Origin of the sequence: Pantoea sp. EKM10T, from assembly GCF_011800685.1 — a bacterium.
GTDB lineage: Bacteria > Pseudomonadota > Gammaproteobacteria > Enterobacterales > Enterobacteriaceae > Pantoea > Pantoea agglomerans.
In genome coordinates, this window is the sequence record NZ_JAALEU010000007.1 from 114,991 (window position 1) to 172,661 (window position 57,671).

The 57,671-nt window shown below is 57.8% G+C and carries 47 protein-coding genes and 1 tRNA gene (1 of these 48 running past the window's edge); 16 read left to right on the top strand and 32 right to left on the bottom strand.

What is annotated here, in order from left to right:
* Window positions 1-468: 468 nt before the first annotated feature.
* A tRNA-Phe gene (locus HFD95_RS14650) sits at window positions 469-544 on the bottom strand.
* A 223-nt stretch (window positions 545-767) separates the two neighbouring features.
* On the opposite strand from HFD95_RS14650, the gene HFD95_RS14655 reads away from it, so the two are divergent.
* On the top strand, window positions 768-2,087 hold the full coding sequence (locus HFD95_RS14655; RefSeq protein ID WP_111534624.1) for a PAS domain-containing methyl-accepting chemotaxis protein: 1,320 nt from the start codon (window positions 768-770) through the stop codon (window positions 2,085-2,087).
* A gap of 26 nt (window positions 2,088-2,113) precedes the next feature.
* Here HFD95_RS14655 and mrdA read toward each other — a convergent pair whose 3' ends face one another.
* The 13 genes from mrdA to HFD95_RS14720 form a co-directional block, all read right to left on the bottom strand.
* Window positions 2,114-3,985 (bottom strand): penicillin-binding protein 2, encoded by a 1,872-nt coding sequence (gene mrdA / locus HFD95_RS14660; protein ID WP_060681056.1) that lies wholly within the window; start codon window positions 3,983-3,985, stop codon window positions 2,114-2,116.
* A gap of 219 nt (window positions 3,986-4,204) precedes the next feature.
* Window positions 4,205-4,918 (bottom strand): purine-nucleoside phosphorylase, encoded by a 714-nt coding sequence (gene deoD, locus HFD95_RS14665; protein WP_010248951.1) that lies wholly within the window; start codon window positions 4,916-4,918, stop codon window positions 4,205-4,207.
* Between the two features lie 26 nt (window positions 4,919-4,944).
* Entirely contained in the window at window positions 4,945-6,168 is a 1,224-nt protein-coding gene (deoB, locus tag HFD95_RS14670; protein ID WP_010671093.1) for a phosphopentomutase, read from the bottom strand.
* 95 nt (window positions 6,169-6,263) lie between these two features.
* Entirely contained in the window at window positions 6,264-7,592 is a 1,329-nt protein-coding gene (gene deoA, locus HFD95_RS14675) for a thymidine phosphorylase (RefSeq protein ID WP_060681058.1), read from the bottom strand.
* Window positions 7,593-7,654: 62 nt separating this feature from the next.
* The gene (gene deoC, locus HFD95_RS14680; RefSeq protein WP_010248957.1) at window positions 7,655-8,434 is read right to left on the bottom strand and encodes a deoxyribose-phosphate aldolase; all 780 of its coding nucleotides are present in this window, start codon (window positions 8,432-8,434) and stop codon (window positions 7,655-7,657) included.
* 248 nt (window positions 8,435-8,682) lie between these two features.
* A complete protein-coding gene (locus tag HFD95_RS14685) occupies window positions 8,683-9,480 on the bottom strand; it encodes a TatD family hydrolase (protein ID WP_167430407.1) in 798 nt (265 codons plus the stop codon).
* Complete coding sequence (locus HFD95_RS14690; protein WP_010248962.1) at window positions 9,477-10,529, bottom strand: patatin family protein; 1,053 nt, start codon at window positions 10,527-10,529, stop codon at window positions 9,477-9,479. Before HFD95_RS14690 ends, HFD95_RS14685 begins: the two co-directional genes overlap by 4 nt.
* Before the next feature lie 220 nt (window positions 10,530-10,749).
* A complete protein-coding gene (locus tag HFD95_RS14695; protein WP_003848537.1) occupies window positions 10,750-10,911 on the bottom strand; it encodes a DUF1328 domain-containing protein in 162 nt (53 codons plus the stop codon).
* A 112-nt stretch (window positions 10,912-11,023) separates the two neighbouring features.
* A complete protein-coding gene (osmY, locus tag HFD95_RS14700) occupies window positions 11,024-11,638 on the bottom strand; it encodes a molecular chaperone OsmY (RefSeq protein WP_010671097.1) in 615 nt (204 codons plus the stop codon).
* 258 nt (window positions 11,639-11,896) lie between these two features.
* Window positions 11,897-13,483 (bottom strand): peptide chain release factor 3, encoded by a 1,587-nt coding sequence (prfC, locus tag HFD95_RS14705; RefSeq protein ID WP_010671098.1) that lies wholly within the window; start codon window positions 13,481-13,483, stop codon window positions 11,897-11,899.
* Window positions 13,484-13,776: 293 nt separating this feature from the next.
* Window positions 13,777-14,880 (bottom strand): M20 peptidase aminoacylase family protein, encoded by a 1,104-nt coding sequence (locus HFD95_RS14710; protein ID WP_167430408.1) that lies wholly within the window; start codon window positions 14,878-14,880, stop codon window positions 13,777-13,779.
* Between the two features lie 4 nt (window positions 14,881-14,884).
* Window positions 14,885-15,358 carry a YjiG family protein gene (locus HFD95_RS14715; protein WP_010248980.1) on the bottom strand — a complete coding sequence of 158 codons (474 nt, stop codon included), beginning with the start codon at window positions 15,356-15,358 and terminating at the stop codon, window positions 14,885-14,887.
* Window positions 15,348-16,016 (bottom strand): nucleoside recognition domain-containing protein, encoded by a 669-nt coding sequence (locus HFD95_RS14720; RefSeq protein WP_010671100.1) that lies wholly within the window; start codon window positions 16,014-16,016, stop codon window positions 15,348-15,350. Before HFD95_RS14720 ends, HFD95_RS14715 begins: the two co-directional genes overlap by 11 nt.
* A 489-nt stretch (window positions 16,017-16,505) precedes the next feature.
* Here HFD95_RS14720 and ftnA point away from each other — a divergent pair, with 489 nt between their 5' ends.
* Window positions 16,506-17,012 (top strand): non-heme ferritin, encoded by a 507-nt coding sequence (gene ftnA / locus HFD95_RS14725; protein WP_010248984.1) that lies wholly within the window; start codon window positions 16,506-16,508, stop codon window positions 17,010-17,012.
* A 60-nt stretch (window positions 17,013-17,072) separates the two neighbouring features.
* Here ftnA and HFD95_RS14730 read toward each other — a convergent pair whose 3' ends face one another.
* Window positions 17,073-19,436 (bottom strand): TIM-barrel domain-containing protein, encoded by a 2,364-nt coding sequence (locus tag HFD95_RS14730; protein WP_045139626.1) that lies wholly within the window; start codon window positions 19,434-19,436, stop codon window positions 17,073-17,075.
* Window positions 19,437-19,446: 10 nt separating this feature from the next.
* Window positions 19,447-20,757 (bottom strand): MFS transporter, encoded by a 1,311-nt coding sequence (locus tag HFD95_RS14735; RefSeq protein ID WP_010248988.1) that lies wholly within the window; start codon window positions 20,755-20,757, stop codon window positions 19,447-19,449.
* Between HFD95_RS14735 and HFD95_RS14740 the strand changes: the two genes are divergently transcribed.
* Entirely contained in the window at window positions 20,729-20,983 is a 255-nt protein-coding gene (locus HFD95_RS14740; protein ID WP_167430409.1) for a hypothetical protein, read from the top strand. The two genes, HFD95_RS14735 and HFD95_RS14740, sit on opposite strands and share 29 nt — an antisense overlap.
* On the top strand, window positions 20,980-22,044 hold the full coding sequence (locus HFD95_RS14745; protein WP_010248992.1) for a LacI family DNA-binding transcriptional regulator: 1,065 nt from the start codon (window positions 20,980-20,982) through the stop codon (window positions 22,042-22,044). Before HFD95_RS14740 ends, HFD95_RS14745 begins: the two co-directional genes overlap by 4 nt.
* Window positions 22,045-22,085: 41 nt before the next feature.
* On the opposite strand, the gene HFD95_RS14750 is transcribed toward HFD95_RS14745, so the two are convergent.
* From HFD95_RS14750 to HFD95_RS14775, 6 genes are all read right to left on the bottom strand, one after another.
* Window positions 22,086-24,935, bottom strand: a complete 2,850-nt coding sequence (locus HFD95_RS14750) for a bifunctional diguanylate cyclase/phosphodiesterase (protein ID WP_167430410.1) — start codon at window positions 24,933-24,935, stop codon at window positions 22,086-22,088.
* A gap of 178 nt (window positions 24,936-25,113) precedes the next feature.
* Entirely contained in the window at window positions 25,114-26,202 is a 1,089-nt protein-coding gene (locus tag HFD95_RS14755) for an MBL fold metallo-hydrolase (protein WP_167430411.1), read from the bottom strand.
* Window positions 26,190-27,929 (bottom strand): iron ABC transporter permease, encoded by a 1,740-nt coding sequence (locus tag HFD95_RS14760; protein ID WP_167430412.1) that lies wholly within the window; start codon window positions 27,927-27,929, stop codon window positions 26,190-26,192. The genes HFD95_RS14755 and HFD95_RS14760 overlap by 13 nt, the downstream gene beginning before the upstream one ends.
* A gap of 2 nt (window positions 27,930-27,931) precedes the next feature.
* Window positions 27,932-28,933 (bottom strand): ABC transporter substrate-binding protein, encoded by a 1,002-nt coding sequence (locus tag HFD95_RS14765; protein ID WP_010248999.1) that lies wholly within the window; start codon window positions 28,931-28,933, stop codon window positions 27,932-27,934.
* A gap of 15 nt (window positions 28,934-28,948) precedes the next feature.
* On the bottom strand, window positions 28,949-30,016 hold the full coding sequence (locus HFD95_RS14770) for an ABC transporter ATP-binding protein (RefSeq protein ID WP_033769858.1): 1,068 nt from the start codon (window positions 30,014-30,016) through the stop codon (window positions 28,949-28,951).
* Window positions 30,017-30,149: 133 nt separating this feature from the next.
* The gene (locus HFD95_RS14775) at window positions 30,150-30,749 is read right to left on the bottom strand and encodes a cupin domain-containing protein (protein ID WP_010249001.1); all 600 of its coding nucleotides are present in this window, start codon (window positions 30,747-30,749) and stop codon (window positions 30,150-30,152) included.
* A 331-nt stretch (window positions 30,750-31,080) separates the two neighbouring features.
* Between HFD95_RS14775 and HFD95_RS14780 the strand changes: the two genes are divergently transcribed.
* Window positions 31,081-31,563 (top strand): YlaC family protein, encoded by a 483-nt coding sequence (locus HFD95_RS14780; RefSeq protein WP_010249002.1) that lies wholly within the window; start codon window positions 31,081-31,083, stop codon window positions 31,561-31,563.
* Here HFD95_RS14780 and HFD95_RS14785 read toward each other — a convergent pair.
* The 3 genes from HFD95_RS14785 to HFD95_RS14795 form a co-directional block, all read right to left on the bottom strand.
* Window positions 31,560-32,963, bottom strand: coding sequence for a PLP-dependent aminotransferase family protein (locus tag HFD95_RS14785; protein ID WP_010249003.1), 1,404 nt, complete (start codon window positions 32,961-32,963; stop codon window positions 31,560-31,562). The two genes, HFD95_RS14780 and HFD95_RS14785, sit on opposite strands and share 4 nt — an antisense overlap.
* Before the next feature lie 125 nt (window positions 32,964-33,088).
* On the bottom strand, window positions 33,089-35,251 hold the full coding sequence (locus tag HFD95_RS14790) for a bifunctional diguanylate cyclase/phosphodiesterase (RefSeq protein ID WP_167430413.1): 2,163 nt from the start codon (window positions 35,249-35,251) through the stop codon (window positions 33,089-33,091).
* A gap of 153 nt (window positions 35,252-35,404) precedes the next feature.
* Complete coding sequence (locus HFD95_RS14795) at window positions 35,405-37,486, bottom strand: bifunctional diguanylate cyclase/phosphodiesterase (RefSeq protein WP_167430414.1); 2,082 nt, start codon at window positions 37,484-37,486, stop codon at window positions 35,405-35,407.
* Between the two features lie 543 nt (window positions 37,487-38,029).
* Here HFD95_RS14795 and HFD95_RS14800 point away from each other — a divergent pair.
* From HFD95_RS14800 to HFD95_RS14820, 5 genes are read left to right on the top strand one after another with little or no spacing between them, the layout of a single operon-like run.
* Entirely contained in the window at window positions 38,030-38,599 is a 570-nt protein-coding gene (locus tag HFD95_RS14800; protein WP_010249006.1) for a spore coat protein U domain-containing protein, read from the top strand.
* Window positions 38,600-38,621: 22 nt separating this feature from the next.
* Window positions 38,622-39,137: a spore coat U domain-containing protein gene (locus tag HFD95_RS14805; protein WP_159226994.1), complete on the top strand. Its 516-nt coding sequence runs from the start codon at window positions 38,622-38,624 to the stop codon at window positions 39,135-39,137.
* A gap of 25 nt (window positions 39,138-39,162) precedes the next feature.
* Complete coding sequence (locus tag HFD95_RS14810) at window positions 39,163-39,861, top strand: molecular chaperone (RefSeq protein WP_010671112.1); 699 nt, start codon at window positions 39,163-39,165, stop codon at window positions 39,859-39,861.
* A 7-nt stretch (window positions 39,862-39,868) separates the two neighbouring features.
* The gene (locus HFD95_RS14815) at window positions 39,869-42,310 is read left to right on the top strand and encodes a fimbria/pilus outer membrane usher protein (protein ID WP_167430415.1); all 2,442 of its coding nucleotides are present in this window, start codon (window positions 39,869-39,871) and stop codon (window positions 42,308-42,310) included.
* Window positions 42,307-43,284: a spore coat U domain-containing protein gene (locus HFD95_RS14820; RefSeq protein ID WP_010671114.1), complete on the top strand. Its 978-nt coding sequence runs from the start codon at window positions 42,307-42,309 to the stop codon at window positions 43,282-43,284. Before HFD95_RS14815 ends, HFD95_RS14820 begins: the two co-directional genes overlap by 4 nt.
* Here the strand turns inward: HFD95_RS14820 and HFD95_RS14825 are convergent.
* The 3 genes from HFD95_RS14825 to exbB form a co-directional block, all read right to left on the bottom strand.
* Complete coding sequence (locus tag HFD95_RS14825) at window positions 43,281-44,603, bottom strand: MFS transporter (protein WP_033758824.1); 1,323 nt, start codon at window positions 44,601-44,603, stop codon at window positions 43,281-43,283. The two genes, HFD95_RS14820 and HFD95_RS14825, sit on opposite strands and share 4 nt — an antisense overlap.
* A gap of 235 nt (window positions 44,604-44,838) precedes the next feature.
* Window positions 44,839-45,261, bottom strand: a complete 423-nt coding sequence (gene exbD, locus HFD95_RS14830) for a TonB system transport protein ExbD (RefSeq protein ID WP_010249013.1) — start codon at window positions 45,259-45,261, stop codon at window positions 44,839-44,841.
* Window positions 45,262-45,267: 6 nt separating this feature from the next.
* Window positions 45,268-45,990, bottom strand: coding sequence for a tol-pal system-associated acyl-CoA thioesterase (exbB, locus tag HFD95_RS14835; RefSeq protein WP_022623877.1), 723 nt, complete (start codon window positions 45,988-45,990; stop codon window positions 45,268-45,270).
* Between the two features lie 352 nt (window positions 45,991-46,342).
* On the opposite strand from exbB, the gene HFD95_RS14840 reads away from it, so the two are divergent.
* The 5 genes from HFD95_RS14840 to HFD95_RS14860 all read left to right on the top strand — a co-directional run bounded on the left by HFD95_RS14840 (window position 46,343) and on the right by HFD95_RS14860 (window position 51,369).
* Complete coding sequence (locus tag HFD95_RS14840; RefSeq protein ID WP_167430416.1) at window positions 46,343-47,314, top strand: TRAP transporter substrate-binding protein; 972 nt, start codon at window positions 46,343-46,345, stop codon at window positions 47,312-47,314.
* 48 nt (window positions 47,315-47,362) lie between these two features.
* Window positions 47,363-47,869: a TRAP transporter small permease gene (locus tag HFD95_RS14845; RefSeq protein ID WP_010671117.1), complete on the top strand. Its 507-nt coding sequence runs from the start codon at window positions 47,363-47,365 to the stop codon at window positions 47,867-47,869.
* A gap of 14 nt (window positions 47,870-47,883) precedes the next feature.
* The gene (locus HFD95_RS14850) at window positions 47,884-49,170 is read left to right on the top strand and encodes a TRAP transporter large permease (RefSeq protein WP_010249018.1); all 1,287 of its coding nucleotides are present in this window, start codon (window positions 47,884-47,886) and stop codon (window positions 49,168-49,170) included.
* Between the two features lie 135 nt (window positions 49,171-49,305).
* Window positions 49,306-50,496: a cystathionine beta-lyase gene (gene metC, locus HFD95_RS14855; protein ID WP_167430417.1), complete on the top strand. Its 1,191-nt coding sequence runs from the start codon at window positions 49,306-49,308 to the stop codon at window positions 50,494-50,496.
* 210 nt (window positions 50,497-50,706) lie between these two features.
* Window positions 50,707-51,369: a DedA family protein gene (locus tag HFD95_RS14860; RefSeq protein WP_010249020.1), complete on the top strand. Its 663-nt coding sequence runs from the start codon at window positions 50,707-50,709 to the stop codon at window positions 51,367-51,369.
* Between the two features lie 32 nt (window positions 51,370-51,401).
* On the opposite strand, the gene HFD95_RS14865 is transcribed toward HFD95_RS14860, so the two are convergent.
* Window positions 51,402-52,310: an AraC family transcriptional regulator gene (locus HFD95_RS14865; RefSeq protein ID WP_010249021.1), complete on the bottom strand. Its 909-nt coding sequence runs from the start codon at window positions 52,308-52,310 to the stop codon at window positions 51,402-51,404.
* Between the two features lie 204 nt (window positions 52,311-52,514).
* On the opposite strand from HFD95_RS14865, the gene dkgA reads away from it, so the two are divergent.
* A complete protein-coding gene (gene dkgA / locus HFD95_RS14870; protein ID WP_010249022.1) occupies window positions 52,515-53,339 on the top strand; it encodes a 2,5-didehydrogluconate reductase DkgA in 825 nt (274 codons plus the stop codon).
* Window positions 53,340-53,437: 98 nt separating this feature from the next.
* Here the strand turns inward: dkgA and ftsP are convergent, their stop codons facing one another.
* From ftsP to parC, 3 genes are all read right to left on the bottom strand, one after another.
* Window positions 53,438-54,868, bottom strand: coding sequence for a cell division protein FtsP (ftsP, locus tag HFD95_RS14875; RefSeq protein ID WP_010249023.1), 1,431 nt, complete (start codon window positions 54,866-54,868; stop codon window positions 53,438-53,440).
* A gap of 141 nt (window positions 54,869-55,009) precedes the next feature.
* Window positions 55,010-55,747 (bottom strand): 1-acylglycerol-3-phosphate O-acyltransferase, encoded by a 738-nt coding sequence (locus tag HFD95_RS14880; protein ID WP_167430418.1) that lies wholly within the window; start codon window positions 55,745-55,747, stop codon window positions 55,010-55,012.
* Window positions 55,748-55,792: 45 nt separating this feature from the next.
* On the bottom strand, window positions 55,793-57,671 hold the 3' portion of the coding sequence (gene parC, locus HFD95_RS14885; protein ID WP_010671122.1) for a DNA topoisomerase IV subunit A. It continues 395 nt past the right edge of the window; 1,879 of the gene's 2,274 nt are visible here — the last part of the coding sequence; its start codon lies beyond the right edge, outside the window; its stop codon occupies window positions 55,793-55,795.

A 57,671-nucleotide genomic window follows, 5' to 3' on the forward strand; every position in this document is an offset into this window, starting at 1 on the left:
AGGAGGAAAAAGGGGTATTGTGCCTGTCAGGCTGATTCTGTAAAGGGTGGCTTATAAAACACGATTAGCCGCGGTCAATTGCAGGCTGGACAGGATATCAGGCGGTGCCAGTCTGGCAACGCAGCACAGAGGCAAACCTGGCAATTGGTTTCGCCATGAAATCTGTTTGTGTTGCTACAGGGTTGAGAAGTGGAATGGGCGCGGGAGAGGCGAAATTCGGAATGTTCGGGAATGGCGGGAGTCTGTCGAACCTTCGATAACGGGTTCGCTCCAGAATGCAAAAACCCGCCAGAGGCGGGTTCTTTAAAGATGGTGCCCGAACCCGGACAAAAATGCCGGGAGCATTTTTGCATCGCGTGCCAGCGCGACCCAGAGGGCGAGCCACAGGGATGTGGCGAGTGAATCGAACCTTCGATAACGGGTTCGCTCCAGAATGCAAAAACCCGCCATAGGCGGGTTCTTTAAAGATGGTGCCCGAACCCGGAATCGAACCAGGGACACGGGGATTTTCAATCCCCTGCTCTACCGACTGAGCTATTCGGGCAACGGGGCGCATTAAACCAAAGCGGCCCGGCAGCGTCAAACGCTTTTCACCAAAATCAAATCGACTGACCGCTTTTCCATCAACCCAAAGAGTGGGTCTGACCTGCCGCCATAAACCTCTCTGTTGGCCGGATATATTTTAGTCAGAAAGCAGGCAGAGTCTGCATTGTGACGCGAAATTGCCGATATAGCATGCGAGACCAACACTAATAATAAGGATCGCCATGTTTTCCACCATTACATCAGGTATCGCTTCCCGTCACAGCTGGCAGAAGCGTTCACACTCAGCGGCAACGCTGAGCTCTCTCAATGGCTCCATCGCCATGATTGAATTCTCCCCCGATGGCACCATTCTCAGCGCGAATGCGCTGTTTCTGGCGCGCATGGGCTACACGCTGGCGGAGATCGAAGACCAGCACCACAGCCTGTTTTGTACCGCAGAGCAGCTTGAGGCACGGGACTACCAGGATTTCTGGCTGCGACTGAACCGGGGCGAAAGCTTCAGCGATAAGTTTCTGCGCGTGGCGAAAAACGGCCGACCGGTATGGCTCGAAGCCAACTATGTGCCGGTGCAGAACCGCCATGGCCGGGTGATTAAAATCGTCAAACTGGCAACCGACATCACCGATCATATCAACGATGCGCAGGAGCAGCGCGCCATCACCACCGCCATAGAACGGTCGATGGCGGTGATCGCTTTTAACCTCAAAGGTGAAGTGCTGAAAGCCAATGACAACTTCCTGAAAACCATGGGCTACCGTCGTGAGGAGGTCGAAGGTGTCCACCACCGTCGCTTCTGCTCGCAGGCGCTGCGCGACAGCCGCGAATATAGCGAGTTCTGGCAGCAGCTGAACCGCGGCGAATTTGTCTCAGGCCAGTTTCCCCGGGTCAATAAACGGGGTGAGACTATCTGGCTGCGCGCCACCTATAATCCGGTGTTTGACGAACAGGGCAGACTCTACAAAATCGTGAAATTCGCCACTGATGTGACCGCGCAGGTGGAAAAGAATCAGCAGGAACATGATGCGGCACAGCGGGCTTATCACACCGCGCTGCAAACGGATGAAAGCACAAAGCTGGGTGCCGATGTTATCGCCAGCAGCGTGCAGACCATGAACGCCCTGGCGGGTGAACTGCAGGGGATCTCCGGTGATATTACCGGACTGAGTGAATCCTCAGAGCGTATCGGCGCGATTGTGGAAGGTATCCGCCGGATAGCCGATCAGACTAACCTGCTGGCGTTGAATGCCGCTATTGAAGCGGCACGGGCCGGAACCCATGGCCGCAGCTTTGCGGTAGTGGCTAATGAAGTCCGCACGCTGGCAGCAAACATCAATCGCGCCACCACCGACATCGAAAATCGGATACAGCAAAACCATCAGCTGGCGAGCCGGGCACTGAAAGGAATTGAATCCAACCTGAAGCGCGCCGATCAGGGCGTACAGCTGGCCCAGGAGGCGGGCGGCGTGATTGCGGAAATCCGTGAAGGCGCAACGGATGTAGTACGCGCCATCGGCCAGGTGACCAAAACGCTTAAAGTCTGACGCTCTGCGGGGGCAACCGCCCCCTTTTAAGGTGTTGCCTGAACCGGCGCTTCTGGCACCGGCGGGATAAAGATATGATCCAGAATCGCCCGCATTACGGGTGCCGCAGTAATCCCTTCGTTGCCACCATTCTCCAGAATTAACGCTACCGCCACTTTCGGGTCATTAAAGGGCGCAAAGGCGGTGTAGAAGATATGGTCACGCAGCCGTACCGGTATCATCTTCGCGTTATAAGTCTGGTTCTGGCGCAGGCTGAACACCTGCGACGTCCCGCTTTTCGCAGCGATGCCATAGGGTGCCGTGTGGAAATATTTATACCCGGTGCCGTTGGGTGCGTTAGCCATGCCAAACATCGCGTGGCGTACCAGCGACCAGTAAGGTGAATGAGGATCGCCAATCTGCGCTTCATGCTGCTGCGGATGATAGTTCTCCACCAGCGTGCCGCGCTGGGTTTTCTCCAGCAGATGGGGGGCAATGACCCGACCGTTATTAATCAGCGCCACCATCGCTTTCACCATCTGAATGGGTGTCGCAATCCAGTAACCCTGTCCGATACCGACTGAAACCGTATCGCCCTGATACCAGGCCTTTTTATGCACCTTCTGCTTCCACTCACGACTCGGCAGTAAACCGCTGTACTCCTCATTCAGATCGATACCGGTCGATTTGCCATAGCCAAACTGGCTGAGCATAGTGTGAATGCGATCGATGCCCATCATGAACGCCACCTGGTAGAAGAAGGTGTCGGCAGACTCTTCGATTGCCCGCGTCACATCCAGCATGCCGTGCCCGGTTTTTTTCCAGTCGCGATAGCGCCGGTCCGTGCCTGGCAGCGTCCAGGTGGGTGCGCCAAAGAATTGCGACTGCGGCGTAATCACATGAGTCAGCAGCGCCGACATCGCCATGTAAGGCTTCACCGTGGAGGCGGGCGGATAGAGTCCCTGCGTGACGCGGTTAATCAGCGGCAGGTCTTTATCCTGTAGCAGCTTTTTGTAGGCCTGATAGCTGATGCCTTTCACAAACGGATTGGGATCGTAGCTGGGGCTGGAGACCATCGCCAGCACGGAGCCGTCGTGCGGATTTTCAATCAGCAGCGCCGCACGCTGCCCCGCCAGCAGGCTTTCCACATACTGTTGCAGGTGCAGATCCAGCGTCAGCGTCAGGTTTTTACCCGCGACCGGCGGTACCTCTTTCAGCACCCGCACAATGCGGCCATGATTATCCACTTCCACTTCCTGATAACCCGGCTTGCCGTGCAGCAGCGCTTCGTAATAGCCCTCAATCCCCTGCTTACCAATGTTATGGTCAGCCGCATAGTTTTCGGCGATGCCTTCCGCATTCAGCCGTTTATAGTCGTTATCGTTGATTTTCGACACATAGCCGATCACATGCGCCAGATCCGCGCCATAAGGATATTCACGATCCTGGTAGGTCTCAATGCTGGCGCCGGTGAAGTGAAACTGATTGACCGCAAAGCGGGCGACCTGCTCTTCGGTCAGCTCCTCTTTCAGCACCACCGGCTTGTAACGGCTGGTCTGCTTCAGCGCATGGCGGAAGGTGTCGATTTCGTCCGGCGTCAGATTAACGATCGGCGTGAGTGCCCGCAGCGTGGCGTCCATGTCGCTGATTTTGTAAGGCGTCAGCGTAATGGCGTACCAGCTGACGTTTCGCACCAGCGGAATGCCATTACGGTCATAAATCAGCCCACGCGTCGGCGCAATGGGGATCATTTTGATGTCGTTCTGGTTAGAGCGCGTCTGGTAATAGCCATGGTCGCGCACCTGTAAGCGAAAAAGGTTTACGCCAAGAATGGTGAAACAGAGACAGACCAGAGCAAAGGCTATTGCAGCGCGGCGGGCAAACAGCTTCTCTTCAGCTTCGAAGTTACGAAAGTTCATCAGGGGGCATTATCAGGCGACTAATTATTATCTGTTATTGCGCACCATGATAAAGCGCGATCGCGGGCGTGCCAGCGCGAAGATGCACAAGCCTGACCAAAAGTGTGTCATTTGATGTGAATGTTACCGGGACGGCGAGGCGGGAAAATGCAGATCCCCCGGTTAAGGGGGATCTGCGCAAGGGAATCGGGCAGCAGGCGTCAATGCCTGCCACGCTGATTAATCACCCAGCAGAACAGACTCCAGCGCAATCTTGATCATGTCGTTGAAGGTGGTCTGACGCTCAGCAGCGGTGGTCTGCTCGTGCGTACGGATGTGGTCTGATACGGTGCAGATGGTCAGCGCTTTAGCACCGAACTCTGCGGCCACACCGTAGATACCTGCAGCTTCCATCTCAACGCCGAGGATGCCATATTTTTCCATCACGTCGAACATCTGCGGATCCGGGGTGTAGAAGAGATCGGCAGAGAAGATGTTACCCACGCGCGCTTCAACACCCAGGTTTTTCGCCGCATCAACCGCGTTACGCACCATGTCGAAGTCAGCAATCGCAGCAAAATCGTGATCTTTGAAACGCATACGGTTCACTTTGGAATCGGTGCAGGCACCCATACCAATCACGATGTCACGCAGTTTTACATCGGCACGCACGGCACCACAGGAGCCCACACGGATGATCTTTTTCACGCCAAAGTCGGTGATCAGCTCTTTGGTGTAGATGGAGCAGGAAGGAATACCCATTCCATGGCCCATTACAGAGACTTTGCGGCCTTTATAGGTGCCGGTGTAGCCCAGCATCCCGCGCACGTTGTTCACTTCTACCGGATTTTCCAGGAAGGTTTCAGCAATGTGCTTTGCACGCAGCGGATCGCCAGGCATCAGCACGACGTCTGCGAAATCGCCCATTTCAGCATTAATATGAGGGGTTGCCATTGTTTAATCCTTATTAAATTGCTGATTTACAGCATGTTCTTGCCATAGTCCATCTCGGACAGGCCAAAATAGTGTGCAATTGTCTGACCAATATCGGCGAAAGTTTCGCGGTAACCGAGTGAACCCGGCTCGACTTTCGGTCCGTAGATAAGAATCGGAATGTGCTCACGCGTGTGTTCAGTACCTTCCCACGTCGGGTCACAGCCGTGGTCAGCGGTCAGGATCAGAATGTCATCTTCTCCGACTAACTCCATCAGCTCAGGCAGACGACGGTCAAACAGCTCCAGCCCGCCCGCATAACCGGCAACATCACGACGATGTCCCCAGGTTGAGTCGAAATCAACGAAGTTAGTGAAAACAATCGCCTGATCCGGCGCGGTTTTCATCTCCTGAATCGTCGCGTCAAACAGCGCATCCAGACCGGTCGCTTTGACCTTTTTGGTAATGCCCTGCTCAGCATAGATATCGGCGATTTTACCCACGGAGATCACGTGACCGCCCTTCTCATCCACCAGCTTTTTCAGCATGGTGGCGGATGGTGGCTCGACTGCCAGGTCGTGACGATTGCCGGTGCGCTCAAACTGACCCGCTTTGTCGCCCACAAACGGACGGGCGATAACCCGGCCGATGTTGTAGCCACCCTCGGTCAGCTCTTCACGGGCGATTTCGCACAGCGCATAGAGTCGATCCAAACCAAAGGTCTCTTCGTGACAGGCGATCTGGAACACCGAGTCCGCAGAGGTATAGAAAATCGGCTTGCCGGTTTTCATGTGCTCTTCGCCCAGTTGGTCGAGGATCACCGTACCTGAAGAGTGGCAGTTCCCGAGATAGCCCGGCAGATCTGCGCGCTCGACCAGTTTGTCCAGCAACTCCTGTGGGAAGCTGTTCTCTTTGTCGCTGAAGTAGCCCCAGTCAAACAGCACCGGCACACCGGCGATCTCCCAGTGGCCTGACGGCGTATCTTTACCTGACGAAAGCTCGCTGGCGTAAGCATACGCGCCGGTGATTTTCGCCTCAGGATCAAGACCTGCCGGGAAGCGGCCGGTCGACAGCTCTGCGGCTTTGCCCAGACCCAGCGCGGTAAGATTAGGCAGATGCAATGGGCCTTTACGTCCCTTGTCTGCTTCACCCCTGAAACAGGCTTCGGCGATGTGACCTAACGTATCCGAACCTGCGTCGCCGAATTTATCGGCATCTTTACTGGAGCCAATTCCAAAGGAATCGAGAACCATAATAAAAGCACGTTTCATGCAAGTCTCCTGCGCATTGGCGCGTGACAAGTCAAAAAAAAGCGATCAGATCAGTATACCCGAATGCATCGCGGCTGGCACCGGTTACCGGTCAGTTAGCTGATATCGCTCACACGGCGATAGACAACCGGCGTCTCAGCCGGGGCGGAATCACCGAGCACCAGCGCGGCTTTGACCGCCGCGGCGGCCTGCTGCCATTTGTCTTCGCTGCTGGCGTGAATGATCGCCAGTGGACGCTGCGCATCGGCACGTTCGCCCAGGGTGATCATGTCGCTTAAGCCGACGCTGTAATCAATGCTGTCGCTGGCACGCTGACGTCCGCCGCCCATTGCCACCACCGCCAGACCCAGCGCACGGGTATCCATGCTGCTGACGATGCCTGGCTGGTCGGCATACACCGGCTTGCTCAGCATCGCCTGCGGCAGATAAGCGTCGTAGCGTTCAACAAAATCGGCAGGTCCCTGCTGGGCAGCGACCATACGACCAAATACCTCGGCTGCTTTGCCGTTATCCAGCACCGTCATCAGCTTCTGACGCGCTTCGGTGTCGCTGGCGGCCAGTTTGCCGGAGACCAGCATTTCGCTGCAGAGCGCCAGCGTCACTTCCAGCAGGCGCGGATTCCGCTCTTCGCCGGTCAGGAAGCGAACCGCTTCACGCACTTCCAGCGCGTTACCGGCTGAGGAGGCGAGAACCTGGTTCATATCCGTCAGCAGTGCGGTGGTCTGGCAACCTGCGCCATTGGCGACGCCAACAATTGACTGCGCCAGACTTTCTGACGCTTCATAGGTTGGCATAAACGCGCCGGAACCCACTTTGACATCCATCACCAGTGCATCCAGCCCTTCTGCCAGCTTCTTCGCCAGAATCGAGGCGGTAATCAGCGGGATCGAATCGACGGTGGCGGTGATGTCACGCGTGGCGTAGAAACGCTTATCCGCCGGTGCCAGCGAGCTGGTCTGGCCGATAATCGCCACACCCACCTGCTTGATGATCTCGCGGAAGCGGTCATCGCTCGGGAAGATATCGAAGCCCGGAATCGCTTCCAGTTTATCCAGCGTGCCGCCGGTATGGCCAAGGCCACGACCCGAGATCATCGGAACATATCCGCCGCAGGCCGCTACCATCGGCCCTAACATCAGCGACGTCACATCGCCGACGCCGCCGGTCGAGTGCTTATCCACCACCGGGCCATTGAGATTAAGTGATTTCCAGTTCAGTACCGTACCGGAATCACGCATCGCCATAGTCAGCGCGACCCGCTCAGGCAGCGTCATGTCGTGGAAATAGATGGTCATCGCCAGCGCGGCAATCTGACCTTCCGAGACGGTGTTATCACGCACGCCATTGATGAAGAAGCGAATCTCCTCTTCAGTCAGCGCATGGCCGTCACGTTTTTTGCGAATAATTTCTTGTGGCAGGAACAAGGTAACCCCCTGGTTCAGGGAAATCAGGATGGGGAACAGGCGGTCAGCGACCGCCTGAAGGATCAGTAACCCGCTTTGCTGGTGTCGCTGTCATGACCCAGGGTGTTGAGCAGGCTCGCCAGCAGGCTTGAAGCACCAAAGCGGAAATGACGCGCATCGGCCCAGTCGGCACCCAGCGTCTCTTCCGCCATTTTCAGATAGATAGCGGCATCTTCAGCGGTGCGCACGCCACCAGCGGGCTTAAAGCCAACCTGCTGGCTGACGCCTTTATCACGGATCACGTTCATCATGATCTGCGCCACTTCAGGCGTGGCGTTAACCGGCACTTTACCGGTAGAGGTTTTGATGAAATCGGCACCGGCATCAATGGCAATCTCAGAGGCCTGACGGATCAGCGCTTCCTGCTTCAGTTCACCGGTTTCGATGATCACTTTCAGCAGCACATCTGCTTCGGCACAGGCGGTTTTACAGGCTTTCACCAGATCGAAACCGACCTGACTGTTACCGGCGATCAGCGCACGATACGGGAACACCACATCCACTTCATCGGCACCGTAGGCGATAGCGGCGCGGGTTTCTGCCAGCGCAATATCAATGTCGTCATTGCCGTGCGGGAAGTTAGTCACCGTGGCGATGCGGATCTCCGGGGTGCCCTGCTCGCGCAGCGTTTTACGGGCAATCGGAATAAAACGCGGATAGATACAGATTGCGGCGGTGTTGCCTGCCGGGGATTTGGCCTGATGACACAGGGCGATCACTTTTGCGTCGGTGTCGTCGTCATTCAGGGTGGTTAAATCCATCAGTTTCAGGGCGCGCAGGGCAAGGTCTTTGATATCGGTCATGAGGCTCTCCAAAGGATCGGGGTGCAACCCACCGGCTCGCCGGCGGAATGTTATAATAATAACACTCTGGTGCGGCCTGATATGTGCCAGGAGTCACATAGGAATAAGAAATTAGTGCAACATTGCCACGTTTACTGTGACTAACATTACAGATAACAGGGCTTGGTGGTTATTATACGCCAGCGGGTGCAATGTTACTATTATCACATTTAAGCGCGAAGGCTGCAGGTCGGGTGAGACGCGGGCGATCAGTTGCGCAGCGCCGGGAAAGCGGGATCGAGCTGAAATAGCTGCTGACTGTTGTGCCACAGCGCATCGGCAATCTCCTCAGGTGACTCTTCACGCAGGCTGCAGAGCACCTCCCACACCTGACGCGCCCGCTCCGGACGATTAGGCTGGCCCTGAAAGCCCTGCAGCGGCATATCGGGTGCATCGGTTTCCAGCAGCAGCGAAGAGAGCGGCAGCTGCGCCACGGTCTGACGGGTTTTGCTGGCGCGTTCATAGGTAATGGTCCCGCCGATGCCAATCGCATAACCCAGCTTAATAAAGGCCTGCGCCTGCTGCAGACTGCCCGCAAAACCATGCACCACGCCACGGCGCGGCAGATCGTAACGACGCAGAATCTGCGCCAGTTTGTCATGAGTGCGGCGCGAATGCAGGATCACCGGCAGCTGATACGCTTTCGCCAGCTTAAGCTGCGCCTCAAGAAAGCGTTGCTGTTTATCAAACTGCGGATCGTCGCGATAGAGATCCAGCCCGATCTCGCCGATCGCCACCAGCTTAAGCGGCCGCTGTTGCAGTAAGGTTTCCAGCTGGTCGAGATGGGCCTCCTGATGATTTTCGATGACGATTGGATGCAGGCCCAGCGCGGCATAGAGCGCCGGTTGCGCCGCGGCTAACGCGCAGACCCGCTCAAAGCGGCTGGCATCGATCGCCGGAACGATAATCTTTTGCACGCCCGCTTCTGCAGCACGTGCCAGGCTGCCAGAGATATCCCCTTCAAACGGCGGGAAATCGAAGTGGCAGTGCGTATCGATAAACTTCATGCCAGCGATCCTTTGTCGTAATCAGCATCATTATCCGCCAGCGGCGGTGTGATGATGAGGCGGGTATCGGGTGCATTGGCTACCGGAGCAGGCGGCGTAACGATACGCGCCGTGGTCATCGGTTCCGCATCGCTCAGCCACTGGCCCAGCGTGGCGAGGAAATAGCGACCACAACGCCGTCCCAGATGATAATCCTGATTCAGTGAAGCGATGCGGCTCCCCAGCGCACTGCTGGCCAGCGCATGCGGCGGAAAGATTTCGATAATGCGCAAATCATCGGGAGGATTCTCAATGAACTGCTGAATTTCCCGATAGCTCTGTTCATGCTTATTCAGCACGTTGATCATCGGCTGCAGTGCGCCGGTGCTGAGCCAGCGTTCCATTCGCTTAAACCATTTCGGGGTATAGAACATCTGCGACGGCACGGTGCGGATCACCACAATGGTATCAGCGCCACGGCGGGCGGCTTCACGCACCGGAATCGCATCGCTGATGCCGCCATCGAGATAGCTGATCCCTTCCAGACTGACCCCCAGCCGGTAAAAACCGGGAATGGCACTGGAGGCTTTGATCAGATCCAGCCAGTTATCGGCGGTCGGGTTGAAGTAGCCAGGCGTGTAGTCGTCACTGCGGCAGGCGCACATATAAAACTCGCGGCCGCTGGAGAACAGCTGCTCCGCGCTGCTCATCGCCAGCGGAAATTCACTGCGGGTAATATCTATCAGCCAGTCGAGGTCGATCAGATTGCCACCACGCACAAAGCGCAGCGGATCAAAAAAGAGTTTACTGGTGGTATAGCGGGTAATCACACGTCGGGCATAGCCGGGCTGACCACAGACAAAGGCAGAAAGATTTTGTGCACCGGCAGAGGTGCCGAGCATCAGCTGAAAGGGGTTGAATCGGGCACGCTGAAATTCATCTAACACGCCTGCGGTGAAAATGCCGCGTTGACCGCCGCCTTCACAAACCAGCGCAATTTTCTGAGATTTAAACGGAGTCAGGGCCAGAGGTTCAATGGCGCCGAGCGTGACAGGAATGCGTATACCCACTGTGCGAACCTCAAAAAGCGGTTCCGGGTCTGCTGGAGGATCGATCCGTTAAAGACGGCAGCATTCCGGAGAACCAGTCATATGTTCCTTTAACCGGCAGGCCAGCTGGGCTGGCTTACCTTGCAGCGATGTGAAGATGTCCCTCTCTTCACGTCAGTCGCTACAGATGACTGGTCTCCGCTCTATGCTTTGCGTTGCATTACACTGCAGGACTCATCGGCTAAAGCTTTTTACGGCCGGTAAACAGGCTGATGAGGAACAGGATAATACCAACGACGAAGACAACTTTAGCTGCCCATGCTGCTGTGCCCGCTAAACCGCCAAAACCTAACGCTGCAGCGATCAGTGCGATCACCAGAAAAATAATGCCCCAACGAAACATAAGCCTCTCCTTACCCTATTTAAAAATCGAATATTTTAAAATCGATCTGCTTATTTCATCCCCGGATGGGTATCTTTTATTCGTACGGCCACAGAAGTGGCCGTACGCAAGCTTAAGATTTAACCGTCAGGTCATTCTTAACGCTTTTCACGCCTTCAATGGCTTTAGCAATGCTTTCTGCACGATCTGACTGTGCCTGATTAGCAACCTGCCCTGAAAGCTGAACAACGCCGTCTGTGGTCTCAACTTTTACGTTGCGCGACGGAACAATGTCATCCGCTAATAGCTTAGCTTTAATTTCGCTGGTCGTGGCGGTATCGCCCGCATAACCTTTCATTGATGATGCTTTGCTGTCTCTGACGTGTAGTTTGTCACTGACGGATTTAACACCTTCGATTTTCTGCACCACAGCCACAGCCTTCTCAGCCTGATCCTGTGAGGTGACGAAACCGCTTAAGGTCACGACGCCGCTATGCGTTTTTACCGAGATATCCGTGCTTTTAATTGCGTCATCATCTACCAGCGCCGCTTTGGCTTTGGCGGTGATGCCGCTGTCATCCATATAACCATCGACTTTTTTCATAGAACTATCGATTTTTGAACCCGCGCTGTCGGCTGTCTGTGACGCTTTCTGCGACATTGATTCGTCAGCCAGTGCGCTGCCGCTGATCAGTGCTGAGCCAATCATGGCGGCCATCAGGGTTTTAGCAATCTTAGTCTTGTTCATCGATATCTTCCTTCTATCAGTTAACTCACCCAAAAACTGTGGGCGCAACAGAGGCACAGGTGCCGCTGCGTTACAGGACGTAAGGACAAGAGAAGTCTCTTCCGCCGTCCGATAGAGTAATCATAGACGGCATTTTGCAATTTGCCTGGCTAACTGGTTGATCACACGTCAAAACAGAAGAAAAACGGGGTTTTTAGGAGGAGTCTGGAAGGAGGAAAACAGGGCCACTCCCAGCTGGAATGGCCCGGAAACAGGCGATTAGTGCTCGCGCGTTTTGCGGAAACGGACGTCAGGGTAACGTTCCTGCGTAATATTAAGATTAACCATGGTTGGCGCGATATAAGTCAAATTATTGCCGCCATCGAGCGCCAGGTTAACTTCGTTTTTACGCTGGAAGTCCTCAAACTTTTTCGCGTCGCTGCATTCAACCCAGCGCGCCGTAGAGACGTTGATCGCTTCGTAGATCGCTTCGACGTTATATTCGCTTTTCAGACGGGCAACCACCACATCGAACTGCAGCACCCCGACCGCGCCCACGATCAGATCGTTGTTATGCACCGGACGGAACACCTGTACCGCACCCTCTTCAGACAGCTGAACCAGCCCTTTAAGCAGCTGTTTCTGCTTCAGCGGATCGCGCAGACGAATACGGCGGAACAGCTCTGGCGCGAAGTTCGGAATACCGGTGAACTTCATGTTTTCACCCTGAGTAAAGGTGTCGCCAATCTGAATGGTGCCGTGATTATGCAGGCCGATGATATCGCCAGGATACGCTTCTTCAACGTGCGAACGGTCGCCCGCCATAAAGGTCAGAGCGTCGGAGATCACCACATCTTTGCCGGTGCGCACCTGACGCAGCTTCATCCCTTTTTCATATTTACCGGACACCACACGCATAAAGGCCACGCGGTCGCGGTGTTTCGGGTCCATGTTGGCCTGGATCTTAAACACGAAGCCGGTGAACTTCTCTTCTTTCGCTTCTACCGTGCGGGTGTCGGTGTCACGCGGCATCGGACGCGGCGCCCATGCCACCAGGCCATCCAGCATATGGTCAACGCCAAAGTTACCCAGCGCGGTGCCGAAGAAGACCGGCGACAGTTTGCCGCTCAGGAAGGCTTCCTGCTCAAACTCGTGCGATGCGCCCTGTACCAGCTCCAGCTCTTCACGCAGCTGTGCCGCCAGATCGTCACCGACTGCGGTGTCGAGGTCCGGGTTGTTCAGCCCCTTCACGATGCGCACATCCTGAATGGTATGGCCTTTACCGGTCTGGTAGAGATAGGTCTCATCTTTGTAGAGGTGATAAACCCCTTTGAACAGCTTGCCGCAGCCGATAGGCCAGGTGATCGGTGCGCAGGCAATTTTCAGCTCGCTTTCCACCTCATCCAGCACTTCCATCGGGTCGCGGATGTCACGGTCAAGTTTGTTCATAAAGGTCAGGATCGGCGTATCGCGCAGTCGGGTAACTTCCATCAGCTTACGGGTACGATCCTCGACGCCTTTAGCGGCATCAATCACCATCAGACAGCAGTCAACCGCGGTCAGCGTACGGTAGGTATCTTCCGAGAAATCTTCGTGACCCGGGGTATCCAGCAGGTTCACCAGGCTATCGCGATAGGGGAACTGCATCACCGAGGTGGTAATGGAGATACCACGCTGTTTCTCCATCTCCATCCAGTCCGACTTAGCGTGCTGGTTAGAGCCACGGCCTTTTACCGTACCGGCGGTCTGGATAGCCTGTCCGAACAGCAACACTTTTTCGGTAATGGTGGTTTTACCGGCATCCGGGTGCGAAATGATCGCGAAGGTGCGGCGGCGTGCCACCTCTTCTAAAAAGGGATTAGACATGGAATTCTTCTCAATAGGCAGCGCAACTTACTGGCGCTGCTGATAAATCACGGTGGCCGGCAGAACCTTACCGGCGGGTAAACGGTGCCAAAAACGATCTTTCATCGTTGGCGGGTCAGCGCGAAGTTACATTGGCGTGAATTCCGGTTACCTGGTCAGCTTTAAGGCGGCATAGCATACAATATTTTGCGCGCGCGGCCTACAGGGAGAGGGGCAGGATTTCAGGGGCGGGGAATCGGGGAACGCTGGATGCCACAACAAAGCGGGACGGGTCTGCACCCGCCCCGCCGCCATTATCCCAGCACCTTTCTGACGCAGGCTTTAAAGATCTGCACACCAACCTCCAGCGAGTCGAGATCAAAATGCATGTCGGGATGATGCAATCCGGGCGTCAGGTTGGTGCCCAGCCCCCAGAAGCCCGCTTTTACACCCGGACGCTTCACCGGATAGTAGAAAAAGTCCTCGCTGCCTGGCGTGGTCCGGGTTGACAGCGCGCCCTCTTCGCCCAGCACCTCGACGATCGCGGCGCGTATCACCGCCGTCGCCTCATCATCAATCTCGGCGGCGGGCATCTCTTTTAATACGCGGACCTCGGCACTGGCACCCAGTGCCGCCACGCTGTGAGTAATGGCGCGCGTGACCTGCTCTTTCAGCAGCGTCATCGGCCCGTTCTCCTGCGAACGCAGATCCCAGACTACGCGGGCTTCATCCGGCACCGAGTTGGTGACACCGGCGTCGCACAGGAAGCGGGTCGCTTTGACGCTCCAGGTCAGGCCGGGCGAGAGATGGATGGCGTTGACCGCCTGAACCGCCTGTACGGCAGCATCCAGCGCATTCACCCCCAGGTGCGGACGCGCCGCATGGGCGGGCTGGCCTTTGATGGTCGCTTCCAGCGTGCTGCAGGCTGAGTAGAGCACCGCAGGCACCGCCTGGCCGACCACGCACTCCTCCAGCGGACGCAGATGGAACCCCAGAATCATCTCCACATCATCCAGTGCGCCACCTTCGATCATTGAGAGCGCACCGGCGCCCAGCTCCTCGGCGGGCTGGAACAGGATCTTCAGCCGGCCACGTTTCACCGCGCCCTCCTGCAGCAGAGCCGTCGCCGCCGTCAGCACGACCGAAGAGTGACCGTCGTGACCGCAGGTGTGGCGCGCACACGGCACGCCATCAATGATGTGCCCCAGCGCATCCATATCCGCGCGCAGCGCCAGCACCGGACCCGGCACACCGCTGTCGATCTCGGCCACAATGCCCGTGGTGTTATTGATATTGCGCGTCACCTTCAGGCCCGCTTTCTCCAGCTGATCGGCGATGTAGGCCGAGGTTTTCACCTCCTGAAAACCCAGCTCCGGAATTTCGTGCAAATAGTGGTAATGCTCTAATACCTTAGACACAGCGTTACTCCTGAATAAACAGACGCATAACAGACATTGCGATCAGCGCGTTGATGATGCTCACCAGCATCAGCAGCGGCCAGTATTTTTTTGGCACATCGGCCACGCCCAGCAGCCGTCCCATATATTGCAGCTGCGATCCCATCAGGAAAATCGCCGGGGCCAGAATCGTGATATCCGCGCCGGTCAGCAGCCCTTTGGTCAGCAGACTCACCGCTACGCCGGTACCCGCCGACGATGAGAGCCAGGCGGTGAGCAGCACCGTAATTGCCTCACCCGGCAGCCCGAACAGCCCCATCACTGGCGCAAAAACGTGCCCGAGAAACTGCATGATGCCGAGCAGATTGAGCACTTCTGCCAGCACATAGGCCATCACCACATTTGGCATCAGGTTGTGAATGGCGATGTGAAAGCCTTTACGCGCGCCGGTCACAAACACATCAAAGGGATTACTGCTGGTCGTGATTTTATTTTCCATCGGCGAAATCCTTTTTATAAACACTGTTTAACACAGCGCGCGTTATCGCCGCACCGACAAATTTCAGCACGAACATTAATAACAGCGGAATAATAATCGGCAGCGTCATTGAGGCGAATAGCGCGGAGCCGATGGCGAAATAATTATTGATTAAGCCGGCACCGGAATATTGCCAGGCACTCATCACCACCACCTCTTTTTTACCGATCTGATTCTGGTCGGCCATCTCTTTGGTTAATGCCGCGCCCGCGTCGGTACTTTGCAGGTCGGTGATTAACGCCAGACCGCAATGGCCCGGCAGCCCCATCAGCGGCTTAAGCAGCGGCGTCAGCAACCGATGCGCCGCGCGAATCGCGCCGTAGTGGGTGAAGATTTCCAGCACGCCCAGCGCCAGCATCACCGTGGGCGTCAGCGACAGCGCAAACAGGAAACCCGCTTTGGCACTGAGTCCGCCTGCGCCAAGAAAGGTGTTGCTGGCGGGATCTTTCATGGTGCCAAAGCTGCCGCCCAGCGTGGTGAAGTCAAAGGCGCCCAGCCATGAAAGACCCTCGACGTTATAAAACAGCCCTGAGAAAAACAGGATGGCAAAAATTAACGCGACATAACTGCCTTTGGTCGCCGTCATTTTTACCGGACTAACCACACTTTCATCTGACATTATTTTCTCCTGATAACCTGGCTTGCCGCCTGTTCCCTGCCGTGGCAAGTTTCAATATATGGAACTGAGTTCTAAGCATGATTTATGCCAGAGCCGATTGGCGCGCGATGATTAATGGCCCTGCTGTCACCACCGGGCGTTTAATCCACGACATGACTGTTATGGCTCTGCGAAATATCTTTTTCTGACGGCAACGTGATATTTCCGGCGCGTTATCAGATGACCGCTATTTCTCCAGCTTCAGCGGCGATTGCACCAGCAGGATAGCGACCGGGCGCACTATCATGGTGCTGAAACCCTGATTTTGTTGCCCGATAAGGAGTGATGCAGAATGAGAATCGCTCGCATTCAATTTGCGAAATAATTCTATTTAAATCAATCAGATAAATTGGCTGTTTTTGCGGAAAAGCCTTCGCTTTACTAACATATTTGATGCATAATTCACCGACTATACCTGTTTATTTAACATCTTCTTAAAAGGACTCGGCCATGCTGACTGCTGAAATGACTGGGCGTTTAAACGACCAGCTGAACCTGGAATTTTTCTCTGCCAATCTTTATCTGCAAATGAGCGCCTGGTGCAGCGACAAAGGCTTTGAGGGTGCCGCTTCCTTCCTGAAGATGCATTCACGCGAAGAGATGCAGCATATGCAGCGTCTTTTTGATTACCTGAGCGATACCGGCGGCATGCCGGTGCTGGGTACCATCGCTGCGCCGCCAGTCTCTTTCACCTCGCTGAATGAAATTCTGCAGCAGGCGCTGGAGCATGAGCAGCTGATCACCAGCAAAATCAATGAACTGGCCCATGCTGCCATGACCTCACAGGATTACTCTACCTTCAACTTCCTGCAGTGGTATGTCGCCGAGCAGCATGAAGAAGAGAAACTGTTCAAAACCGTGCTGGATAAACTGGCGCTGGTCAGCAACAGCGGCAACGGTCTGTTCCTGGTCGATAAAGATCTGGGCCGCATGAGCACCGAGAACCACGCAGAATAATGTTTATCGGCCCCTTTTCGGGGCCGATCTTATTGCCGTCTTGCTGACACCACTGCACCGCTATTCCAGCCGGTAACTCGCGGCTTTCCCGCCATTCACCCACAGTTCACGGCTTTCCCCCGCAGGCAGTAACAGCGCGATCTCCCGCCAGGCTGGCTGGTAATCTCCACGTTTTTCCACCGTCAGGTCGATACGCGTGGCGCTGCTGCAGAGCGTCCAGCGAAGCCATAGCGCATTCCCCTGTTGCCAGCCGTGGCTCTCGCCATCGTCATCAAACATTTCGCCTTGAGTCTGCACGCCTTCGGGGGCAGGCCATAGCTGCCATTGCCGCACCGTATCGCGCCGCGCATCGGTGGTGCTTTCGCACTCGCCCAGCGGGATCACCGCACCGGCCCTTACCAGCAGCGGCAGCCGATCCAGCGGCGCATCCAGCGTGATGGTCTCGCCGCCCGCAAACGCCTTGCCGCTGTGCCAGTCATACCAGCCGCCGCGGTTACGGGGCAGATAGACTTCACGACTGCGCGCGCCCTGCTCCACTACGCTGGCGACCAGCAGATCGCGCCCCAGCATAAAGTCATCACACTCCTGATAGGTCAGCGGATCCTGCTCGTGATCGAGAAAGGTCGGGCGCAGCATCGGCTCATCTTCCACGCTGGCCTGCCACGCCAGGTTATAGATATAGGGCATCAGGCGATAGCGCAGCCGGATCGCCTCGCGGATCATCGGTGTGACCTCCGGGTACATCCAGGGCTCGTTTACCGTGTGATCGTCATTCCAGGAGTGGATAGTAAAGCGCGGGTGCATAACGCCATTCTGAACCCAGCGCACAAACAGCTCGGCATCCGGCTTATCGCCCGAGAAGCCGCCAACATCGTGCCCGACGTTAAACAGCCCGGAGAGGCTCATCCCCAGTCCCATGCGGATGTTGTAGCGCAGCGTTTGCCAGCTGGTGCGGTTATCGCCGCTCCAGGTCTGTACATAGCGCTGCATCCCGGCGCAGCCGGAACGGGAGATCAGATAAGGGCGTTTGTCCGGTGCAAACTGCTGCTGGGCTTCCATTGAGGCGCGCATCATCAGCAACGGCATTACCGGCCGGATATGCTTGATGGCGATCGGCTGACCAAAACCGTGACAGCGCGCTTCGCCATCCCACACCTCATATTCGTTGTTGTCATTCCAGGTGGAATCGATGCCCTTTTCCAGCAGCTGCCGGGTGACATTCTCCTGCCACCAGCGCACCGCCTGCGGATGAGTGAAGTCGAGGTGCGATCCCTCATCGTCCCAGAACACCGAACGCTCAGGACGATCCTGCTCAGAGTCACGAATAAACAGCCCCTGCGCAGCCACTTCCTGATAGCGCGGATGATCCTGCAGCAGGCAGGGCTTGATGTTGGCCGCCAGCTTCATTCCGGCAGTATGAAACGCGTCGCTAAGCGCATTGGGATTCGGGACTTTGTCGTAGTTCCAGTTGAAAACGTAGCGCTTGTTGTTAATCGAGGTGTAACCCGAAGAGAGCTGGAACGAGTCGCAGGGAATTTCATGCTCGCGACACAGACGGATAAAGGATTGCAGCTGCTGCTGCGCGTCGGGCGCGTCGGTGTAGTGCATGGTGGACCCGCTGTAGCCCAGGCTCCACTTCGGCTGAAACAGGGTGCGACCGGTCAGACGCACAAAGGCTTTGGTGACGTCGAGCAGCGTCGGGCCCAGCATCATGTAGTAATCGAGATCGCCCGCCTCGGCGCGGTAACGGCGATAAGGGAGATGGTAGTTATCCAGCTCATTCCCCAGATCGAGCCAGCTGCTGCTCAGGTTGTCATAGAACAGGCCAAAACTGACGCCATCGCGCTGCGTCAGGGTAAACGGAATATGTTTATAGAGCGGATCGGTGCTGGCGGCGTTGTAGCCCATGGCGTCCAGATTACGCATCTCAAAACGGCGGTTAACGCGGTTCAGGTCGCCGCTCTTCTCGCCCAGGCCATAAACCCGATCCTGCGGCTGGCGACGCTGATAGTGCTCGACCCCGTCGCCGTGTGCATTGAGCAGATAGGCACCGGTGTGACGGTCGGCGGCCAGCGGCTGCCAGCTCTCACCATCAAACTGCTCCCAGCTCAGGCAGAGCGGCTGATGCACCGTAACACGCAGCCGTTGCGTGCTGATGCGCAATTGCTGCGCATCGTGTTCAACCTTAAATGCCGGCAGCGTAAAGCCATCCAGCGCCTCACGATCCCGCCCCTGCCAGGGCACGTCGCTGACAGGCGCAATGCTCCAGGTGCGGTTCAGCGCCAGCTCACCATCGCGCTTCAGCAGCACGCGCATCAGCTTATCCTCCAGCACGTAAAGCCGCAGGAAGTGACGATCTTCGACCTTGAGTTCAACAAAGTGATCGGCCTGCTGATGCAGCGTCCAGTTCTTCAGGGTTTTCATCGCGATATCCTTATGGGTTAGCAGGGCGCTGGCGGCGTTCGGCGACCAGCATCACCAGGAAAACGGCACCAATCAGGTCAAAGAAGCCCATCGCCACAAACAGCGGATTGAAGCCGATGGTATCGGCGGTGACACCGATAATCAGCGAGAAGATAAAGCTGGCGATCCAGGCGCAGGAGCCGCGCATGCCGTTGACCGTGGCCATCTGGCGGCGATCAAAACGCTCCACCACCAGCGCGCTCAGCATGCAGGAGATCACCTGATGGCCGAAGCCACCGACCGAGATCAGGGCGATCGCCAGCCAGGGATCTTTTACCAGCGTCATCAGCGCCAGTGAGACCATCAGCAGTGCGCCGGTCACCGAACTGGCGACGATCGAATTGACGCGGGTGAGACCAAACCAGCGCACATAGATTTTGGTCAGATAGCCGCTGGCAACGCTGCCGAGGTCGGCGGCCAGAAACGGCAGCCAGGCAAACATCACGATCTGCTTGAGATCCATGCCGCGCTCATTGGCCAGATAGAGCGGCACCCAGAAGCTCAGGACCGCCCAGGCGGGTTCGGCCAGAAAAGCCGGGATGGCGATGCCGTAGAATTTCTTCTCTTTACCAATCACTTTCAGCGCGGTGAAGAACGGCAGTTTTTCCCCGATCGCTTCGTTGTCCTGATTAATAAAGGCCCGCTCTTCATCAGAGAGACGAGGATGGCTCTCGGGCGAGTGATAGCCCCACCACCAGAGTGCAACCCACAGCAGGCCCAGCCCGCCGGTCAGCAGAAAGGCGCCCTGCCAGCCAAACGTTATGTGCGCGACATAAATAATCGGTGGTGCCAGCATGGCACCAATCGAAAAGCCGACGCCCGCCCAGCCCGCCGCGACCGGACGCTCCTTTTTCGGAAACCAGTCACCGATCGCTTTGGCGTTCGCGGGCGTTGCCGCCGCCTCAGAGGCGCCCATGACAAAGCGCAGCAATGCCAGATGCAGCCAGCTTCCCGCGCCGGCGTGCAGCAGACAGGTCACCGACCAGATCAGCGCACAGATCAGGAAGCCCATCTTCAGTCCGATCACATCGATCAGCCAGCCGCAGATTGGCTGAAACAGGGTATAGGCCAGCTGAAACGCCGCCACCACCCAGGAGTACTGTTCGGTCGTCATGTGCAGACTGTTTTTAAGTTCCGGTGCCAGAATGCCGAGCGAGTTGCGGGTGATGTAGTTGACGGTTACACCCAGCAGGAACATTCCCAGCATCCACCAGCGTAAATTTTTAATCACGCGCACCGTGCGGGATGCACTGATGGGTTTGGTTGTTGATTCGAGGCTCATTGTGCCACTCCTGATTGCCATTGATGACGCACACCGCCTGCTGGCGTACCGCGTGTCCTGTAACGAACTTAGAAAAGTGCGAAACGTGGGTACAGACACTTTTTTGCAACGCTTTTCATGGCAGGCTGAATCCCGGCAGAAAATGGCACTGAAACGCTTATCTGACGCGATTCAGCAGGTTATGAAAAATTTTTCATTAGCAGATTTGAAGGCGATCACAGAATGAAACAAAGGCTGAAAGTAAGCGAAATTGCGGCACTCAGCGGCGTCTCCATCAGTACGGTGTCGCGGGTGCTGGCGGGTAAAGCCAATACCCGGCCCGCCACCCGTGACAAAGTGCTGGCCGTGGCGCAGCAACAGGGCGTGCTAAACAACCTGCACAGTGGTCGCCTGCTGCTGAATAACCTGATGGTTTTTGCCCCGCCGCGCGCCTTTGATGTACGCAGTGACATCTTCTACTACAAAGTGATTCAGGGGATCAGCCAGGCGGTGGAGCCGCATGAGGTGCGGCTGCGCTACTGCCCGCTGGAGGAGGTGGAAAGTGATGCCGCGCTGTTTATCGACAAGATGCAGCAGACCGAAGCGGCACTGCTGATCGGCATTGATGATGAGCATATTCATCAGCTGGCGGCGGAGATGAACAAACCCTGCGTGCTGATTAACGCCCGCGATCGCCGAATGCGCCTGCCTTCAGTCTCACCCCATCATCAGCTGATTGGTGAATTCTCAGCGCGCTATCTGTTTGAGCAGGGACACCGGCAGATCCTGTCGCTGCATTGCTTACGCCGCTACACCATGGAGCAGCGATTGCAGGGGGTGCGCGACGCCTGGCATGCCATGAACCTGCGGTTTGACAGCCGCCAGCATCTGCTGACCCTGAACAGCTTCAGCAGCAATGAAGCGGCGGAACGGCTGAGTGAATATCTGCGCCACTGCCCTGATGCGCTGCGCCCGACCGCAATTCTCGCCAGCGGTGATTACATTGCGGCGGGCGCCGTCACTGCGCTGGAGCAGGCCGGTCTGCGGGTGCCGCAGGATATTTCGGTGATGAGTATGGATGGCTTTAACCTGGCCGCAATCCACGATATTCCGCTGACCTCGGTGCAGGTGCCGCGTGATGAACTGGGCGCAGCGGCAGTGAGAATGTTGCAGGAGATGCGCCTGAATCCAGGCACACCCACCGGCAGCCTGCTGCTGAATGGCAGGCTGGTGGTGCGCGAGTCGGTGCGGCGCATTCGCGATAATCTCAGCCATGCGCCGGTCCAGCAGCATGGCCTCTATGATTAACACGGTATGGATTAACACGGTATGGATTAACCCGGCGCGGGTTAACCCAGCGTTTTCAGCCGCAGTTCCGACGGCTGAGGCCGTCCGAACAGGAAGCCCTGGAACAGGGTACAGCCCTCATCGCGCAGCTTAGCGAACTGCTCATCGCTCTCCACCCCTTCGGCAGTAATCTGGATATCCAGACTGCGACTCATGCCGGTGATGGCGCGGATAATCGCCAGCGCCTCGCGGCTGTCACCCATATCATTGATAAAGGATTTGTCGATTTTGATTTTGTCGAACGGGAAAGATCGCAGATAGCTCAGCGACGAATAGCCGGTGCCGAAATCATCCAGCGCAATCTGCACGCCCAGCGCCTTGAGATTTTGCAGGGTACGGATATTACCCAGCGAATCATCCAGCAGCACCGATTCGGTGATCTCAACCTCCAGCCGCGCCGGATCGAGACCCGACTCTTTCAGCGCGCCTTCCACCACCGGTACCAGCGAGCTGTTTTTAAACTGCAGCGGTGAGAGGTTGACCGAGACCGACTGCTCCCCTTCCCAGCTCGCCGCTTCGCGACACGCTTCATAGAGTGCAAACGCCCCCAGCATATGGATCAGGCCGGTCTCTTCAGCGATCGGGATGAAGTCGTTGGGCATGATCAGCCCACGAACCGGATGATGCCAGCGCATCAGCGCCTCATAGCCAATGATGGTACGGTTATCGCCGTTGGTGATGGGCTGATAGTAGAGCCGCAGATGCCCGCCGCTAATCGCATCGCGCAGATCGTTTTCAATCAGGCGTCGACTGCGCGCCACATCGTCCATCTCCAGCGTGAAATGCTCATAACGGTTGCGACCGTTGCGTTTGGCTTCATACAGCGCCATGTCCGCACAGCGCAGCAGCTGCTCCGGCGTATTGGTGATGGTGGTGCTGAGCGCAATCCCCACGCTGAGCCCGACCGACAGATTATGGCCTTCAACGTTGACCGGCGGGCGAATCGCCTCAATCAGGCGCTGCGCCACAATGCTCGCCTCTTCATTACTGGCCACCGAAGGCAGCACGATGGCGAACTCATCGCCTCCGATACGCGCCAGAGTATCCTGGTCACGCAGCACGTTACGCAGACGCTTAGCCACACTGCGCAGCAACTCGTCGCCAATCTGGTGGCCCAGCGCATCGTTCACATTTTTAAAGTTATCGAGATCAAGGCAGAGCGCGGCAGTCTGACGCTGTATCTGACCGGCAGTGCGCAAGGCTTCACTCAGACGCTGGCGGAACAGAATGCGGTTCGGCAGGCTGGTGAGATTGTCGTGGTGCGCCATATGGTGAATACGGGCATCAGCGGCGCGCTGGTCAGTGACATCTTCCACCAAGAGCATCAGGTAGTTACGTCGCGCATCCTGACCGTTAATCGCAGTGGCGCGGGTATGCAGAATGCGTTCGCCGCTGGCGGTCATCAGCAACTGCTCACGTTCATGCATGCCCTCACTGCGCAGCGCAACATCCGCCAGATTATTAAAGTAATCGCTGAGTTCGGGCGACATACATTCGTGCGGGCGCTTGTTGACGATCAGCGATTTCGACAGGCCAAACAGCTGCTGAGTGCGGTCGTTAACCAGCAGGATCTCGCGGGTGATCGCATCTTCAACAATCACGCAGGAGGGAATGTTGGCGATGATATTATCCAGGAATTTAGAGAGCGCGGTTTTCTGGGTGCTCTGGGCTTCAGCCAGATCCCTGGCGCGCAGCACCTGCTGCTCCTGCTCACGGCGTTCCGTGCGGTCGCGGGTGATCTTAGCGAAGCCAACCAGCTTGCCGTCATCATCGTGGATCGCGTCGATGACCACATGCGCCCAGAAGGCGCTGCCATCTTTGCGGTAGCGCCAGCCCTCATCTTCAAAACGGCCGGTCTTAAGCGCGATACCGAGATTCGCTTCCGGGATGCGATTCAGCCGCTCCTGGGAACTGTAAAACAGCGAGAAGTGCTGACCCACCACTTCATCCGCTTTGTACCCTTTGGCACGCTGCGCACCGGCATTCCAGTTCACCACCACGCCATCGACATCGAGCATATAGATGGCGTAATCGGTGACCCCTTCTACCAGCAGACGGAAACGCTGCTCCTGCTCCCGTTGCTGACTGCGGACGCGCTGCTGTTCGGTGCAGTCGCGGGTGATTTTAGCGTAGCCCAGCAGCTTACCCTGATCGTCGCGGATCGTGTCGATCACCACATGCGCCCAGAAGGCGCTGCCATCTTTGCGGTAGCGCCAGCCCTCATCTTCAAAGCGGCCGGTGCGATAAGCGGTTTGCAGGTTCTGCTCCGGGACACGGTTCAGGCGATCCTGTGCGCTGTAGAAGCGGGAAAAATGCTGGCCGACAATCTCTTCCGCCACATAGCCTTTGGCGCGCTGTGCCCCGGCATTCCAGTTCACCACGTTACCGTCATGATCGAGCATATAGATAGCGTAATCGGTAACGCCCTCCACCAGCAGGCGGAAGCGCATCTCCTGCTCCCGCTCTTTGCGCTGCTGCTCCTGCTGCTGAGTACAGTCGCGGGTTATACAGGCGTATCCCACCAGCAGACCGGCGTCATTGCGTATCGGGTCGATCGTCTCGTGTGCCCAGAAAGCACTGCCATCTTTGCGATAGCGCCAGCCTTCGCTTTCATGGTGTCCGGCAGTGGCAGCCATATCCAGCCCACGCTGCGGCAGGCCCCGGCGGCGATCTTCTTCGCTATACAACAGGGCAAAGCTGCAGCCAATCATCTCGTCTGGCGTATAGCCTATCGTGCGCTGAGCACCCTGATTCCAGCTGCCGATGATACCGTCAGGTTTTAGCATAGTGATGGCGTAATCATTCACGCTTTGTACCAGCATGCGATAGATGACCTCAGAGTTATTATCCATTGTGATTAGCCTGCTGCTCTGTAGCCGGATGACGGCTTAGGAATGTTCTTAATAGCGTGCGCAGACTACAGCCGAAAAGAGCTGAGATGACAAGCGCATTAAGAAGATTAATCAGTGTTTATAAGGGGTTTATCGGCAGCGGCGAGTAAATGTTCAATGACTCCGCGGTGGCGGCGCGTCAGGCGACCCGCTCCCAGCGCGAGGAGAGCGAATAACGGTGCTGCCAGCAGAGCATTGCCGGACTTTGGCTCGTCAGCTGCTGGCACTCTTGCGGCGCGACAAACGCCGGGATCACTTTCTGGGCCGCCGTCTGTCTGATCAGCGCCAGCTGATCGTCGAGCGGCGGATGCACATTCCACGGCAGCCAGCGTGCCATGCCGGATTGCAGCATCTCAAAGGCACGGGTGCCGCTGGAAACGTGACTGCTGAAGATCAGACGAAAGTCGGGCTGATGGCTGAGCTGCGCCGCCAGCCCGCTGTCAGCCACCGCATCCGCCGCGACAATTACCGTATCCGGTCGCCAGTGGTCGGGTGTTGCGACGCGCAATAACTGGGCCAGCGCCAGCATCGCCGCGGCGGGCAGGCTGTTGAGCGCCAGCAACTGCGCCACCTCTTCGCGCACCTGGGGACACATCACCACCGGCAGCCCGCGAGCGCTGAGCTGCAGCGCCATCTCAGGGCCGCGCCCGTGCAGCGGCGCGGTGACCACGGCGCCCCCTTGTGCCGCCAGGGCCAGCGCGTCGATCTGCTGCGCCAGTCGCTGATTGCGGTCGCCATAGGAACCATCGGTAATCAACAGCCGTGTGCGTGGCGGGCAATCAAACGGCAACAGCAGCGATTCGCGACTCCAGTCGCCCATATAGGTGATGCCACCCGCAATCGGCAGATGAAACCAGATCGATCCTGGCGAATGCCCGCTGCGACCGGTAAAGAGATTCAGCGGCCCCAGCGCGCACTGGCCGCGCAATGGCAGGATGCGTCGCGCCTGAGCCGGAACGCCAGCCTCGCCCAGCTGCTGCCAGGTAATCTCACTGGCATAGACCGGCGGTGAACCGATGTCGGCCCAGCTATCCAGCGCCGCCGCGTGATCCACATGGGAATGGGTCAGGCAGAGCGCATCGACCTGGCCGATGGCGTCCATTGCGGGCCGGACGCCCGGCTCCGGCCCGGCACCTAAATCCCATAACAGACGATATCCCTCTATCTCCAGCAGGAAAGCGGCAGGCAGTTTTCCGCCGACGCCGCTGATCACCGTCAGGCTTGCCATGGCAGGACTCCCTGCGGCAGACGGCGCGTCAGTCGTGAGGCCAGCAGCATTAAGCCCAGCACGATCCCAATCATCAGGCATCCGACCGCCGCCGCCAGCGGCGCCGATCCGCCTTCGTCCAGGAAAATAATGGTCGGGCCAAGCGTCTGGGTTTGCGCGGTAACCAGCAGCACTGAAACCTGTATTTCATTCAGCGCGGTGAGGAACACCAGCAGCGCACCGGCCAGCACAGAAGGTGCCGCCAGCGGCAGCAGGATGTCAGTCATCCGCCGCATCAGACCCGCGCCGCATAAGCGCGCCGCCTCATCCAGTGACGGTTCGATTTGCGCGAACCCGGCCAGCGTCGGCCTTAACACCAGCGCCAGGAAATTGGCCAGATAGGCCGCGAGAATAATCCACACCGTTCCGTAAAGGGAAAATCCCAGCAGCGGCAGCGGTCGCAGGAAAAACAGCATCGCCGCCACGCCGGTGACAATGCCGGGCAGCGCATAGGTCAGCTCACTGGCGAATCCCAGCCCCCGCACCAGCCGGGTACGATGCCAGCTGAGAAAGAAAGCCAGGAACAGTGCCATGACGCTGAGCAGCAGCGCCGTCAGGCCGGTGAGCCACAGGCTGGTAAAGAACGCCTGCCGTATCGCCGGATAGCCCCATAGCGCCTGCTGAAAATTCTCCAGCGTCAGGGTTTGCCAGTTCAGAGCCTGACCGAAACCGCGGGTTAAGGCGGTGGTCAGCAGGGCGCTGAGCGGCAGTAGCAAGGTGATCACCATCCACAGCCAGGCGATGATTTCGCCCGGCAGTCGCGCGCGCCGCAGCGGCTGGTGCCAGGGTCGTGGCGATCCGCTGACCCGGACATCGCGTCGTCCGCCCAGCCAGCCGCTAATCAGCATCCCGGCGAGGGTGATCAGCGCAATCAGCATCGAGTAGACGGCGGTATTGGGCAGCGCACCGGGGCCGAGGGTATTGAGCTGCTGATAAACCAGCGTAATCAGCGTCGGCACCCGCGCCGGAATACCCAGCATCGCCTGGATACCGAAATTCCCGACCGCAGCGACAAACGCCAGCGCCGCCCCGGCGAAGATCGCGGGGCGCGCCAGCGGCAGGATCACCGTGAACAGAATCTGCCGGGGTGATGCGCCGCTGATGCGGGCCGCCTCCACCAGTTCGGCGGGGAGTCGACGCAGGCCAGCCCGCACCGTGAGGAACACCAGCGGCGCATTGTGCAGACCCAGCAGCAGTACCATGCCGGTCGCGGAATAGAGCGGTTGCTGACCGGGTGCCAGCCATGTCCCGCCCAGCGCATTCACCGCAGTGGCCAGCAGACTGCCCGGTGCCAGCGCCTGTATCCAGGCCAGCGCAGTCACCTGCGGCGGGATCATCAGCGGCAGGATAAAGGCAAATACCCAGGCCGCTTTGGCACGCAAATCGGTGAGCGCCACCAGCCAGGCGGCCACCGTTCCCAGCAGCAGCGACATCAGCGTTGCGCTGATGCCGATCGCCAGGGTATTCAGCGTGGCACTGAGCACCCGCCGGCTGGTCAGCAATCTCAGCAGGCGATCGCTATCCAGTATGCCATCCGGTGCCAGCGCGGTTCCCATCAGCCGGGCAAAGGGTGCCACCGACAGCAGGCCGATCACCAGCACCAGTATGCCCAGCACCAGCGGTTCCGCCCGCCATCTGCGATGCCTGGCGGCCTGGCCTCTTCGCCATTCGTTACCCAGCACGCTCACGATCAGCCGCCAAACAGTTCAGTAAAGGTTTCGCGGACCTGAGCATCCTCGGCCACCGCTTGTGCCACATCCGGCGTCAGCAGCGTGATTTGCTCAATCGGCGCAAAGCCACCGGGTGCCGCCACGCGGGCATCGACCGGCCGGTTGCCCTGCTTCGCCACCAGCTGCTGTCCCGCTTCCGACAGCATGAAATCAACAAAGGCTTTGGCGGCCGGCAGATTATGCGCCGACTTCATGATCGCCACCGGCTCGGTCACATAGGAGACGCCCTCCTGCGGATAGACCAGATCGATGGGCGATCCCTGCTTTTTGGCGCGGATAATATCGGCATCCGTGATCACGCCATACTTATCCATGCCGCTGGCAACCGCTTTCAGCGCCGGTCCATTGCCGCCCTGTGGCGCAATGCCGATAGCGGCCAGTTGCTGATAGAACGCCCAGCCTATCGACGGGGTATGGATATCGGTATGCAGCTTATAGAGCGCCGCACCGGAATAGAGGGGACTGGGGACCGCAATCTGGCCTCTGTTTTCTTCTACTGCCAGCGCTTTCCAGCTACTGACCGGCTTCGCACGCTGGGTGTTATAGGCGATCACCGTGGCGATAATTTTGGTGCCGAAAAAGGTTTTATCCGCATCGTAATAGGCAGGCTTCAGGTGGCTGACCGGGGCGGCCGGATATGAATAGAGCTGCCCCTCTTTCTTGAGCGCGCCCAGATTGATCGCGTCGGCCACCAGCAGCACATCGGGTTTGACCTGGCCGCTCATCATCTCCGTGCGCAGCACGTTCATCAGTTGAGTGGTGCCGTTGCGGGTCCACTCCACCTCCACCGCCGGATACGCGGCCTTAAACGCATCGATGGTCTGTTGCGCAATTTCAGGTGCCTGCGACGTGTAAACCACCAGCTTGCCGCCGGGCGCGTCGGCCGCCTGCAACAGGGTTGAGGCCGCCAGGCCCGAGAGCAACAACAGCGCGTGAAGCGGAGTACGAAAAGCCGTTTTCATGGTTTCTGAAACCCTTTATGCAGGAAGAATCCAGCCGTCATCGACGGCGACGCCGACGGTGTCATCCACCGCCAGTAATGCAGCATCATTAAGCGTCAGCGACAGGCTGACATCCGGTTGATTAAGCGGTCGAAGGTTGATCTGATGGTAGCCACCGCGAAAGATGATGCGCTCAACGCGGGCGGCAAACTGCCGCTCTCCCTCAGCGGCGAGGTGAAAACTGACGCTGTGGAAGCTGGCTTTGCCGTGCGGCAGCGGGCGCTGGTGAGGCGAGCAGCGCAGCAAAACCCGCAGCCCACAGAGCGTGGCGGTTGCCTGACCCGGATCGAGCGGCTCAATGTCGCTGACCGGCAGCACCCGCCCCTCATCAATAAAGGTCGCCACCATCTCATTAGCCGGTTCGCGCCACAGGGTCTGCGGGCTGGCGAACTGCATCACTCTGCCGTGTTCGAGCACTACGATGCGGTCGGCCAGTGCCATCGCTTCGCGTTGATCGTGGGTGATATAGAGTAAGGTGGCGCCGCTGTGGCGATGGAAGCGGCGGAACTCCTCTTCCATGGTGGCGCGCAGATGGACATCAAGGTTAGCCAGCGGCTCATCCAGCAGCACCAGCGTCGGCCGTGCCACCAGGCAGCGTGCCAGCGCCACGCGCTGGCGCTGACCGCCGGAGAGATCGGCGGGTCGGCGGTCGGCGAAGCGATCCAGCCCGACCAGCGTCAGGGCCTGGGTGGTGCGCAGTTCGCGTTCTGCGCGCGCCACACCGTTCACCTTCAGGCTGTAGCCGACGTTCTCCGCGACCGTCATATGCGGCCACAAAGCGTAGTTCTGGAACACCACGCCGAGCTCGCGGGCTTCCGGCGGCAGGTGCAGCCCGTCTGCGGCAACCTGACGCTCACCGATGCGGATTTCACCGCTGTCGAGCGTTTCAAAGCCGGCCAGCAGGCGCAGCAGGGTGGTTTTGCCGCAGCCAGAAGGCCCAAGAACGGCGACAAACTCGCCCTGGTTAATCTGTAACGAAATCGCGTCCAGTACCGGCTGCGCGCCGAACGCTTTGCTCAGTCCGGTTAACGATATTGCCGCCATCTTACTCTGCCTTTGCCGTTAACATGCTGGGCAAAACGCTACGACAGTTTGATGACAGCCCGGTGACAGCCAGGCTTACGGGACGCGAAAGCCGGGCTGGCGGAGCGGCATCGGGGCGTGCTCGCCCCGTGGCTTACTGCTGGGCGGTGAGCGCCGCAATCGGCTGCCAGATCTCGGTTAATGCGCCCTCTTTGCCGGTAAAGGGATCCTGCGTCGGTAACGGCACTTTTTTCACCTGCTCCTGGGCCATTTTCAGCTTCGCGGGCTCATCGCGCAGTGTCTCCGGCGACATCCCGTGCGGATAGGCACCTATCACCATAAAATCTTCGCTGGCGCTGACCTGCCGATGGCCGACACCCGCCGGAATCAGGACTGCATCGCCTGCGCGCAGGGTCACCATCCGGCCACTGTCGCCGCCAAACAGCACTTCCGCCCAGCCTTCAGCGACGCCCAGCAGTTCATGGGTATTAGGATGATAATGGGTGTATGGGAAGATCGGATAGCGCCAGGCGGGTGGCCAGCCGTTCTCCTCAAAGGTTTTCTCAAACCACGCAGCGATCTCCTCCTCTTCCGGCACCACGCGCGGCCAGATAATCAGAGGTAACGGGTTATTGGGTACACCGCCCGACGGGCTGGCGAGCATCAGATGCTGAGGATTGTCAGAGGCCCCGGCCGAGAAGGTGCCAGCGGCAAAGGACATCATTAATAGCAGACTGGAGGATGAGGCACGCATACAGGTTCTCCGATGTTTTTCTAAGTGTGGCAAACCCGCGGTACAATGCAATGTGCGCCAGACGACACAATTGAGATAATTGACTGATATTGCTGACTAAAGCCAAATGTGTCGTTAACTATAGGGTCGGAGTGTGCCTGCGCGACGGCGGATAGCGGTTCTTACTGCGGCAAAGTGTTGCAAAATGTCAGGCGGAAAGTCACACAGGCGCCGCAGCCCGACGCCCCGGTCACTGTCGTATAAACTGTTATATAAAAAAAGCACAGATCTGTTTCTGATATGCTTGACTGTTATCTGTTGTAATAGCTAACAGATGACAGTGAGGTAACAAATGGACGCTATTAAACAAATCCTGATTGACGAGATCGCCCTGCTTAACCGCGAAGAACGTCGCGACAATTTGCCGCGTTTCAGCCTCTCGTTTCTGAAGAACCACCCTGGTCTCTGGGCAGTAATGTACCTCTGCTACGGCCTGTGCGTGGCGCTGATTTTCACCACCGAGATGCTCGGCTGGCCCGCCTTCTGGTTTGCCACCGTGTTTGTGCTGGTGATGAGTGTGCTGATGCTGCTGGATATCAACCCGAAATATCGCTTTGAAGATATCGATGCCCTCGATCTGCGTGTTTGCTACAACGGCGAGTGGTATTACATTCAGCCGGTGCGCGAACAGGCAATCTCACGCATTCTGTCGCTGCCTGAGACACCAGAACGCGTGAAGAGCGGTATCCAGCGTCTGCTGACGCAAAAAGGGGAAGTCGACTTCTATGATGTCTACTACCTGACCTGGGGCCATCAGGAAGCGGCGCGGGTTTAATCCGCCTGCCCTTCCGCCATCAGCTGACCCAGCTTCACGATTGCCGCCTCGGCCCGACTATCCCACGGCCAGGCGGTATTTAACCTGAAGCAGTGCCTGAACTGCTCACCTGCCGAAAATAGCTGCCCCGGTGCAATACTGATCCCCTGAGCCAGCGCCCGCTGATAGAGCCGGGTCGTATTGATGCTTTCTGGCAGCGTCACCCAGAGAAAATAGCCGCCGCGCGCTTCGCTGACCGTGGCCTGCGGCGGCAGCACCTTCATTAACGCCTGGCGCACCATCTGCTGTCGCTTCGCCAGAATCTGTCGCAGCCGCTTCAGATGGGTGTCGTAACGCCGCGTGGCAAGAAAATCGGCCAGCGCCAGCTGCATCGGCGCACTGGTAGAGAGCGTGCTCATCAGTTGCAGCCGCTGAATACGCTGCGCATGTTGTCCCGCCGCGACCCAGCCGACGCGGAATCCTGCCACCAGCGACTTTGAAAATGAGCCGCAGTGCAGCACGTTCCCCTGGCGATCCCAGGCTTTCGCCGGCAGCGGCGGCGCATCACCCGCCCAGAGTTCGGCATAGACATCATCTTCAATCATCGGCACCTGATAACGCGCCAGCAGTGCGACCAGCTGCTGTTTGCGTTCCGGCGTTAAGGTTACGCTCAGCGGATTCTGCAGGGTGGTCATCAGCCAGCAGGCTTTCACCGGCCAGCGCTGCAGTGCCTCCTCCAGCTGGACGAGGTCGATGCCATTTCTGGCATCGACCGGGATCGCCAGCGCCTTGAGCTTAAGCCGCTCTATCGCCTGCAGCGCGCCATAAAAACTCGGCTGTTCAATCACCACATAATCGCCCGGCTCGGTCAGGGATTGCAGACTGAGGTTCAGCGCCTCCAGCGCCCCGCTGGTGATGACAATTTCATCCGGCGACAGGGTGATACCCTGACGCGCATAGCGCTGCGCCAGCAGCTGTCGCAGCGTGGCGTTGCCGGGCGGCAGATTGTGCAGCGCATCGGTTGGGGTCAGATGATGAGAGACGTTAGCCAGCGAGCGCATCAGCTGGCGCTGCGGAAAGAGTGCGGGATCGGGAAAGGCGGAGCCAAACGGCACGATGGCCGGATCGCGCGTGGCCTGCAGCACATCAAACACAAAGTCGTTGATATCGACCTGTTCGCTGATCGCCACGCTCAGCGGTGCGGGTGCTAAGGCACGCGGTGCAACGTAGTAACCCGACTGTGGACGGGAGACGATCCAGCCCTGACTCTCCAGCAACTCATAGGCATGCAGCACCGTCATCAGGCTGACACCCTGCTGCGCGACCTGCTGACGCAACGACGGCAGACGTGTGCCTGGCAGCCAGATACCGGCCTCTATCTGCTGCTGAATCTCATCCATCAATCGCTGGTATTTCGCCACGGGTGACCGCTCCTTGTTTTACCGTGAATAGTCTGACCGCGAGACTTTACCACGCACGGCGACCAATGACAGGCGGCGCGAATCGCTTTATCCGATTGCGCTGATTCTTCACGGCTTCAGGCAGGTCAGATCACAGCGACCTGCGGCGTCAGCGGCTGCCCGGCTTCGGCTTCGGCTTCGGCTTCGGCATTAAGACTCACTTCCGCAATCGCCTCTTCAATCTCTGCCACCACATAATCAGCCAGCTCCGGCACCCGCTCCGGGGGAACCGGCTTGCCCAGCAGATAGCCCTGCAGCGTATTACAGCCCAGGCTGGTCAGGAAGGCCTGCTGCACAGCGGTTTCAACGCCTTCGGCCACCACTTTCAATTGCAGCGACTGCGCCAGCGCCACTATCGCCGACACGATGGTGGCATCTTCTGTGTGATGCTGCAGCTCGTTCACAAAGGCCCGGTCAATCTTGAGTTCACTGGCCGGTAGCCGTTTCAGATAGAGCAGGCTGGAGTAGCCAGTGCCAAAGTCATCAATTGAAGCTTTAACCCCGAGGTGGGTCAGCTCAGTCAGAATGCGCACGCTCTCATCGGGATCGCGCATCGCGGTGGTTTCCGTCACCTCCAGCGTCAGCAATTCGGCCGGAATCTGATGTTTTTCCAGCGCATCCACCACCGTCTTCACCAGATTCGATTGCTCAAACTGCAACGCCGACAGGTTCACCGCCACCGACCAGTGCGGATGGCCCTGCAGATGCCACTGGCGCAGCTGGCGACAGGCTTCATGGATTACCCAGTTGCCGATATTGACAATCATTCCGGTCTTTTCTGCCATTGGCAGAAATTTATCGGGCGACAGCAGGCCGCGCTGCGGATGCTGCCAGCGCAGCAGCGCCTCAAAACCGAGAATCGGACCGCTCGGCGCGCAATATTTTGGCTGATAGAACAGGCGCAGTTCATCATGATCCAGCGCCTGCCAGAGATCGTTATTCAGCTGAAGCTGGCTCTGGGCCTGAATGTTCATAGAAGGCTGAAAGAAGGTGTAGCCGTTACGGCCATTATTTTTAGTGTGGTACATCGCCGCATCGGCGTTGAACATCAGTTCGCGCTCATCCACGCCATCGCCGGGATAGACCGCGATGCCAAGACTCAGCGATACCACCAGCTCATAGCGTGAGATATCAAACGGACGATCCACCGCTTTGACCAGCTTATCGGCGATGGCCGCCGCATCATTGGGATCGTCGATCTCCACCAGCAGCACAAACTCATCACCGCCGAGCCGCGCCAGCGTGAAGTAGCCGGTCATCTGCTCGCTCATGCGCTCGGTCACGCCGACCAGCAGACTGTCGCCAATGTGGTGCCCGAACGCGTCGTTGACCGCCTTAAACCCATCGAGGTCCATAAACATCAGGGCAAACTGCCTCTGCTCACGGTTCGCTTTGTTAATCGCCTGCTCCAGCCGATCCTCCAGCAGGATGCGGTTGGGCAGCCGCGTCAGGTTGTCGTGCAGCGCCAGCTGTGCCAGCTCGCGATTGGCTTCAGCCAGCGAACTGGCGAGAATCGAGGTACGCGCCTGCATCCGAGCATCCAGCATCGACACCAGTAAGGTAATGCCCAGAATCGAAATAGTGACCACCGTGACCAGAATCGCCAGCCAGTTGCTGTTGACGCCCTGCCCGACCGGATGACTGTGGACGGGAAACTCTGCCGCCATCATGCCGGTGTAGTGCATGCCGGCAATCGCACAGCCCATCACCACCGATGCGCCAATGCGCAGCAGGGTGACCCGACTGGTCTGTCCTTCCCGCAGGTTAAACGCCAGCCACAGCGCGGTGCCAGAGGCGGCCAGGGCGATCGCCACCGACAGCGCCACCCAGCCCCATTTCCAGACGATACCGGGGGAGAACATCAGCGCCGCCATGCCGGTGTAGTGCATCGCGACTACGCCGCTGCCGAGGATCAGCGCGCCGCCCGCCAGGCGCGGCAAAGGCAGATCGCCATTGCAGACCAGCCACAGCGCAAATATCGACGCACAGACAGCAATGGCCGCAGAGAAGGCGGTGAGCCCGGCGTTGTAGCTCATCACCATCTCCATATTCATCGACAGCATGCCGATAAAGTGCATCGCCCAGATGCCGATGCCCATGGAAAAACCGCCGCCGAACAGCCAGACCAGCGCAACTTTGCCGGTTGAATGCACCACCCGTCCCGCCATATCTAAGGCGGTGAACGAAGCCAGCATCGCGACAAGAACGGAGACGATGACGATAAAAGAGTCGTATGAGGTCGCTAACATAGTGCATTCCCGCGAAAGCAGAGCTTGTGGTTGGGCAGAGGGTTTTAAAATTATTCTCTTAGTTATCGGCACAGCCCGGCGGTTAATGAGCCGCGAACCCTGCATCCTTCCACTCATTCTGAGTGATGAAATCTATCGTTGCTATCAACACAGTCAGCCGGACAGTGACGCCACCGGCTGTCGCAGTGAGGGAAAACTCAGCGCCTCAACCCGGTCCGCTGGCGTCGGCTTGCCCAGCAGATAGCCCTGCAACGCATCAAAGCCTAAGCTGTTGAGCAAATGCTGCTGCTCTTCAGTCTCAACCCCTTCCGCCACCATGCGCAGATTGAGGCTCTGCGCCAGGGTCAGCATGGCGCTGACCACGGTCGCATCTTCACTGCCGGGCCGCAGACAGTTGATAAAGCTGCGATCAATTTTGAGTTCACTGGCATCCAGATCTTTGAGATGCAGCAGGTTGGCATAACCGATGCCGAAGTTATCAATCGCGACGCTGACACCCACCTGCTGCAATTCACGAATGCGCTGCTGGCTGAAAGCGGGATCGCGCATGGCAATCGCTTCAGTGATCTCCAGCATCAGCGCGCTGCCTGGCAGCTGGTAACGCGCCAGGGTCTGCGTCAGGATAGTCAGCAAATCACGCTGGTGAAACTGCAACGCGGAGAGATTCACCGATACCGTCCAGTCACTGTGGCCCTGGCTGTGCCATATCCTGAGCTGACGGCAGGCCTCCCCGATCACCCAGTTACCCAGCGCAATAATCTGACCGGTTTTTTCGGCGCGCGGCAGAAACAGCTCAGGCGTCAGTAAACCGCGCTGCGGATGCTGCCAGCGCAACAACGCCTCGAATCCCATTAACCTGGTGCCGCCGGAACAGAATTTCGGCTGATAGAACAGCCGCATCTGCTCGCGCTCTATCGCCTCCCACAGATCGTTCGCCAGCTCCAGCTGATGCTGCGTCGCGGCGCTCATGGCCGGTTCAAACAGGCACCAGCCGTTTCGTCCGCTGTGTTTGGTGTGATACATCGCCGCATCAGCATTAAACAATAGCTCCTGCCGGTTACGACCGTGCAGCGGAAAGATCGCAATGCCCGCGCTGAGTGAAACGTGCAGCACATAGCGGTCAAGTTCAAACGGCGAACTGATAACTTTAACCAGTTTTTGCGCCAGCTGGCGGGCTGCGCTGATATCGCACTCAGCCATCAGCACAAATTCATCGCCTCCCAGACGCACCAGCAGCATCGTGTTGCTGAGCTGGCTACAAAGCCGTTCCGCCACTGCCACCAGCAACCGGTCACCGACGTGATGTCCCCATGTGTCATTGACCGCTTTAAAGCCATCGAGATCCATATAGATCACGGCAAAGCGATGCTCATTAAGCATCGCCTGTTTAATGGCGAGATCGAGCTGCTGCTCCAGCATTACACGATTGGGCAGCGTGGTCAGGTTGTCATGCATCGCCAGCTGACGCAATTCCTGGTTAGCGCGATTGAGGCGGGTCGCCAGACGCGCGGCGCGCAGCTGCGCATCCAGCATCGAACTCAGCAGAGTGATACCCAGAATAGTCAGGGTAATCAGCGTTACCCACACCGCCAGGCCCGCATTACTGACGCCGTGCGGCTGCATCATACTGCTGTGGCTGAACTCTGCTGCCGCCATACCTACATAGTGCATACCGGCGATGGCGATGCCCATGACCAGAGAGGCCAGCCCGCGCATCAGCATCAGATGATGATCGCCCTGGCGCAGATGAAAGGCCAGCCACAGCGCCAGGCCAGAGGCCGCAAACGCAATCAGCACAGAGAGCGCCACCAGCAGCGCATTCCACTCCGGTTGCGGTTCAATCAGCAGGGCATACATACCAAGATAGTGCATGACCACCACACCCGCGCCCAGGATCAGCGTGCCGCGCAGCAGCCGCTGTCGGGTGAGATGCAGGCCACCCACCGTCTGGCCAAAAGCCAGCACAGACGCCAGGATCGCCACCAGCAGCGAGAGGATCGTCAGCCGCGTGTCATAGCGCATCATCATCGGCATCATCATCGCCAGCATCCCGATAAAGTGCATTGCCCAGACGCCAATCCCCATTGCGATGCCGCCCACCAACAGCCAGAACCGGGCGCTCCAGCCACGGGATACCGCTACCCGTCCGGCAGTATCCAGGGCTGTAAAAGAGGCAATGAACACCACGATCAGCGAAACGCAGATCAGGACGCTATCCCAGGTGACAGGCAACATGTGTAACTCCTCACCACCCGCGGAGAAACGGGTGCTGTGTACAGTCTGATAAGTGATCTGAAAACACCCGATGGGTGAAAGTGATAAAATTTCGGTATTTTCTGGTCCTGAAGGTCAGGCAAAACGCGCCCGCCGACGCTGGCCATTTATAACCTGCATCTTATTAACCGCCCCCAGAGCAAGCCGGTAAACCGTTATTATGTCTGATTGGTACAGGAACATATCACCGAAGCAGAAAGCATGCCAGATACCGAAAAAACAAAGAATTTTGTTTTATCGCCTCGTCTTCGCGCCTTGCTGTTACTGGGTTATCGGCCGGGGTGACGTTTTGATTAATCAAAAATAAATAGCAAGGCTTCGCGTAACGCTTTAACTGATCTATAGTAAGTAAAACTGATATAAATCAGCATTCTTAAGTCTAAGATTTTTCTTAAGATAGCGGCACTGCCTACCTTGTTATTTTATTTCCTTTATTTTGGGTTGAATCGTTAATAAACACCGGGTGAAAAAGCACTGACTCTGGATAATCCGTAAGGAAATATTATGAAACTCAAGCTTTTTCTGTTTGCCGCTGCAGGATTAACTGTCGCTATTCCGTCATTAACCCAGGCGGCGACGACCTCGGGAACCATCAATGCCACGTTAACCCTGACCACCGGTTGTCTGGTGAACGGCCAGTCGGCTACGGCGGGCGTTAACTTCGGTACCCTGAACTTTGGTAGCAGCGCAGCCACTTTCGATACCCTGAACGCCACACTGGTCGGTGCGGCTGGTAACGGTATTTTTGTGCGCTGCACCACTGGTCAGGATTACAACGTGGTGGTCACCAGCAGCAATACTGCACCGGCGACCATCTACGGCACCGCCTCTGCATCGCCGCGTTATCTGGTACTGGGATCGGATAATGCACAGGGCATTGCCTATACCCTCTACAGTGACGCCTCCTTTACCACGGCGATCGCCAACAATACGCCTATCGCCGCCAGCGGTACCACCGATCCGACGCTGGGGACCAACTACGCCATCTATGGCCGGGTGGTCGGCGGCGGCTTCAATCCCCTGATCCCTGCCGGAACCTATACCGACACGATTAACGTTGCCGTGAACTATTAACTGCTGTCGCAGGTAAATACGGGTGGTTCTCTGGCGATCCTGTCTGACGATCGCATGCGGTCTGCCCCTGCTGACAGGGAGTATCAGCGCCTGGAGTCTGCCAACCAGCACCTTCCAGGTTACCGCGTCGATTGTGGCAGGCTGCGTGATATCCGGTACCAATACCGGCGTCTTTGGCACGCTTAATTTCGGCACGCAGTCTGGCGTGGCGGCGAGTACCGTCAACGCCAGCTATCTGCAGAGCACCTCGATTAATCTCGCCTGTACACCGGGCACAACGCTGAGCATGAGCATTAATCAGGGCAACAATTTCACCACGACCCGTAACCTGAAGCTGCCCAATTTCAGCAACACCGTTCCCTACACGCTCTTTAGCAACGCCAGCCGCACCACTGTGATCCCGGTGAACCAGGCGGTGCCGCTGAGTTATAGCAATGCCAATAACATTACGCTGCCGATCTACGGTCAGCTACAACTGCCCGGCACTGCGCGCGCCGGCGTTTATACCGACACGCTGACCGTCACCCTGAGCTGGTGAGGTGATAGAAAACAAGGATATGATCATGAAGCCACTGCGCGCCCTGTTGCTGCTGCTAAGTTCCACCCTGCTCTCCCCGGCCTTCGCCGCGAATTCGGTCATGATCTGGCCCATCGATCCCGCCATTAATCCTGAAGAGAAAGCCAGCGAACTCTGGCTGGAGAATCGCGGTAACAGCACCACCATGATGCAGATCCGCGTCTTCAGCTGGCAGCAGAACAATGGCCAGGAGCAGTATCAGACTCAGCAGCAGGTGGTCGCCAGCCCGCCGATGGTGCGGATGGAGCCAGGCCAGAAACAGCTGGTCAGGCTGATTAAACAGACGCCGCCTGCGGCCGGTAAAGAGCTGGCCTATCGGGTGGTGCTGGATGAGATCCCGACCCCGCGAAATCCCGGCGAGAATCAGGCCGGGCTGACCTTCCAGATGCGCTATTCGGTGCCGCTGTTTGTTTACGGTACCGGGCTGAACACAGACAGCGCTCGCCCGGCTCTGCGCTGGCAACAGGTCAGCGAGGGCGGCAGGCGCTGGCTCCAGTTAACCAACAGCGGCAGCGGTCACGCCCGGTTAAGCAATGTGGCGATTGGCGGTCGCAAACTGGGCGAAGGCTTGTACGGCTATGTGCTGGCTGACAGCTATCACCGCTGGCCGCTCACCTCGCCGGTGAGCGGCGAACTCACCGCAGAGGTTAACAAGAGCCAGTGGCGTAGCGCTGCCCAGAAGTAAGCGCTGAATGAGACCGTTTTCCCTGCATCCCTGCGCGCTGGCCAGCGTTATTTACGCTTTTACGCCGGATCCTGTGCTGGCGGAGACTTACTCATCCCTGCCCCCGCCGCCCAGCCTGCAGACCAGCAGCAACGGTCAGCAATATATGCTGGAGCTGGTGATTAACCAGCAGGAGAACGGCAATATTGTGCCGGCAGAGCAGCGCGACGGTCATTTCTGGATTCGCAGTGGCGATCTGCAGCGTGCCGGCCTGCCAGCGGATAAGCTGGGCCAGCAGCCGCAGGTCGATGTCAGCAGCCTGCAACCCATCAAAGTAGAGTATGACGCTGCGCGACAGCGTCTGCTGCTGACCGTACCGCCTGAGTGGCTGCCCGGTCAGGTGATTGGCGAGGCGAAGAACGGACCGCGCTATCCAGGCCGTACCAGCAGCGGCGCGCTGATTAATTATGATCTTTACGCCAGCCGCACGGATAACAGTGGCTCCCGCCTGTCCGCCTGGAACGAACTGCGGCTGTTTGGTGATGCCGGTCATTTCTCCACTAACGGCGTATGGCAACAGCAGCTGGAAGGCAGTACGACTTATCAGGATGATGGCTATATCCGCTACGACACCTGGTGGAGCAATGAAGATGAGAATGCGGCGGTAAGCTGGCGGGTCGGCGATCTGGTCACCGACTCGCTGGCCTGGAGCAGCAGCGTGCGGCTCGGTGGCATCCGCGTCGGTCGTGACTTCAGCGTCCGTCCCGATCTGGTGACCTATCCGCTGCCCGCCTTTTCCGGTCAGGCCGCCGTGCCTTCCACCGTCGATCTCTTTATCAACGGCTATCGCTCCAGCCAGGCGAACGTGCAGCCTGGCCCCTGGTCGATGACCAATGTGCCATTCGTTAACGGCGCGGGTGACGCCGTGATCACTACCACCGATGCGGTTGGCCGCCGTGTCACCACCACCATGCCGTTTTACGTCTCCAGTAACCTGCTGAAATCGGGGCTGTCGGACTACGCCTTCTCTGCCGGGGCAATCCGCGAAAACTACGGCATAAAGAACTTCGATTATGGTGAGGCAGCGGCCAGCGGCTCTTATCGTTACGGTATGACCGACTGGCTGACGCTGGAGAGCCACGCCGAAGGCAGCGAAACGCTGGCGATGGGCGGGCTGGGTGGTCAGCTGCGCGTCGGCAGCTGGGGCGTGGTCAACGGCGCGGTGGCGCAAAGTCAGCTCGATGGCGAGAGCGGCAGGCAATATAGCTGGGGATATCAGTACAACAACCGCTGGTTCAACATCGGCACTCAACAGACCCAGCGCAGCAGCGACTTCGGCAATCTGGCGCTGGTCGGCAGCCGAGCCGGTAGCCAGGCGGATAGCCGCTACGCACTCTCACGCCGCAGTGCTCAGTACAGCGCCAGCGTCTCGCTGAACCGCTTTGGCAGCGTCGGTGCTGCCTTCATCGACATCACCGACGGTCAGGGCGACCGCACCCGGCTGTGGAACCTCTCATGGAGTAAAAATCTGTGGGGTAACAGCAGTCTGTATGTCTCGGCCAGCCGCGATCAGCAGGAGAAAAGCTGGACCGGGGCGATTTCGCTGGTGATCCCATTTGGCGAACAGGGCAGCGTTGCCCTCAGCAACGAACGCGACCAGCGTGGCCGCGACAGTCAGCGCGTTTATGCCTCACGCGCCATGCCCAGCGACGGCGGGTTCGCCTGGGATGCCTCCTGGGCGAATCAGAGCGGAGACAGCGGCGATTATCGTCAGGGCAGTCTGCGCTATCGCAACAACCAGATTGATACCTCGGCGGGCTTCTATGGCGATGATGATAACCTCACCCAGTGGGCCGATCTCTCGGGTGCGCTGGTGTTAATGGACAACAGCGTCTTTGCCGCTAACGAGATCAACGACGCCTTTGTGCTGGTGAAGACCAACTATCCCGACGTTAACGTGCGCTACGAGAATCAGTCGATGGGACGCACCAATCAACAGGGTTATCTGCTGGTGCCCGCCATCAGCAGCTACTACCCGGCCAAATATGATATCGACACCCTCGACCTGCCGGCAGATATGACCACGCCACGGGTTGAGCAGCGCTTTGCGGTGAAACGCCAGAGCGGCTATCTGCTCAACTTCCCGGTGGAGAAACTGCGCTCAGCCAGCGTAATCCTGGTCGATGCGCAGGGCCAGCCGCTGCCGGTATCAAGCCTGGTGCAGCGTCCCGATCATCCCACAGAGTATGTCGGCTGGGATGGCATCGTCTGGATGGAAGATCTCGCCGCCAGTAACCCGATGCAGGTGGTGACGCCCGATGGCCGCCAGTGCGAAACCGAACTGCGCATCGCCAGCGGTCAGCCGCAGGCGCTGAAAACTTACGGCCCCCTGACCTGTGCGCTGCCCGCCCCTGCCGCAGGCAGCGCCCCCTCTCCCGCTGAATCATTTACGTCCGGAAACCGACCATGATGAAATCTGTAATACTGGCTGGCCTGCTGCTGTTACTGCCGTCGCTGGGCTACGCCGCCTGCGCCCTGCCCGCCTCGACCGCCAGTTTCGGTTCAGTCACAACCTTTGTGGCTAACACCACCGTCAGTTCCACCACCACGAATGCCAACGTCAACTGTGGCGCGGGTGCCGGGCTGTCGCTGCTGGGCAATAACCAGATCACCTTTCAGCTGACGGGCGCGACCAATAGCAACGGCACGCGCGGCACACTGAAACGCAGCGGTGATACCGGCAGCGATAATGTGCCGGTGCGGCTCTGCACCGACACGGCCTGCGCTACCGAACTGACGATTGGCGGCACGCCATTTGTCTATGGTTCGCAGACCCTGATCAACCTGGCGGGGTTGCTGGGCAGCCTTAACTTCGCCATCCCGGTCTATCTGCGCACCGTTCCCGGTCAGGTGGTCGCCGCCGGGACGTACCAGCTGACGCTGAATATGGCCGTGACTTATCGCATCTGCACCAGCGTTGCGATTGGCAATGTCTGTTTAAGCGAGCAGAACGGCAGCGGTGTCATCCCGATTAATATCACCGCCATTCTTACCAATGACTGCACCACCATTACCGCGCCGAATATCAGCTTTGGCAGCGCGCCGCTGGTCGGCAGCTTCTCCGCCGTGTCACAGACCATCAATGTGTTGTGCAGCAAAGGCAGCACCTATACCGTCGGGCTGAGCAATGGCAGTTATCCGGTGGGCAGCGTCAGGAATATGGCGAGCGGCGCGAATCGGCTGAGCTATGAAATTTATAAAAGTACCACCAGTAATCGCTGGGGATCGGCAGGCACTGAACGCTGGAGCAGTACCACCTCGACGGCGGTATCCACGGATGGACTGACGCGCGGTTTTAACTACACCGCGCGCATCCTGACCACGCAGAACACGCCGCCAGCCGGAAACTACAGCGACAGCGTGGTGGTCGATTTGTCGTTTTAGAGTGAAGCACTGACCGGCGTGCCGCTGTGACGGGTCTGATACTGCTTCACCATCCGGCCAATCAGCAACGTGCCGATTAACCCACAGACTGCGGCAAAGGTCAGCCAGACGCCCGGCATCGCTTTGTCACCGGTGGCATGGATCAGGTAGCTGGAGATGGCAGGCGTAAAGCCGCCAAACAGCGCCGTCGCCAGGCTGTAAGCCATGGAGAAACCGGCAGCGCGCACTTCAGCAGGCATGATCTCCGCCAGATAGACCACCATCGCACCGTTATAGCTGGCATAGAGAAACGACAGCCACAGTTCCGCTTCCAGCAGGTGGGCGAAGCTGGCCGATCCCACCAGCCAGTGCAGCACCGGCCAGGTGGTAACAATCATCAGCAGGGTAAAAATGATCAGCAGCGGACGGCGTCCGACGCGGTCCGACAACGCCCCCATCAGCGGCAGCCAGATGAGGTTTGAGACACCGACACAGAGCGTCACCAGGAACGCCTGCTTGTCACTCATCATCAACACCGTTTTACCAAAGGTCGGGGTAAAGGCGGTGATCATGTAGAACATTACCGTGGTGGTGACCACCATCAGCATCCCCGCCAGCACCAGCGCCCAGTTGCTGGCGACAGACCGCATGATTTCCGTCATGCTGGGATGATGTTTACGTTTGCTGAACGCCTCGGTCTCTTCCAGCATCCGGCGGATATAGAACAGGAACGGCACAATCAGACAGCCGACCACAAACGGGATACGCCAGCCCCACTCCGTCACCGCCTCTTTCGCCAGCAGATGATTCAGCATCAGACCCAGCAGAGCAGCAAAGATGACCGCAATCTGCTGGCTGCCCGACTGCCAGCTGACGAAAAAGCCTTTGCGTCCTTTGGGCGCGACTTCGGCCAGATAGACCGATACGCCACCCAGCTCCACGCCCGCCGAGAAGCCCTGCAACAGCCGTCCCAGCAGGATCAGAATCGGCGCTGCCACGCCCAGGGTGGCGTAGCCCGGCACCAGCGCGATAGTCAGGGTGCCCATCGCCATTAAGCCCAGCGTCAGCAACAGCCCTTTACGACGACCATGATGGTCGATGTAGGCACCGAGGATGATCGCCCCCAGCGGGCGCATCAGGAAGCCGGCACCAAAAGTCATCAGGGTCAGCATCAGGGAGGCAAACGGGTCATCGCCGGGAAAGAAGGTTTTTGAAATGGCAGTGGCGTAGTAGCCAAATACCATAAAATCGTACATCTCCAGGAAGTTACCACTGGTGACGGTGAAGATGGTTCGGGCGGCACTTTTCGGCGGCTTTTGTAAAGAGGGGGTGTGACTCATAACGGCTTCCTGTTGTTTTTTAGCCGTTTTAGCCTGCCTGATGCGGGATTAATGTGACCTGGCTCACCATTGCACTTTACAAATCTATGTACATAAGTAACAACCAATTAACAATTCAGCTCAGGCAGCATAAGTGATTACCCTGGCCCTGATTTACCTGATTTTATAGGGCTGGAGAGCAGCCATAAAAAAAGGCGACCTGAACAGTCGCCTTTTTCCTGAGCCGGATAACCCGCTATTTCTTCACGGTTTCCATGCCCATCAGACCAATTTTCAGATAGCCCGCCGTGCGTAGCTTATCCATCACGCTCATCAGCGTTTCATAATCGACTGACTTATCCGCCTGGAAGAAAATGGTGGTCTCTTTATTGCCCTGGGTCTGGTTAGTCAGCACGTTAACCAGCGACTCCGGCGTGACCTGATCGTTACCGACGTAAAGCTGCTTATCCGCTTTAATCGACAGGTAAACCGGCTTTTCCGGACGCGGCTGCGGCGCGCTGGTTGAGGCGGGCAGATTGACGCGTACGTCGACCGTGGCCAGCGGCGCGGCCACCATAAAGATGATCAGCAGAACCAGCATGACGTCGATAAACGGCGTCACGTTGATCTCATGCATTTCACCATCCGTTTCCAGATCGTCGTTTAATCGCATTGCCATAAGAACTTACCCTAAGCGCAGTTTCTGAGCCGTCGCAGGACGCGGAACATCAGTGGCGACGGTGCCCAGATCGATATCACGGCTCTGCAGCAGCATCACCTGAGCGGCGACATCACCCAGCGAGGCTTTGTAGTTGGCGATCATGCGGGCAAAGACGTTGTAGATCACCACCGCCGGAATCGCAGCGATCAGGCCAATCGCGGTTGCCAGCAGCGCTTCGGCGATACCCGGTGCAACAACCGCCAGGTTCGTCGTCTGGGTTTTAGCGATGCCGATAAAGCTGTTCATGATGCCCCATACGGTGCCGAACAGGCCGATAAACGGCGCAACCGAACCGATGGTCGCCAGGAAGCCATTGCCCCGGCCTGCATGGCGGCTGAACGCAGCGACGCGGCGCTCAAGGCGGAAACTGGTGCGATCTTTAATCCCGTTGGTATCTTCCACGCCAGCCGACAGTTCGAGTTCATTCTGCGCATCATTCAGCAGCACCACACTGTGGCTGTGGCCGGTAAACGACTGGGCAATGCGGGCGGCGTCATTCAGATTGCGGGCTTCGCCCAGCGCCAGATGCTCGCGCTTCAGGCGGCGCTTAGCGGCGCTGAGTTCGGCATATTTGCCGAAGAAGATCGCCCAGGTCACCACTGAGGCCAATAACAGGCCAATCATGACCACCTTTACCACGATATCGGCATGTTGATACATGCCCCAAACGGAGAGGTCCGTTTGCATCAAATCACTGGCTACCACGCTGCTTCTCCAACTTCTGATTCAGGGATGCGAGACAAGCGCGAATAATAGCAAAACGACGGCGAATTGATAGTAGTTCTCATTAGTATTTACAAAGCTGATCGACGCCATTTACCCGCAATTGACCAGGTTTAAACACTTTTGACAAGGATGTTTCGAAAATGTGAAGTTGCATGAAAATTTATTAAAACATCGTTTCAAAATGTGATGGCATTCATTCAATCAGCATTGCCGCATTTTACTGGCGCGCGTTTTCACTATGCTGGCTCCACACGGTTATCTCCGGTTAGCCCCCGACGCCGGACGCCGTCCTACCTCAGCGGGAGACAAAATAATGAGAATGACGAAAACATGCCTGGCCAGTGCCCTGGCGGCGATGATGATGAGCGCCACCGCCACGGCACAGGTGATCAAAGTGGCTGAAGTCCAGCCTGCCGGTTATCCGACCGTGGTCGCGCTGCAGCACATGGGCGACAAACTCAAACAGGCCACCGATGGACGGCTGGAGATGAAGCTCTTCGCCGGTGGCGTGCTGGGGGACGAAGATCAGACGCTGCAACAGGTGCAGCTGGGCGCAATCGACATGATCCGTGTGTCGCTGGCGCCAGTCACCTCGATCGCCCCGGAAACCAGCGTGCTGACCCTGCCCTACATTTTCCGCGACATTGACCACATGCACAAAGTGCTGGATGGCGAGATAGGCCGCGAGATTGCCGACAAATTCGATAAAGATCCCAACGCCCGCATGGTGTTCCTGGGCTGGACCGATGCCGGTGAGCGCAACATGATCACCAAGAAGCCGCTGGCAAAACCGGAAGATCTGAAAGGCATGAAGATCCGGGTGCAGAACAGCGCCATCTCATTGGCGACCCTGAAAGCGATGGGCGCGAATCCGGTGGCGATGGGCGTCAGTGAAGTGTTCAGTGCGATGCAGACCGGCGTGGTCGATGGCACCGAGAACAACCCACCGACCTTTGTCGCCCATAACTATATGCCGGTGGCGAAGTACTACACCCTCAGCGGCCACTTTATCCAGCCAGAGATGATCCTGTTTTCAAAACGCGCCTGGGATCGCCTGAAACCTGAGGATCAGGCGCTGCTGAAGAAGCTCGGCAAAGAGGCGCAGGATGAAGAGCGCCAGCTCTGGGCGACCTATACCGAAGAGTCGATCGCCAAAATGAAGGCGGGTGGCGTCACCTTCCAGCAGACCGACCGCGACTACTTCGTCCAAGCGACCCAGCCGGTGCGCGATCAGTTTGGCGGCAAATATCAGGATCTGATGACCCGGATCGCTGAGGTGAAATAACCCTTCCGCGCCACACTGCCGTGTGGCGTGCTTAATCAGGTATCAATTATGGCCGCTTATACACGTCTGATGGATGGGCTCTATCTGCTGTGCATGCTGATTGCCGCCGTGGCACTGATGATTATGGTGACGGTGATCCCGATCGGGATCTTCGCCCGCTACGTGATGAACGGCGCGCTCTCCTGGCCGGAACCGGTGGCCATTATCTGCATGATCATTTTTACGTTTATTGGCGCACCGGTCGGACTGCGGGCCGGAACGCATATCTGCGTTTCCATGGTCACCGATCGCCTGTCACCCGCCCGGCAGCGCCTGATGCTGCGCGTCAGCGATCTGCTGATGATCATCACCTGTCTGGTGATCTTTCAGGCCAGTTACAGCCTGTGCGAAGCGATGTGGGTGCAGACGCTCGCTTCATTACCGGCAGTGACTTACGGTGAGATGTATCTGCCGATCCCGATTGGCGCGATCTTCACCCTGCTGTTTGTTGTTGAGCGATTGCTGACCGGCGATCAGAGCCAGCGGCCGATTGTCACGCTGGGCGGCACCCACTAACGCGGAGCAGAAAAATGGATGCATTGATCTTGATAGGCAGTTTGCTGGTGTTGCTGATGGTGGGTTTTCCGGTCGCCTTTGCGGTGGGGCTGAGCGCCTTTATTGGCGCCTGGTGGATCGATCTGCCGCTGGAAGCGGTGGTGATTCAGGTGACCAACGGCATTAACAAATTTTCGCTGCTGACTATCCCGTTCTTTATTCTCGCGGGTGCGATTATGGCGGAGGGGGGGATTGCCCGGCGGCTGGTCAACTTCGCCTATATCTTTGTTGGTTTTATCCGCGGTGGCCTGTCGCTGGTGAACATTGTCGCCTCAACCTTCTTCGGCGCGATTTCCGGTTCATCGGTGGCGGATACCGCCTCGATTGGCTCGGTGATGATTCCGCAGATGGAGGAGAAAGGCTATCCGCGTGATTTCGCTGCCGCAGTAACGGCGAGCGGCTCAGTGCAGGCGGTGCTGACGCCACCCAGCCACAACTCGGTGATCTATTCGCTGGCGACCGGTGGGCTGGTAACTATCTCTTCCCTGTTCGTGGCGGGTATCCTGCCTGGCCTGATGCTGGGTGGCTGCCTGATGGTAATGTGCCTCGGCTTTGCCCATAAACGCGGCTATCCCAAAGGGGAACGTATTCCGTTTCGTCAGGCGCTGAAAATCTTCTTCGACGCGTTCTGGGGCCTGTTTACCGTGGTGATTATTATGGGTGGCATTCTCTCCGGTATTTTTACCGCCTCGGAGTCCGCCGCGATTGCCTGTATCTGGGCCTTTTTCGTCACCATGTTTATTTATCGCGACTTTAAATGGAACCAGCTGCATATCCTGCTGTTCCGCACCATTAAGACTGTCACCATCGTGATGGTGCTGATCGCCTTTGCCGCCGGATTTGGCGCAGTGATGACCTTCATGCAACTGCCAACGATTATCACCGAGGCATTCACCAGCCTCTCCGATAACAAATATGTGATCCTGATGTGTATCAACATCCTGCTGCTGGTGGTGGGGACGCTGATGGATATGGCGCCGCTGATCCTGATCCTGACGCCGGTGCTGTTGCCGGTCGCTACCGCGCTTGGCGTCGATCCGGTTCACTTCGGCATGATCATGCTGACCAACCTCGGGATCGGCCTGATCACCCCGCCGGTCGGTACAGTACTGTTTGTCGCCAGTGCGGTCAGTAAGCAGAAAATCGAGCAGGTGGTCAGAGCCATGCTGCCGTTTTACGGCATGCTGTTTATCGTGCTGATGCTGATTACCTATATTCCGGCTATCTCCCTCTGGTTACCGCGCCTGATGGGCGTGATGTAGCGTCGGCAAAATCGGGTCCGGTAGCGGACCCGATTTTCATCCTGCGAAGCACTCTGATAATCACCATTGAGTCTCAACCCTGCTGGTCGTTTCGTGGTAACGTGAGGGCTTAGTCAGAAGCGGCAAAGGCGACTCATGACCACCAGAAAAATTGATACCACGCTCGTCAGTGCAGGACGCAGCAAGCGTTATACCCAGGGCTCGGTGAACAGTGTGATTCAACGGGCCTCCTCGCTGGTTTTTGATACGGTCGCGGAGAAGAAACGTGCCACTGCCGGTCGGGCAAAAGGCGAGCTCTTTTATGGCCGTCGTGGCACCCTGACGCACTTTGCACTGCAGGATGCGATGACGGAGCTGGAAGGCGGCGCAGGCTGTGTGCTCTACCCCTGCGGCGCGGCTGCCGTGGCGAACGCGATTCTGGCGTTTGTCGAGGCGGGCGACCACGTGCTGATGAGTGGCGCAGTCTATGAACCGACCCAGGATTTCTGTACTAAGATCCTGACTAAGCTGCAGGTTTCAACGGGCTGGTTCGATCACTGTATCGGCAGTGAAATCGGTGAGCTGGTGCAGCCCAATACCCGGGTCGTTTTCCTGGAATCACCGGCCTCTATCACGATGGAAGTTCAGGATATTCCGGCGATTGTGGCGGCGGTTCGCGCCAAAGCGCCCGAGGCGATCATCATGATCGACAACACCTGGGCGGCCGGTATTTTATTTGATGCGCTGGCGCACGGCATCGATATTTCGATTCAGGCGGGCACCAAATATCTGATTGGTCACAGCGATGCGATGATCGGCACGGCGGTCGCCAATGCGCGCTGTATCGATCAGCTGCGCGAGAACTCCTATCTGATGGGTCAGATGGTCGATGCCGACACAGCCTACATGGCGAGTCGGGGTCTGCGCACGCTGGGCACCCGTCTGCGTCAGCATGAAGAGAGCGCGATTCAGGTGGCAGAGTGGCTGGCCGCGCGTCCCGAAGTGGCGCGGGTTAATCACCCGGCGCTGGCGCAGAGCAAAGGTCATCAGTTCTGGCAGCGTGATTTTAACGGTAGCAGCGGCCTGTTCTCTTTTATCCTGCAGGAAAAACTCAGCGCGCCCCAGCTGGCGGAATATCTCGATCACTTCCATCATTTCAGCATGGCGTACTCCTGGGGCGGCTATGAATCGCTGATCCTGGCGAATCAGCCGGAAGAGCTGGCCGCGATTCGTCCGGCGGGTGGAGTCGATTTCACCGGTACGCTGGTGCGAGTGCATATTGGTCTGGAGCACGTTGACGATCTGCTGGCTGACCTGGACGCCGGTTTTGCGCGCCTGACGCGTTAATAAATTCAGGCAAAAGTTAAACAGACGCTAAACAGAAGATGAACCGGGTAGCGGCCACCCGCAGAGTTTGCCGGGCTGCTGCTCATTTATTGTTAAAATTTATCCCAGACCGTTCAGGTCATCAGTGAGGTCGCTGCATTTATTGCGCAGCGCCGCGACCGATTGCCTGAATGCAGACGGATAGTTCCTTGTGACGTGATGGAATAGCAAATGGGTGTTTTACACGAGATTGTCCACGCGCTCTGGCATCAGGATTTTGCCGCGCTGGCAAATCCGGATGTGGTGTGGGTGGTGTACGGCGTGATGTTCCTGACGCTGTTTCTGGAAAATGGGCTGTTACCCGCCTCTTTCCTGCCGGGCGACAGCCTGCTGCTGCTGGCGGGTGCGATGGTGGCAAAAGGGGTAATGGATTTTGTGCCGACAATGGTGATCCTCACCACCGCCGCCAGCCTGGGCTGCTGGCTGAGCTATCTGCAGGGTCGCTGGCTGGGGAATACCCGGCTGGTGAAGAGCTGGCTGATGCATCTGCCCGCGCAGTATCACCAGCGCGCGTGGAATATGTTTAACCGTCACGGCCTGATGGCGCTGCTGGTCGGCCGTTTTCTGGCCTTCATCCGGACGATCCTGCCGACCATGGCGGGCATTGCGGGCTTGCAGAATGGTCGCTTTCAGCTATTCAACTGGCTCAGCGGCGTGCTGTGGGTCGGCATCGTCGTGACGTTTGGCTATGGCATCAGCCAGGTGCCGTTCATCAAGCGTCATGAAGATCAGGTGATGGCGATCCTGATGATACTGCCGATGGTGTTGCTGTTTCTCGGGCTGTTCGGCAGCATTCTGGTTATCTGGAAAAAGCGTCGGCAGAAACAGGCCTGACGTCAGCGCATAGCATCAGGATCCGCCGCCACTCAGGCGGACGGATCCGCTACCGTCTGCCGCACACGATTCACCTCTTCCCCTGGCGTCACGCCAAAATAGCGCTTAAATTCCCGCGAAAACTGTGAGGGACTTTCATAGCCAACCCGCACCGCCGCCGCACTCGCTTTCAGTCCATCGTGCAGCATCAGCAATCGCGCCTGATGCAGGCGATATCGCTTGAGATACTGCAGGGGCGACGTCTGCGTGACCGCTTTAAAGTTATGATGAAAGGCTGAAACGCTCATGTTCACTTCCGCCGCCAGCGCATCGACGCTGAGGTTTTCCGCATAGTGATTCTCAATCCGTCGCAGGGCACGCGCGATCAGGCTGAATTGCGTCTGTCGGCTCACCAGTGAGAGCAGCGCACCACCAATCGGGCCAGTCAGCACGTAGTAGATAATCTCCCGCACGATGTGCGGCCCCAGCACCCGCGCATCGCGTGGCTGGGTCATCACATCAAGCAGCCGCTCAGCGGCACACAGCATCGGTTCCGTCAGCCACGCCGAGTGGATCCCCGAGGTCTGCGGCTGCGGCTGGAACTGATCGTCATCGCCGATTTCAATCAGCAGATCCTGCAGGCTGGCGGTATCGACATTAAGACACAGCCCGGCAATCGGCACCTCTGGCGAGGCCCAGGTTTCGCACTCCACCGGCAGCGGCACCGTGAGCATCAGGTACTTGCTGGCGTCATACTGAAACACCGTGCTGCCGAGATAGCCGGTTTTGCTACCCTGAAACAGGATCACAATGCCGGGCTGATACATCATCGGCGTACGGGGACGATATTGATTAGCGTAAATCAGCGACACATTTTCGACCGGACAAAGACGGTCGTGACCATGGGTCATTAATGTTACGACCTGCTGCGCCAGCCGGTGACACAGGGCATCGTGCGCCATAGCGACTCCTTTTACGGGCAAAAAGCCAGTGTGCCGTGCGAATGCCTGAATCACCAGCAGCCTGGAGAATCAGGCAAGAAATTTACCGGATCGGGCATGGCGACAGAACCGCTGTTTTTGCCTCAGCTAAGCAGGCTGAGAATTGTTGGCTAGACTTAAGCACAGTGAAATCTCACGGATTAACCGCAACGGAAAGGAGCAACTATGGCAGACCAACCCATTATCAAACTGCGCGATGGCAATATGATGCCGCAACTCGGACTCGGTGTGTGGCAGGCCAGCATTGAAGATGCACGTCATGCGGTGCTGAAAGCGCTGGAGGTCGGCTATCGCTCAATCGATACCGCCGCCGCCTATAAGAATGAAGAGGCGATTGGCCAGGCACTGCAGGAAACTGACGTGCCGCGTGAAGAGATTTTCGTGACCACCAAACTCTGGAACGACGATCAGCAGAACGTTCAGCAGGCGATGGAAACCAGCCTGGAGAAACTGAAACTGGAGCAGGTTGATCTCTATCTGATGCACTGGCCGTGCCCGGAAAAAGACAATTATGTCGATGCCTGGAAGAAGATGATTGAACTGCAGCAGCAGGGGCTGACTAAAAGTATCGGCGTCTGTAACTTCCATGAGGCGCATCTGAAGCGACTGCTGGATGAAACCGGTGTCACGCCGGTGGTGAACCAGATTGAGCTGCACCCGATGCTACAGCAGCGCACGCTGCATGCGTGGAACGCACTGCATCAGATCCAGACCGAATCCTGGAGTCCGCTGGCGCAGGGCGGCAAAGGGGTCTTCGATCAGGAGATCATCAAGTCGCTGGCGAAGAAATATGGCAAGACGCCGGCACAGATCGTGATCCGCTGGCATCTGGATAGCGGCCTGGTGGTGATTCCGAAGTCGGTGACACCAGCCCGCATTGAAGAAAACTTTAAGGTGTTCGACTTCCGTCTGGACAAGCATGAAGTGAGCGATATTGCGAAGCTGGACAGCGGCAATCGTCTGGGGCCGGATCCGGAAACCTTTAACTAAGGCTGGGCGTCACCAGGTGAGCTCACCTTATCTGCCCTGCGGCTGGGGCAGATAACGATTAACGCGGTCAGGCGGGCTCTTCCTGCCTGACCGCGCTGTTATGCGCTGGGCTGCACCACCAGCTGACCGGCAGTGCCGCGGTCGGCCAGTTCCAGCGTCTGACTGTAGTAGACGAACGGGAAGTGATCTGACGAACTTTGCGGGAAAGTGACCATCAGTTCCACGCTGCCATCGACCCACACCGTATCTTTCCAGCCACGATCTTCGCCCATCGGCTGCGCACCATTCACACTTTTAATCAGGAACATCACGCCCTGGATATGCAGCGACTGTGGCCGGTCAGCATGCAGGATCCAGCGCTCAAAGGTGCCCTGCTGTGCCGTGGTGTCAATGCGGCTCATATCCCAGATCGCGCCGTTAATGCCCGGCATGCTGTCACCGATGCGGAATTCACGGGTGCGAACCGCCACGCCATCCAGAATCTGATCGGCCAGCAGCCGCATCGGCAGATTATCCGTCACCAGCGGTAGCAAGCCGGTTGGCCGCAGCGTCAGGATCAGGGTTGACGTCAGAATGGAGGATGGCTCAAAGAAGCCGCGCAGCCGATCCATAATGCCCGCCGCCGTACCTGCGGTAATCGACACTTCATCGCCCTGCGACATATCCACCAGCACTTCGCGGCGTTCTCCCGGCGCCAGTGACAGGCGCTGCACCGCGACCGGCGCAGGCAGATAGCCCTGATCGCTGGCGATGACCATAAACGGGCGATTGTCGCTGAGCACCATCTCATAGCGGCGCGCATTCGAGGCGTTCAGCAGACGCAGACGCACCCAGCCGCGTGACACCTCCACAAACGGATTGCGTACGCCATTCACCAGCAGCGTGTCGCCCAGGAAACCACCATCCTGCGGCGGGTCATAGACCGGCGTGGCAAAGTTATCGAGCCGCTTGTCCTGAATGATAATCGGGAAGTCATCGACGCCGTAATGCTTCGGCAACGGCAGCTGCCTGCCAATATCATCTTCCACCAGCCACATCCCCGCCAGTCCGTTATAGATGTGCGGAGCCATGCGGTTCGGCGTGTTGGCGTGATACCAGCAGGTTGAGGCCGCCTGACGAATCGGCAGCACCGGCGACCAGTCGACACCGGCTGACATCATACGCGGCGCGCCACCCATCAGCGCGCCCGGCAACTGCAGGCCGCTGATAGTCATGGAGACCGGCTCGTTCAGACGGTTGCTGTAGATCAGCTTAACGTCATCGCCGCTGTAAACCCGGACGGTCGGGCCAAGATAGAGGCCATTAATGCCCCACACCGGCACTTTGTTGTTGTCGCCATTAAAAGACCAGTGGCTGCGCTGCATTGTCAGGAACAGCGGCTGGCCGCGACGGGATTCCAGCAACGGCGGAACCGGAAGTGGCGTGTCGCCATTAGCTGAAGAAGCGGCACGCGCCGCATGAGGTAGTACACTGGCGCTAAGCGCCGCTCCGGCAGAAAGCTGGATGAACTGACGTCTGCTGAAAGACATAAAACTTCTGACCCTTTACGCGTGGCGCTAAGCGCCGACCCTGTTTTTATTGATCTGTTTTTGCTGTGCTGCGTTCACGGCGGGCGGACGTGCCCCGCCGTGCGGCATCCCTGCAGGATAGTTCGGCGAATGGTTCGCCGGTCAGATATTTCCGTTTTTTTCGCGTTCTGCGACTTCGGCGTTCAGCTCTTCCAGCTTTGCCGCCATCAGTTCGCGACAGTGGGTCGCCAGCTTACGCACCGACGACGACTCGAAAGCCTTTACATCAATCGGTGGCATCATCTCAACGATTACCAGCCCGTTTTTCCAGCGATTGAGGTTGATCTTGCCATGCGTGTTAGAGACCACAATCGGAATGATCGGCACACCCGCCGCCACAGCGGCGTGAAAGGCACCGGTTTTAAACGGCAGCAGGCCACGGCCACGACTGCGCGTTCCTTCCGGGAACATCCAGATGGAGATGCGCTTACTGTTAAACTCATCTACCAGCTGACCTATCGTGCCGCGTGCTTTTGCACGGTCATCGCGATCGATCAGCAGGTTACCGGTCAGCCAGTAGAGCAGGCCAAAAAACGGCACCCACAACAGGCTCTTCTTGCCCACCGTCACCGTACAGGGCTGCACCATTTTAGCCGCGGTGACCATGTCGTAGTTGTTCTGATGGTTCGCGATGTAGATCGCATTACCATAATTCTCAGCACCTTCCGGTCTGCGCAGTTCTACTTTAAGGCCAAATACCGTCGACAGTTTGCCGAACAGATGGCCAAATGTGGCGACATGACGCGGATTGCGCGGTGAAAACAGACACCAGATACAGCCAGATATACAGACTAAGATCGAATAGATGACCACAATAATGGCACGCAGAATCAGTAACATAGTTCCCTCATTGAGCCACGGCTGACGCGGTGTCAGCCGGGTAGTTTACGCTTCGCTATCCGGGCTCGCCGGACGCGCAGGCGCATCCAGTTCAACACGATCAATTTTTTGCAGGCCGCGCGGTAACAGCGTGCCGCGACGTCCGCGATCGGCGCGGAATTTTTGTAGCTCTTCACTGCGCAGCAGCATTTTACGCTTGCCTACGTGCAGCGTGATAGCGCTGCCCGGCGGTAAAATCATCAGCCAGGCCAGTTTGTCCTGACCGGCGGCCGCTTCCGCGGATGGAATCGAGATGATTTTGTTGCCCTTGCCTTTCGACATCTGCGGCAGCTCCCCGACCGGGAACATCAGCATCCGTCCCGCCTGGGTGATCGCCAGCAGCATGTCATCTTCATGATGGACGGCCATCGGCGTCATCACACGGGCGTTTTCCGGCAGCGTCAGCAGCGCTTTACCGGCGCGGTTGCGCGACACCAGATCGCTGAAGGTACAGATAAAGCCGTAACCCGCATCAGAGGCCATCAGCAGGCGCTGATCATCCGGCTCCATCAGCACCTGTTCAACTACCGCACCCGGCGGTGGCGTCAGCTTGCCGGTCAGCGGCTCGCCCTGCCCGCGCGCTGAAGGCAGCGACGTCGGATCCAGAGTGTAGCTGCGGCCGGTGGAGTCGATAAAGGCCACCGGCTGATTGCTCTTGCCGCGTGCCGCAGCCAGATAGCTGTCGCCCGCTTTGTAGCTGAGTCCGGCTGGATCGATATCGTGGCCTTTGGCGCTGCGCACCCAGCCCATCTGCGACAGCACAATGGTCACCGGTTCAGACGGCACCAGCTCGGTTTCGCTCAGGGCTTTGGCTTCTTCACGCTCACGCAGCGGCGAGCGACGATCGTCGCCGTAGCTGGCGCTGTCAGCCTGTAACTCTTTTTTCAGCAGGGTGTTCATCTTGCGTTCAGAGGCCAGCGTGGCCTGCAGCTGATCGCGCTCTTTTTCCAGCTCCGCCTGCTCGCCACGGATCTTCATCTCTTCCAGTTTTGCCAGGTGGCGCAACTTCAGTTCAAGGATCGATTCGGCCTGGGTTTCGCTGATGCCAAAGCGAGACATCAGGACCGGCTTAGGCTCATCCTCAGTACGGATGATCTCGATCACTTCATCGATGTTCAGGAACGCAACCAGCAAACCTTCCAGGATATGCAGGCGGCGCAGCACGCGATCCAGGCGGTGATTCAGACGACGTTTGACCGTATCTCGGCGGAACACCAGCCATTCGGTCAGGATCTCATGCAGGTTTTTCACCGCCGGGCGGTTATCCAGCCCGATCATGTTGAGGTTAACGCGGTAGCTCTTTTCCAGATCGGTGGTGGCGAACAGATGGTTCATCACCTGATCGAGATCGACGCGGTTGGAGCGCGGAACGATCACCAGGCGGGTCGGGTTCTCGTGATCCGATTCATCACGCAGATCCTCCACCATCGGCAGCTTTTTATTGCGCATCTGGTTCGCAATCTGCTCCAGCACGCGCGCGCCCGACACCTGATGCGGCAGCGCGGTGATCACCGCCTCGCCCTCTTCCTTCTTCCAGACTGCACGCTGGCGAATCGAACCGCGACCGGTCTGATAGATTTTGCGGATTTCATCACGCGGCGTGATGATCTCCGCCTCTGTAGGATAATCAGGCCCCTGGACAATATCCAGCAGCTGTTCCAGCGTGGTTTTCGGCGAGTCGATCAGTGCGATGGCGGCCTGAGCCACTTCGCGCAGGTTGTGCGGCGGAATATCGGTCGCCATACCCACGGCAATCCCGGTGGTGCCGTTCAGCAGAATATTGGGCAGGCGCGCCGGTAACATCTTCGGCTCCTGCAGCGTGCCATCAAAGTTCGGCTGATAATCGACCGTCCCCTGACCCAGCTCACCCAGCAGCAGCTCGGCA

What these genes read in the sequence shown, in the direction of transcription:
- HFD95_RS14820 (WP_010671114.1), top strand. Translation starts at nt 42,307, where the DNA reads ATGATGAAATCTGTAATACTGGCTGGCCTGCTGCTGTTACTGCCGTCG.
- ftsP (WP_010249023.1), bottom strand. Translation starts at nt 54,868, where the DNA reads ATGTCTTTCAGCAGACGTCAGTTCATCCAGCTTTCTGCCGGAGCGGCG.
- HFD95_RS14860 (WP_010249020.1), top strand. Translation starts at nt 50,707, where the DNA reads ATGGGTGTTTTACACGAGATTGTCCACGCGCTCTGGCATCAGGATTTT.
- HFD95_RS14810 (WP_010671112.1), top strand. Translation starts at nt 39,163, where the DNA reads ATGAAGCCACTGCGCGCCCTGTTGCTGCTGCTAAGTTCCACCCTGCTC.
- HFD95_RS14845 (WP_010671117.1), top strand. Translation starts at nt 47,363, where the DNA reads ATGGCCGCTTATACACGTCTGATGGATGGGCTCTATCTGCTGTGCATG.
- HFD95_RS14720 (WP_010671100.1), bottom strand. Translation starts at nt 16,016, where the DNA reads ATGTCAGATGAAAGTGTGGTTAGTCCGGTAAAAATGACGGCGACCAAA.
- exbB (WP_022623877.1), bottom strand. Translation starts at nt 45,990, where the DNA reads ATGCAAACGGACCTCTCCGTTTGGGGCATGTATCAACATGCCGATATC.
- HFD95_RS14800 (WP_010249006.1), top strand. Translation starts at nt 38,030, where the DNA reads ATGAAACTCAAGCTTTTTCTGTTTGCCGCTGCAGGATTAACTGTCGCT.
- HFD95_RS14765 (WP_010248999.1), bottom strand. Translation starts at nt 28,933, where the DNA reads ATGAAAACGGCTTTTCGTACTCCGCTTCACGCGCTGTTGTTGCTCTCG.
- HFD95_RS14750 (WP_167430410.1), bottom strand. Translation starts at nt 24,935, where the DNA reads ATGGATAATAACTCTGAGGTCATCTATCGCATGCTGGTACAAAGCGTG.
- ftnA (WP_010248984.1), top strand. Translation starts at nt 16,506, where the DNA reads ATGCTGACTGCTGAAATGACTGGGCGTTTAAACGACCAGCTGAACCTG.
- HFD95_RS14815 (WP_167430415.1), top strand. Translation starts at nt 39,869, where the DNA reads ATGAGACCGTTTTCCCTGCATCCCTGCGCGCTGGCCAGCGTTATTTAC.
- HFD95_RS14795 (WP_167430414.1), bottom strand. Translation starts at nt 37,486, where the DNA reads ATGTTGCCTGTCACCTGGGATAGCGTCCTGATCTGCGTTTCGCTGATC.
- osmY (WP_010671097.1), bottom strand. Translation starts at nt 11,638, where the DNA reads ATGAACAAGACTAAGATTGCTAAAACCCTGATGGCCGCCATGATTGGC.
- mrdA (WP_060681056.1), bottom strand. Translation starts at nt 3,985, where the DNA reads ATGAACTTTCGTAACTTCGAAGCTGAAGAGAAGCTGTTTGCCCGCCGC.
- HFD95_RS14880 (WP_167430418.1), bottom strand. Translation starts at nt 55,747, where the DNA reads ATGTTACTGATTCTGCGTGCCATTATTGTGGTCATCTATTCGATCTTA.
- HFD95_RS14825 (WP_033758824.1), bottom strand. Translation starts at nt 44,603, where the DNA reads ATGAGTCACACCCCCTCTTTACAAAAGCCGCCGAAAAGTGCCGCCCGA.
- deoB (WP_010671093.1), bottom strand. Translation starts at nt 6,168, where the DNA reads ATGAAACGTGCTTTTATTATGGTTCTCGATTCCTTTGGAATTGGCTCC.
- HFD95_RS14840 (WP_167430416.1), top strand. Translation starts at nt 46,343, where the DNA reads ATGAGAATGACGAAAACATGCCTGGCCAGTGCCCTGGCGGCGATGATG.
- HFD95_RS14740 (WP_167430409.1), top strand. Translation starts at nt 20,729, where the DNA reads ATGGGTTTGGTTGTTGATTCGAGGCTCATTGTGCCACTCCTGATTGCC.
- deoC (WP_010248957.1), bottom strand. Translation starts at nt 8,434, where the DNA reads ATGACCGATATCAAAGACCTTGCCCTGCGCGCCCTGAAACTGATGGAT.
- HFD95_RS14775 (WP_010249001.1), bottom strand. Translation starts at nt 30,749, where the DNA reads ATGCGTGCCTCATCCTCCAGTCTGCTATTAATGATGTCCTTTGCCGCT.
- deoD (WP_010248951.1), bottom strand. Translation starts at nt 4,918, where the DNA reads ATGGCAACCCCTCATATTAATGCTGAAATGGGCGATTTCGCAGACGTC.
- metC (WP_167430417.1), top strand. Translation starts at nt 49,306, where the DNA reads ATGACCACCAGAAAAATTGATACCACGCTCGTCAGTGCAGGACGCAGC.
- HFD95_RS14715 (WP_010248980.1), bottom strand. Translation starts at nt 15,358, where the DNA reads ATGGAAAATAAAATCACGACCAGCAGTAATCCCTTTGATGTGTTTGTG.
- HFD95_RS14730 (WP_045139626.1), bottom strand. Translation starts at nt 19,436, where the DNA reads ATGAAAACCCTGAAGAACTGGACGCTGCATCAGCAGGCCGATCACTTT.
- HFD95_RS14790 (WP_167430413.1), bottom strand. Translation starts at nt 35,251, where the DNA reads ATGTTAGCGACCTCATACGACTCTTTTATCGTCATCGTCTCCGTTCTT.
- exbD (WP_010249013.1), bottom strand. Translation starts at nt 45,261, where the DNA reads ATGGCAATGCGATTAAACGACGATCTGGAAACGGATGGTGAAATGCAT.
- HFD95_RS14745 (WP_010248992.1), top strand. Translation starts at nt 20,980, where the DNA reads ATGAAACAAAGGCTGAAAGTAAGCGAAATTGCGGCACTCAGCGGCGTC.
- HFD95_RS14850 (WP_010249018.1), top strand. Translation starts at nt 47,884, where the DNA reads ATGGATGCATTGATCTTGATAGGCAGTTTGCTGGTGTTGCTGATGGTG.
- prfC (WP_010671098.1), bottom strand. Translation starts at nt 13,483, where the DNA reads ATGTCTAATCCCTTTTTAGAAGAGGTGGCACGCCGCCGCACCTTCGCG.
- HFD95_RS14695 (WP_003848537.1), bottom strand. Translation starts at nt 10,911, where the DNA reads ATGTTTCGTTGGGGCATTATTTTTCTGGTGATCGCACTGATCGCTGCA.
- HFD95_RS14770 (WP_033769858.1), bottom strand. Translation starts at nt 30,016, where the DNA reads ATGGCGGCAATATCGTTAACCGGACTGAGCAAAGCGTTCGGCGCGCAG.
- HFD95_RS14685 (WP_167430407.1), bottom strand. Translation starts at nt 9,480, where the DNA reads ATGAAGTTTATCGATACGCACTGCCACTTCGATTTCCCGCCGTTTGAA.
- HFD95_RS14655 (WP_111534624.1), top strand. Translation starts at nt 768, where the DNA reads ATGTTTTCCACCATTACATCAGGTATCGCTTCCCGTCACAGCTGGCAG.
- dkgA (WP_010249022.1), top strand. Translation starts at nt 52,515, where the DNA reads ATGGCAGACCAACCCATTATCAAACTGCGCGATGGCAATATGATGCCG.
- HFD95_RS14865 (WP_010249021.1), bottom strand. Translation starts at nt 52,310, where the DNA reads ATGGCGCACGATGCCCTGTGTCACCGGCTGGCGCAGCAGGTCGTAACA.
- HFD95_RS14735 (WP_010248988.1), bottom strand. Translation starts at nt 20,757, where the DNA reads ATGAGCCTCGAATCAACAACCAAACCCATCAGTGCATCCCGCACGGTG.
- HFD95_RS14780 (WP_010249002.1), top strand. Translation starts at nt 31,081, where the DNA reads ATGGACGCTATTAAACAAATCCTGATTGACGAGATCGCCCTGCTTAAC.
- HFD95_RS14755 (WP_167430411.1), bottom strand. Translation starts at nt 26,202, where the DNA reads ATGGCAAGCCTGACGGTGATCAGCGGCGTCGGCGGAAAACTGCCTGCC.